General features: G+C 68.5%; 53 protein-coding genes, 1 tRNA gene, 1 other RNA gene and 1 pseudogene. 51 read left to right on the forward strand and 5 right to left on the reverse strand.

Annotation, left to right across the window (positions count from 1 at the left end; genetic code table 11):
* Nucleotides 1–989: hypothetical protein (locus A2X88_00100; GenBank protein OGP35520.1), on the reverse strand; the 989-nt coding region annotated here is incomplete at its 3' end.
* Nucleotides 986–2,152 (reverse strand): hypothetical protein, encoded by a 1,167-nt coding sequence (locus A2X88_00105; GenBank protein OGP35521.1) that lies wholly within the window; start codon nucleotides 2,150–2,152, stop codon nucleotides 986–988. The genes A2X88_00100 and A2X88_00105, both read right to left, overlap by 4 nt.
* Nucleotides 2,153–2,256: 104 nt before the next feature.
* Here A2X88_00105 and A2X88_00110 point away from each other — a divergent pair, with 104 nt between their 5' ends.
* From A2X88_00110 to A2X88_00325, 44 genes and pseudogenes are all read left to right on the forward strand, one after another.
* Nucleotides 2,257–3,234 (forward strand): riboflavin biosynthesis protein RibF, encoded by a 978-nt coding sequence (locus tag A2X88_00110; GenBank protein OGP35566.1) that lies wholly within the window; start codon nucleotides 2,257–2,259, stop codon nucleotides 3,232–3,234.
* The gene (locus tag A2X88_00115; protein ID OGP35522.1) at nucleotides 3,231–4,637 is read left to right on the forward strand and encodes a hypothetical protein; all 1,407 of its coding nucleotides are present in this window, start codon (nucleotides 3,231–3,233) and stop codon (nucleotides 4,635–4,637) included. Before A2X88_00110 ends, A2X88_00115 begins: the two co-directional genes overlap by 4 nt.
* Before the next feature lie 40 nt (nucleotides 4,638–4,677).
* Complete coding sequence (locus A2X88_00120) at nucleotides 4,678–4,944, forward strand: hypothetical protein (protein OGP35523.1); 267 nt, start codon at nucleotides 4,678–4,680, stop codon at nucleotides 4,942–4,944.
* Between the two features lie 35 nt (nucleotides 4,945–4,979).
* A complete protein-coding gene (locus tag A2X88_00125) occupies nucleotides 4,980–5,966 on the forward strand; it encodes a hypothetical protein (protein OGP35524.1) in 987 nt (328 codons plus the stop codon).
* Nucleotides 5,963–6,724 (forward strand): hypothetical protein, encoded by a 762-nt coding sequence (locus A2X88_00130; GenBank protein OGP35525.1) that lies wholly within the window; start codon nucleotides 5,963–5,965, stop codon nucleotides 6,722–6,724. The genes A2X88_00125 and A2X88_00130 overlap by 4 nt, the downstream gene beginning before the upstream one ends.
* Before the next feature lie 175 nt (nucleotides 6,725–6,899).
* Entirely contained in the window at nucleotides 6,900–8,147 is a 1,248-nt protein-coding gene (locus tag A2X88_00135; protein ID OGP35526.1) for a transcription termination factor Rho, read from the forward strand.
* Between the two features lie 31 nt (nucleotides 8,148–8,178).
* Nucleotides 8,179–8,382 carry a 50S ribosomal protein L31 gene (locus A2X88_00140; protein ID OGP35527.1) on the forward strand — a complete coding sequence of 68 codons (204 nt, stop codon included), beginning with the start codon at nucleotides 8,179–8,181 and terminating at the stop codon, nucleotides 8,380–8,382.
* A gap of 22 nt (nucleotides 8,383–8,404) precedes the next feature.
* A complete protein-coding gene (locus tag A2X88_00145; protein ID OGP35528.1) occupies nucleotides 8,405–9,121 on the forward strand; it encodes an FAD-dependent thymidylate synthase in 717 nt (238 codons plus the stop codon).
* A 30-nt stretch (nucleotides 9,122–9,151) separates the two neighbouring features.
* A complete protein-coding gene (locus tag A2X88_00150; GenBank protein OGP35529.1) occupies nucleotides 9,152–10,219 on the forward strand; it encodes a peptide chain release factor 1 in 1,068 nt (355 codons plus the stop codon).
* 11 nt (nucleotides 10,220–10,230) lie between these two features.
* Nucleotides 10,231–11,085 carry a protein-(glutamine-N5) methyltransferase, release factor-specific gene (locus A2X88_00155; GenBank protein ID OGP35530.1) on the forward strand — a complete coding sequence of 285 codons (855 nt, stop codon included), beginning with the start codon at nucleotides 10,231–10,233 and terminating at the stop codon, nucleotides 11,083–11,085.
* An 8-nt stretch (nucleotides 11,086–11,093) separates the two neighbouring features.
* Nucleotides 11,094–12,362: a UDP-N-acetylglucosamine 1-carboxyvinyltransferase gene (locus A2X88_00160; GenBank protein ID OGP35567.1), complete on the forward strand. Its 1,269-nt coding sequence runs from the start codon at nucleotides 11,094–11,096 to the stop codon at nucleotides 12,360–12,362.
* 18 nt (nucleotides 12,363–12,380) lie between these two features.
* The gene (locus A2X88_00165) at nucleotides 12,381–13,661 is read left to right on the forward strand and encodes a histidinol dehydrogenase (GenBank protein OGP35568.1); all 1,281 of its coding nucleotides are present in this window, start codon (nucleotides 12,381–12,383) and stop codon (nucleotides 13,659–13,661) included.
* Nucleotides 13,662–13,668: 7 nt separating this feature from the next.
* Nucleotides 13,669–14,259: an imidazoleglycerol-phosphate dehydratase gene (gene hisB / locus A2X88_00170; protein OGP35569.1), complete on the forward strand. Its 591-nt coding sequence runs from the start codon at nucleotides 13,669–13,671 to the stop codon at nucleotides 14,257–14,259.
* Nucleotides 14,256–14,921 carry an imidazole glycerol phosphate synthase, glutamine amidotransferase subunit gene (locus A2X88_00175; protein OGP35531.1) on the forward strand — a complete coding sequence of 222 codons (666 nt, stop codon included), beginning with the start codon at nucleotides 14,256–14,258 and terminating at the stop codon, nucleotides 14,919–14,921. Before hisB ends, A2X88_00175 begins: the two co-directional genes overlap by 4 nt.
* A 10-nt stretch (nucleotides 14,922–14,931) precedes the next feature.
* Entirely contained in the window at nucleotides 14,932–15,663 is a 732-nt protein-coding gene (locus tag A2X88_00180) for a 1-(5-phosphoribosyl)-5-[(5-phosphoribosylamino)methylideneamino]imidazole-4-carboxamide isomerase (protein ID OGP35532.1), read from the forward strand.
* Between the two features lie 8 nt (nucleotides 15,664–15,671).
* Nucleotides 15,672–16,430: pseudogene (locus tag A2X88_00185) on the forward strand (imidazole glycerol phosphate synthase subunit HisF).
* 91 nt (nucleotides 16,431–16,521) lie between these two features.
* Nucleotides 16,522–16,866 carry a phosphoribosyl-AMP cyclohydrolase gene (locus A2X88_00190; protein ID OGP35533.1) on the forward strand — a complete coding sequence of 115 codons (345 nt, stop codon included), beginning with the start codon at nucleotides 16,522–16,524 and terminating at the stop codon, nucleotides 16,864–16,866.
* Between the two features lie 2 nt (nucleotides 16,867–16,868).
* The gene (locus tag A2X88_00195; protein ID OGP35534.1) at nucleotides 16,869–17,216 is read left to right on the forward strand and encodes a histidine triad nucleotide-binding protein; all 348 of its coding nucleotides are present in this window, start codon (nucleotides 16,869–16,871) and stop codon (nucleotides 17,214–17,216) included.
* A 95-nt stretch (nucleotides 17,217–17,311) separates the two neighbouring features.
* Entirely contained in the window at nucleotides 17,312–17,509 is a 198-nt protein-coding gene (locus A2X88_00200) for a 30S ribosomal protein S21 (protein OGP35535.1), read from the forward strand.
* 3 nt (nucleotides 17,510–17,512) lie between these two features.
* Nucleotides 17,513–17,959 carry a glutamyl-tRNA amidotransferase gene (locus tag A2X88_00205; GenBank protein ID OGP35536.1) on the forward strand — a complete coding sequence of 149 codons (447 nt, stop codon included), beginning with the start codon at nucleotides 17,513–17,515 and terminating at the stop codon, nucleotides 17,957–17,959.
* Between the two features lie 85 nt (nucleotides 17,960–18,044).
* Nucleotides 18,045–19,829 carry a DNA primase gene (locus A2X88_00210; protein OGP35537.1) on the forward strand — a complete coding sequence of 595 codons (1,785 nt, stop codon included), beginning with the start codon at nucleotides 18,045–18,047 and terminating at the stop codon, nucleotides 19,827–19,829.
* Nucleotides 19,826–21,598 carry an RNA polymerase sigma factor RpoD gene (locus A2X88_00215; GenBank protein OGP35538.1) on the forward strand — a complete coding sequence of 591 codons (1,773 nt, stop codon included), beginning with the start codon at nucleotides 19,826–19,828 and terminating at the stop codon, nucleotides 21,596–21,598. Before A2X88_00210 ends, A2X88_00215 begins: the two co-directional genes overlap by 4 nt.
* 94 nt (nucleotides 21,599–21,692) lie before the next feature.
* Nucleotides 21,693–21,769 (forward strand) — tRNA-Met (locus A2X88_00220).
* Between the two features lie 39 nt (nucleotides 21,770–21,808).
* The gene (locus A2X88_00225; protein ID OGP35539.1) at nucleotides 21,809–22,978 is read left to right on the forward strand and encodes a Nif3-like dinuclear metal center hexameric protein; all 1,170 of its coding nucleotides are present in this window, start codon (nucleotides 21,809–21,811) and stop codon (nucleotides 22,976–22,978) included.
* Nucleotides 22,978–23,703 (forward strand): hypothetical protein, encoded by a 726-nt coding sequence (locus tag A2X88_00230; protein OGP35540.1) that lies wholly within the window; start codon nucleotides 22,978–22,980, stop codon nucleotides 23,701–23,703. Before A2X88_00225 ends, A2X88_00230 begins: the two co-directional genes overlap by 1 nt.
* Entirely contained in the window at nucleotides 23,700–24,119 is a 420-nt protein-coding gene (locus tag A2X88_00235; GenBank protein ID OGP35541.1) for a hypothetical protein, read from the forward strand. Before A2X88_00230 ends, A2X88_00235 begins: the two co-directional genes overlap by 4 nt.
* Nucleotides 24,117–24,540, forward strand: an RNA gene (gene rnpB, locus A2X88_00240) — RNase P RNA component class A. Before A2X88_00235 ends, rnpB begins: the two co-directional genes overlap by 3 nt.
* A 165-nt stretch (nucleotides 24,541–24,705) precedes the next feature.
* The gene (locus tag A2X88_00245; protein OGP35570.1) at nucleotides 24,706–25,158 is read left to right on the forward strand and encodes a division/cell wall cluster transcriptional repressor MraZ; all 453 of its coding nucleotides are present in this window, start codon (nucleotides 24,706–24,708) and stop codon (nucleotides 25,156–25,158) included.
* Between the two features lie 3 nt (nucleotides 25,159–25,161).
* Nucleotides 25,162–26,076 carry a 16S rRNA (cytosine(1402)-N(4))-methyltransferase gene (locus tag A2X88_00250; GenBank protein OGP35542.1) on the forward strand — a complete coding sequence of 305 codons (915 nt, stop codon included), beginning with the start codon at nucleotides 25,162–25,164 and terminating at the stop codon, nucleotides 26,074–26,076.
* Nucleotides 26,073–26,411 (forward strand): hypothetical protein, encoded by a 339-nt coding sequence (locus tag A2X88_00255; protein ID OGP35543.1) that lies wholly within the window; start codon nucleotides 26,073–26,075, stop codon nucleotides 26,409–26,411. The genes A2X88_00250 and A2X88_00255 overlap by 4 nt, the downstream gene beginning before the upstream one ends.
* Nucleotides 26,408–28,384, forward strand: coding sequence for a hypothetical protein (locus A2X88_00260; GenBank protein OGP35544.1), 1,977 nt, complete (start codon nucleotides 26,408–26,410; stop codon nucleotides 28,382–28,384). Before A2X88_00255 ends, A2X88_00260 begins: the two co-directional genes overlap by 4 nt.
* A complete protein-coding gene (locus A2X88_00265; protein OGP35545.1) occupies nucleotides 28,357–29,889 on the forward strand; it encodes a UDP-N-acetylmuramoyl-L-alanyl-D-glutamate--2,6-diaminopimelate ligase in 1,533 nt (510 codons plus the stop codon). Before A2X88_00260 ends, A2X88_00265 begins: the two co-directional genes overlap by 28 nt.
* A gap of 1 nt (nucleotide 29,890) precedes the next feature.
* The gene (locus A2X88_00270) at nucleotides 29,891–31,288 is read left to right on the forward strand and encodes a hypothetical protein (GenBank protein OGP35571.1); all 1,398 of its coding nucleotides are present in this window, start codon (nucleotides 29,891–29,893) and stop codon (nucleotides 31,286–31,288) included.
* Between the two features lie 4 nt (nucleotides 31,289–31,292).
* The gene (locus A2X88_00275; GenBank protein OGP35546.1) at nucleotides 31,293–32,369 is read left to right on the forward strand and encodes a phospho-N-acetylmuramoyl-pentapeptide-transferase; all 1,077 of its coding nucleotides are present in this window, start codon (nucleotides 31,293–31,295) and stop codon (nucleotides 32,367–32,369) included.
* A 1-nt stretch (nucleotide 32,370) separates the two neighbouring features.
* Nucleotides 32,371–33,717, forward strand: coding sequence for a UDP-N-acetylmuramoylalanine--D-glutamate ligase (locus A2X88_00280; GenBank protein OGP35547.1), 1,347 nt, complete (start codon nucleotides 32,371–32,373; stop codon nucleotides 33,715–33,717).
* Nucleotides 33,714–34,895 (forward strand): cell division protein FtsW, encoded by a 1,182-nt coding sequence (locus A2X88_00285; protein ID OGP35548.1) that lies wholly within the window; start codon nucleotides 33,714–33,716, stop codon nucleotides 34,893–34,895. Before A2X88_00280 ends, A2X88_00285 begins: the two co-directional genes overlap by 4 nt.
* On the forward strand, nucleotides 34,837–35,931 hold the full coding sequence (locus A2X88_00290) for a hypothetical protein (protein ID OGP35549.1): 1,095 nt from the start codon (nucleotides 34,837–34,839) through the stop codon (nucleotides 35,929–35,931). Before A2X88_00285 ends, A2X88_00290 begins: the two co-directional genes overlap by 59 nt.
* On the forward strand, nucleotides 35,924–37,291 hold the full coding sequence (locus A2X88_00295; protein ID OGP35550.1) for a UDP-N-acetylmuramate--L-alanine ligase: 1,368 nt from the start codon (nucleotides 35,924–35,926) through the stop codon (nucleotides 37,289–37,291). The genes A2X88_00290 and A2X88_00295 overlap by 8 nt, the downstream gene beginning before the upstream one ends.
* A gap of 34 nt (nucleotides 37,292–37,325) precedes the next feature.
* Nucleotides 37,326–38,210, forward strand: a complete 885-nt coding sequence (locus A2X88_00300; GenBank protein ID OGP35551.1) for a UDP-N-acetylenolpyruvoylglucosamine reductase — start codon at nucleotides 37,326–37,328, stop codon at nucleotides 38,208–38,210.
* Complete coding sequence (locus A2X88_00305; GenBank protein ID OGP35552.1) at nucleotides 38,203–39,138, forward strand: hypothetical protein; 936 nt, start codon at nucleotides 38,203–38,205, stop codon at nucleotides 39,136–39,138. Before A2X88_00300 ends, A2X88_00305 begins: the two co-directional genes overlap by 8 nt.
* On the forward strand, nucleotides 39,139–39,978 hold the full coding sequence (locus A2X88_00310; GenBank protein ID OGP35553.1) for a hypothetical protein: 840 nt from the start codon (nucleotides 39,139–39,141) through the stop codon (nucleotides 39,976–39,978). It abuts the gene before it with no gap.
* The gene (locus A2X88_00315) at nucleotides 39,979–41,208 is read left to right on the forward strand and encodes a cell division protein FtsA (protein ID OGP35554.1); all 1,230 of its coding nucleotides are present in this window, start codon (nucleotides 39,979–39,981) and stop codon (nucleotides 41,206–41,208) included.
* 27 nt (nucleotides 41,209–41,235) lie between these two features.
* Nucleotides 41,236–42,396 (forward strand): cell division protein FtsZ, encoded by a 1,161-nt coding sequence (locus A2X88_00320; protein OGP35555.1) that lies wholly within the window; start codon nucleotides 41,236–41,238, stop codon nucleotides 42,394–42,396.
* Complete coding sequence (locus A2X88_00325) at nucleotides 42,397–44,130, forward strand: hypothetical protein (GenBank protein OGP35556.1); 1,734 nt, start codon at nucleotides 42,397–42,399, stop codon at nucleotides 44,128–44,130.
* On the opposite strand, the gene A2X88_00330 is transcribed toward A2X88_00325, so the two are convergent.
* Nucleotides 44,117–44,518, reverse strand: a complete 402-nt coding sequence (locus tag A2X88_00330; protein OGP35572.1) for a hypothetical protein — start codon at nucleotides 44,516–44,518, stop codon at nucleotides 44,117–44,119. The two genes, A2X88_00325 and A2X88_00330, sit on opposite strands and share 14 nt — an antisense overlap.
* A gap of 61 nt (nucleotides 44,519–44,579) precedes the next feature.
* Between A2X88_00330 and A2X88_00335 the strand changes: the two genes are divergently transcribed.
* The 6 genes from A2X88_00335 to A2X88_00360 are packed head-to-tail and all read left to right on the forward strand — an operon-like array spanning nucleotide 44,580 to nucleotide 48,318.
* Nucleotides 44,580–45,233: a septum formation protein Maf gene (locus tag A2X88_00335; GenBank protein OGP35557.1), complete on the forward strand. Its 654-nt coding sequence runs from the start codon at nucleotides 44,580–44,582 to the stop codon at nucleotides 45,231–45,233.
* Entirely contained in the window at nucleotides 45,230–45,937 is a 708-nt protein-coding gene (locus A2X88_00340) for a YggS family pyridoxal phosphate enzyme (GenBank protein ID OGP35558.1), read from the forward strand. Before A2X88_00335 ends, A2X88_00340 begins: the two co-directional genes overlap by 4 nt.
* On the forward strand, nucleotides 45,934–46,740 hold the full coding sequence (locus tag A2X88_00345; GenBank protein ID OGP35559.1) for a pyrroline-5-carboxylate reductase: 807 nt from the start codon (nucleotides 45,934–45,936) through the stop codon (nucleotides 46,738–46,740). Before A2X88_00340 ends, A2X88_00345 begins: the two co-directional genes overlap by 4 nt.
* A gap of 11 nt (nucleotides 46,741–46,751) precedes the next feature.
* On the forward strand, nucleotides 46,752–47,051 hold the full coding sequence (locus A2X88_00350) for a hypothetical protein (protein ID OGP35560.1): 300 nt from the start codon (nucleotides 46,752–46,754) through the stop codon (nucleotides 47,049–47,051).
* Nucleotides 47,048–47,371 (forward strand): hypothetical protein, encoded by a 324-nt coding sequence (locus A2X88_00355; GenBank protein OGP35561.1) that lies wholly within the window; start codon nucleotides 47,048–47,050, stop codon nucleotides 47,369–47,371. Before A2X88_00350 ends, A2X88_00355 begins: the two co-directional genes overlap by 4 nt.
* Nucleotides 47,368–48,318 (forward strand): hypothetical protein, encoded by a 951-nt coding sequence (locus A2X88_00360; GenBank protein ID OGP35562.1) that lies wholly within the window; start codon nucleotides 47,368–47,370, stop codon nucleotides 48,316–48,318. Before A2X88_00355 ends, A2X88_00360 begins: the two co-directional genes overlap by 4 nt.
* A 624-nt stretch (nucleotides 48,319–48,942) precedes the next feature.
* Here the strand turns inward: A2X88_00360 and A2X88_00365 are convergent.
* The gene (locus tag A2X88_00365; protein ID OGP35563.1) at nucleotides 48,943–49,932 is read right to left on the reverse strand and encodes an NADPH:quinone oxidoreductase; all 990 of its coding nucleotides are present in this window, start codon (nucleotides 49,930–49,932) and stop codon (nucleotides 48,943–48,945) included.
* A gap of 149 nt (nucleotides 49,933–50,081) precedes the next feature.
* Here A2X88_00365 and A2X88_00370 point away from each other — a divergent pair, with 149 nt between their 5' ends.
* Complete coding sequence (locus tag A2X88_00370) at nucleotides 50,082–50,411, forward strand: alkylhydroperoxidase (GenBank protein OGP35564.1); 330 nt, start codon at nucleotides 50,082–50,084, stop codon at nucleotides 50,409–50,411.
* A gap of 87 nt (nucleotides 50,412–50,498) precedes the next feature.
* On the opposite strand, the gene A2X88_00375 is transcribed toward A2X88_00370, so the two are convergent.
* Nucleotides 50,499–50,798 carry a hypothetical protein gene (locus A2X88_00375; protein ID OGP35565.1) on the reverse strand — a complete coding sequence of 100 codons (300 nt, stop codon included), beginning with the start codon at nucleotides 50,796–50,798 and terminating at the stop codon, nucleotides 50,499–50,501.
* Nucleotides 50,799–51,166: the final 368 nt, after the last annotated feature.

Here is a 51,166-nt window from a genome sequence, read left to right on the forward strand (position 1 = left end):
CCCTTATTCCCCAGGGCGAGGGAGGTCGACAGGGCGACCCAGCAGAGGAACCCGATGAGCAGTCCGGCGCCGATGCTTCTCCAGACCCCTCCCTTCCGGGGAGACCGGAGGGCGACCGGCACGGCGAGCAGGCTCACGATCACGTTCAACAGCGGGTACGAGAGCTTCGCGTGCAGGTCCACCTCGTACCGGTGCACGTCGTACCCCCGCTCCCGGGAATCCCGGACATAGTCGGACAGCTGGAAGTAGGTCATCTCCCCCGGCGGGGTCTCCCCGTCCAGGAAGGCCTGCATCGTCTCCGGGAAGTCGAACCGCTGGATCCGGAACGGCTTGGCCTCCGCGTCTCCCGCGAAGATCCGCTCGCTCCCTTCGCCAAGCTCCCAGGCTCCCCCCTCCAGGAAGATCGCGGTGCGGGCATCGACGCGCCGGACCGGGCGGAACCGCCCGTCGAGCTCGAAATACTGGAATCCGGACAGCTTCCGCCCCTGGGGGTCGACCACCTGGGCGGAGAGGATGCCGCCCGGCCCGCGGACCCAGTACCGGTTCAGGGAGAACTGGGCGTCGATCTTTCCGGGACGGACCCGGAGTCTGGCGATCTCCCTCGCCTTCCGGTTTGCCCAGGGGACGAGGCTCTCCTGGGCGGACAGGGTGGCGCCGGCGAGGAGGGCGCAGCACAGGATCATCGGCGCCACGGCGCGCAGGAGACTGATCCCCCCGGAAAAGAGAGCGGTGAACTCGTTCGCCCGGGCCCTCAGCGAAACGGTGATCAGTACCGCCAGCAGCACCGCGACCGGAGAGATCATGAGAAAGATGTTCGGCGCCCCGTACAGGTAGTACCGGAGGATTTCCCCTACGCTTGCCTGGTGCCTGAAGAACTCGTCCGCCCGGTCGACGAAGTCGATCACCAGGAACAGGACCAGAACCGCTCCGAGGCAGGCGGCCGCCATCCGGAGGAATTCCTTCAGCAGGTAGCGGGTGACGACCCTCATCGCGATCCCCGGAGCCTCTCGAACAGGTTCGGAATCAGCACCAGCCGGGACTCGGAACGGACCAGGAACCAGCCCGCCAGAACGATCCCGACGGCATTGGGGGTCCACAAAAGAACTTCCATCACCCACGGCATGGTCGGTTCCAGCGCTCCCCCCGCGGCGAGGAAGATGTAGTACAGGAGAATCACCGCGACGGTCAGCGCGAGGGCCGGAGACTTCCCCCGCGCCCGCTGGGAAAGGCCCAGCGGAATGGCGAGAAGGCCGAAGGCGAAGCAGGAAGCGGCGAGCGAAAGGCGTCTGTGGAAGTGGTACCGGAAGGAGGCGAAGCGGCCCGTTCCCCCCGTCTCCACGATCCGGGTCCACAACTGCGGGAGGGTGAGACGGCGCGGGGAGTCCCCGTCTTCGGGCCCGGAAGCCTCCCGGGGGAGACGGAACTCCATGCTGGAGAACGCCGCGAGACGGTACACTTCCGATTTCCGGTCTTCATGGTGGATGCTTCCCCGGGAGAGCACGATCCCGAGGGGAGTGTCCCCCGCTTCCGGAAGGAACTCCCCCTCTTCCGCGAAGACGATCAGCGGGTCCTGCCTCTCCATGCGCTGGGAGAGCATCACCCCCGTCATCCTCGTGCCGTCGGAGGAGACCCGGTCGGGAAACAGGAGAATGCCGGGGGCGATCTCCCGGAACACATGCTCCTCGGCGGCCGCCCCCGCCCGCAGCGAGACGATCCGGGCGATCGTCGCCTCGAGCTGCCGGTTCCCCCACGGAATTCCCGCCCAGCCGATGTAGAGATTTGCGAGGCCGGTCACGACGCTCACCAGCAGCACCGGGAGCACGAGCCCCCGCATCCCCACTCCCGCCGTGCGCAGGGCGGTCGTTTCCGAGTCGGAGGCGAGCCTCCCGAAGGCGAGCAAAATGGCCAGGAGCAGGGCCGCCGGGAGGGTGATCTGCAGAAAGGTGGGGAAGAGGCAGAGCAGCATCTTCCCGACGAGCTTCGCGGGGACCCCTTTCGCCACCACGAGGTCGGCCAGCCTGGCGAACCGGTGGAGAAGGATGACCAGGCTGAAGGTGAACAGGCCGATCAGGTACGGCCCCGAGATCTCGGCCAGGAGATACCGGTGGATGACCTTCATGCGCCCGATTATACCTTCGGGAAGGGCCGGCATGACGACATTTCCGGGGGATGCGGAGGAATACGGATGTAGTATCCTACAAGTCGGGGGACCTGCCGGGGCATGAGCGGGAGGCCCCCGGGAAAGAGGCGGCGAAGATGATCGTGGTGCGAGGATCCTCCGCGTTTTCGTCCCGGCAGGGCGTTTCGCTGACGGTCGGGAACTTCGACGGAGTGCATCTCGGGCACCAGGAGCTGCTCCGGCGGACCGTCGACCTGGCAAAACGGGAAGGAACGGTCTCGGTCGCCCTCACCTTCTCGCCCCATCCGGTCCGGTATTTCTCCCCCGGCGCCCGCTTCTACGAGATCACGACCGGGGAGGAGAGGGCGGCGCTCATCGCCGCCGCGGGGATCGACGCGCTGGTGGTGGAGTCCTTCGACGAGGGGATCGGGCGGATGTCCCCGGAGGAGTTCGGGCGGGAGATCCTCTCCCGGAGGCTTTCCGCCCGCTGGGTGACGGTGGGATACGATTTCACGTTCGGGAAAAGCCGGAGCGGTTCCCCGTCCGAGCTCCGTCGGATCGGACAGGAGGCCGGGTTCGAGGTCTGCGTCGTCCCCCCCGTCCTCCGCGGCGGACTCATCGTCAGCTCCACCCGGATCCGGGACCTGCTCCTGGCGGGCAGGGTGCGCGAGGCGGAGGAGCTTCTGAGTCGCCCCTTCGTGCTGTCGGGGCCGGTGGTGACCGGCGCGGGGCGCGGGAAGAAGCTGGGGTTTCCCACCGCGAACGTCCGGTTCTCGCAGGAGCTGGTCCCCCTGCCCGGGGTCTATGTCGTGGAGGCGGAGGTCGACGGCGCGCTGCACCGGTCGGTGGCGAACGTGGGGTTCTCCCCGACCTTCGGGGAAAACTCTCTGGGGCTTGAGGTGTACCTGATCGACTTCGAGCGGGATCTCTACGGGAACCAGGTTGCCGTCCACTTCCGGGACCGGATCCGGGACGAGCGGAAGTTCAAGACGGTCTCCGACCTCGCGCGCCAGATCGAGGCGGACGTCCGCTTCGCCCGGGAGGCGAAATATCCCAGAAGAAGACCCCTTGGAGGGAGGGAGGAGTCGGCCGGGGCGGGAGGCTCTCCGGCATGAAAGGCCTTTTTCCGGCGCTGCTCGCCCTCTGCGCCTTCCTCCTTCTTGCCGCCTGTTCCCCCGGGGGAGGCGACCCCTCCCGGAACCTGCCGGACGTCGCCGCGCTGCAGCAGGCGTTCGTCGGGGCGGTCGAGCGGGCGGTTCCGGCGGTGGTGAACATCCGGACGGTCACGCGGTATCCGCTCCGGGGGCCGTCGGGTCCCCGGTCCGGGAGGGAGGAGATCCAGGACTACCTCCGGGACATGCTCGAGGAGAACGGGGGATTCCGGGAGAACTCCCTCGGGTCCGGCGTCATCGTGGGGGAAGACGGCCTGATCGTGACGAACGAGCATGTCATCCTGGACGCCGACGAGATCGTCGTCCGGCTGGCCGACCGCTCCGAGTACCGCGCGAAGGTGATCGGCGCAGACTCGCGGACCGACATCGCGCTCCTCCGGATCCAGCCTTCCCGGAAGCTTCCCGTGGTTGTCCTCGGGGATTCCTCCCGCCTCCGGGTCGGGGAGTGGGCCATCGCGGTGGGGAATCCCTTCGGGCTGGAGAGCACCGTGACCGTGGGCGTGATCAGCGCGACGGGGCGGACCGATCCGGGAAACGACTCCGTCTCCGAGTTGATCCAGACCGACGCTTCCATCAACCCCGGAAACTCCGGAGGCCCGCTCCTGAACACGCGGGGGGAGGTGATCGGGATCAACTCCTCGATGGTGAGCGCGGGGCAGGGGATCGGCTTCGCGATTCCGATCAACACGGTGCTCGCGATCGAGGAGGAACTGGCGCGCAGCGGGACGGTTCGCCGCGGATGGCTCGGGGTCGGCATCCAGCCGCTGACCGGGGACCTGGCGGAATCGTTCGGCGCCCGGGGGGAGGCCGGGGTTCTCGTGAACCGGGTCTTCCCGGACAGCCCGGCCTCCGCCGGGGGCCTTCGCGGGGGGGACATCGTGATCGCCTTCAACGGCGCGGCGGTCAAGGGGGTGAAGGAGTTCCAGAAGCAGGTCGCCTCCGCATCCCCGGGAGACCCGGTGACGCTGGAGATTCTGCGGGAAGGGAAGCGGATGTCGGCCCGGGCCGTCGTCGCCGAGATGGACGCGCCGGCGCCGCGTCGCGCCTCGAAAAAGGTTCCGCTGGACCCCTGGGGGCTGTACGTCACCGGGATCCCGAGGAAGGTCCTGCGCGGGATGGAAATCGAAGGCGGGGTGGAGGTGGCGACGGCCGACCCGTCGGGTCCTGCGGGGAGAGGAGGAGTGCGCGAGGGAGACATCCTGCTGCGGATCAACCGGGAGCCGGTGACGGGGATCGCCGCCTACCGGAAGATCCTCGCGAAGCTTCCCGCCGGGAAGATGGTGTCGGTCCTGGTGCTGCGGGAGGGCGGACAGATGTATCTGGCGTTCCGGAACAAAGACCGGTAAAAAGGAAGGGAAGACACGGGATCGCCCAAGGAGGGGAGAGATGGGGGTCGTGAAGGATCCTGATGTGGCCCGCCGGATCGCGCGGGCCGTCGTTTCGGACATCGCGCTCTACAACTCGAAGAAGGTGGAGGAGGGGATCGCGAACGACAACCTGTTCGACCTGCTCCGGGACGAGATCGAGGAGGGGCGCAGCTACTATCTGAGCCGGGTCGACCCCGAGGTCGTGCAGAGCACGAACTTCTTCAACCGGGCGCTCGTCGACCTCCTCGTGAAGCCGGCGGGCCGGATCCCCTCCAGGGTCTGGTAGCCGCCGCCGGGCGGCCGCCCGGCGCGCAAGGCGTCTTGACGGAGATCCGCAGGATCCAGGTTTCCCCGGAACGCGCGGGAGAGCGGCTGGACCGCTTCCTCTCCGAGTCCCTTCCCGGCGTTTCCCGTTCCCGAGCACGCAATCTCATCGACGAGGGGCACGTCACCGTCCGGGGAAAGGCCGCGCGTCCTTCCGCGCGCGTCCGGGAAGGGGAGGAGATCGCGGTCCGCATTCCGCCGCCGCGACCCATGGAGCTGCTTCCCGAGGACCTCCCGGTGAAGGTGCTGTTCCAGGATCCCCACCTGATGGTGGTGGAGAAGCCGGCCGGGATGGTGGTCCATCCTTCGCCCGGGCATCCGGGCGGCACGCTGGTCCATGCGCTCCTCTCCCGCGCCGACCGCCTTTCCGGGATCGGCGGGGTGGAGCGGCCCGGCATCGTCCACCGGCTGGACCGCGACACCTCCGGCATTCTCGTGGTGGCCAAGCACGACGCGGCCCATGCGAAGCTGTCCGCGCAGCTGGCGACCCGCAACATGGCGCGCCTCTACCGGGGGATCGTCTGGGGAAGGCCGCCGGAGGCATCCGGCATCGTCCGCACCCGGATCGGGAGGCACCCCGTGCACCGGAAGAAGATGGCGGTACTCCCGGAACCGGGCGGGGAGAGCGGTTCCGCCCGCGGGCGCTCCCCCGGGCGCGCCGCGGTGTCCCGGTACCGCTGGATCGAATCGTTCGGCCCCTGCTCCCTGGTGGAGTTCCGGCTCGAGACCGGCAGGACGCATCAGATCCGCGTCCACTGCAGGCATCTGTCCTGCCCGATCGTCGGGGACGACGTCTACGGGAGGTCCCGGGAGGTGCGCCTCGCGGGAGTTCCGCCCTTCCGGGTCTCCCGGTTCCTTCTCCATGCGTGCCATCTGGGGTTTTCCCATCCCCTCACCGGGGAATGGCTGGAATTCTCGGTGGAGGATCCCCCGGAGTTCGCGCGGTTCCGGGAGTCCCTTCTGCGGGAAGGGGAACCGGGATGATCCTTCCCCGGATGGTCCAGTCCCCCCTGCTCCGCTCCGCATCGGGGGTCTTCCACGTCTTCCAGGGGATCGACCCGCAGCCCGGGAGGGGCGAGGAAGAGAGGCTGCGCGCGGTATTCTGCGTGCCCCCCGACAGGGTGGGAACCCTGCTGCAGGTCCACTCCGGGACCGCCCTGGAGATGGAGGAGGGAGACGCCTGGGACGGACGCCGCGCGGGGGACGCCCTGTGGACCGCCGTCCCCGGTACGGGCGCCGGCGTGTACACCGCGGACTGCGTGCCCGTCCTGCTCGCGCATCCCGGCGTGCCCGTGTGCGCCGCGATCCATGCCGGCTGGCGGGGGCTCGCCGCGGACGTGATCGGGGAGGCGGTGCGCGCCATCGCCGCGCGGTTCGGGAGCTCCGCGACGGACCGGATCCTCGCCGCCGCCGGTCCCTCCGCCCGGGGGTGCTGCTACGAGATCGGGGAGGAGGTGGCGGATCTCCTGGCCCCCCTGCCCGGCGGGGGCAGGCACCTGCGGAAGGGAGGGGCGCCGGGGAAGTGGACCGCCGACCTTCCCTCGCTCGCCGCGGAGGCGCTCGTCGTTTCCGGGATTCCCCGGGATCGCCTGGAGATCGCCGGCCCCTGCACGGTGTGCAGCCGCGCGTTCCATTCCTGGCGGAGGGAAAAGTCCTTGACCGGCCGCCAGCTAAGCTTTATCTATATTGCTGGACCCCCCGGCGGAGGGGCCGATCCCCGAAGATCCGGAAGACTCCGGTGAGCGGCGGACCGGGAGGGATGCGGATGGGGATTTTCCTTGACATCCGGAATCCCCGGGGCGGAAAATGAATCATAAGGTCGGATGAGTCGCCTGCCGGAGTGTTTCCACCCAATCGTTGACCACAGACACCATGTCGGGAAATCCGCACAGGATCATCGTATCCAGGAGAACATGCATGAATCTGAAAGAGCTGAAGGCCATGCGGATCGGGGACCTTACCGAAATCGCGAAAAGCCTCCACGTGGACGGGGCGGCCGGGCTGAAGAAGCAGGAGCTGATCTTCGCCATCCTGCAGGCCCAGACCGACCAGGAAGTCGTCGTGTCGGGAGAAGGGGTGCTCGAGGTGCTCCCGGACGGGTACGGGTTCCTCCGCTCGCCGGACTCGAACTACCTCCCCGGCCCCGACGACATCTACGTGTCCCCCTCCCAGATCCGCCGGTTCGCCCTCCGGACGGGAGACACCGTGACCGGACAGATCCGCTCTCCCAAGGGGGACGAGCGCTACTTCGCCCTCCTGAAGGTGGAGAAGATCAACACCGAGGATCCGGAGGTCAGCAAGGACAAGATCATCTTCGACAACCTGACCCCGCTCTATCCGCAGGAAAAGTTCATGATGGAGCATGTCCACGACAACTACTCGACGCGGGTCATCGACCTCATGGCGCCGATCGGCATGGGGCAGCGGGCGCTGATCACCTCCCCGCCGCGCGCCGGGAAGACGATCATCCTCCAGAACATCGCGAACGCCCTCTCGAAGAACCACCCCGAGGTCGTCCTCATCGTCCTGCTCATCGACGAGCGGCCCGAGGAAGTCACCGACATGCAGCGCAGCGTGAAGGGGGAGGTGATCTCCTCGACCTTCGACGAGCCGGCCCAGCGGCACGTGCAGGTGGCCGAGATGGTGCTGGAGAAGGCCAAGCGCCTCGTGGAGCACAAGAAGGACGTGGTGATCCTCCTGGACAGCGTCACCCGGCTGGCGCGGGCCTACAACGCCGTCGTCCCGCCGTCGGGCAAGGTGCTCTCGGGCGGGGTGGACGCGAACGCGCTCCAGAAGCCGAAGCGGTTCTTCGGCGCTGCACGGAACATCGAGGAGGGGGGATCGCTGACCATCATCGCCACCGCCCTCATCGAGACCGGGAGCCGGATGGACGAGGTGATCTTCGAGGAGTTCAAGGGAACGGGGAACATGGAGCTGGTCCTCGACCGGAAGATCTCGGAGAAGCGGATCTTCCCGGCCATCGACATCAACAAGTCGGGGACGAGGAAGGAGGAGCTCCTGCTGGAGAAGAGCGTCCTCCAGAGGATCTGGGTCCTGCGGAAGTTCCTCTCCCCGCTCTCCCCGGCGGAAAGCATGGAGTTCCTCCTGGACAAGATCTCCAAGACGAAGACGAACAAGGAATTCCTCGAATCGATGAATACGTAAGGCTCGACCCCGCGAGAGGAGCCATGGTCCCATGAGGGAAAACATCCACCCGAACTACGTGAAGTCGGCCGTGAAGTGCGCCTGCGGCAACACCTTCGAGACCGAGTCGACGGTTCCGGAGATCAAGGTCGCCATCTGCGCGAACTGCCACCCCTTCTTCACCGGCAAGCAGAAGCTGATCGACACCGCGGGCCGGATCGAGAAGTTCGAGAAGAAGTACAGGAAGGTCCGCTAGAAGGCGCCGCCCCCAATTTTCCGTGAACGTCCTCCTCCTGCAGTGCACCCCGGAGCCCGAGCGGCTGGTGGCCCTTGCCGCCCGTCTCTGCTACTCGCCGGCGACCATCGGCGACCTGCGGGAGGAGATCACCCGGAAGGATGTCCGCAGCCTCGTCCGGCGGGTTCTCTCGATGGGGCACGCCTCCGTCCTCGAGCATGTCGCCTTCACCTTCGGCGTGGAGGGGATCTCCCGGGCCGCTTCCCATCAGCTCGTGCGCCACAGGATCGCCTCCTACTCCCAGCAGAGCCAGCGGTACGTCTCCTCCGACTTCGGGTACGTGGTTCCAAAGGCGCTCCGGGACGGGAATCCGGGCGGCGGGAAGGGCCGGCTGGCGGGGCGGTTCGAGCGGCACATGCGGCAGAGCTCGGCGCTCTACGGGGAGATGCTCCGCGGGGGGATCCCGGCGGAGGACGCCCGCTTCGTGCTCCCGAACGCCACGGAGACGAAGATCCTGGTGACGATGAACGCCCGGGAGCTGCATCACTTCTTCTCGCTGCGCCTCTGCCGCCGCGCCCAGTGGGAGATCCGGGAGATGGCGGGGCGGATGCTCGCGATCGCCCGGGAGCAGGCCCCCCTGCTCTTCGAGAAGGCGGGCCCGGGGTGTGTCCGCGGCCGCTGCCCCGAGGGGGAGATGAGCTGCGGGGACCCGAAGGGGGTCCGGGCGGAAATCGCGGCCCTGGGGAAGGGGTCCCCGTGAGAACGCCTACGAGAATGCCGGAGGTCGCCGTTGCAGGATAAGCTGGCATCGATCGCGGCGCGGGTCGAGGAGATCAACCGCATCCTCTCCGATCCGGCGGTGTCGGGGGATCGGCGGGAGCTCCAGAAACTCGGCCGGGAGCTGGCCGAGCTGCGCCCCCTCTCCGACGCCTACGGAGAGCACCGGAGGATCGTCCGGGAACTGGAGGAGAACCGGGAGCTCGCCCAGTCGGAAAAGGATCCCGAGATGCGGGCGATGGCCAAGGAGGAGATCGCGCGGCTCTCGGCGGAGCAGGAGCGGATCGAGGCGCAGCTCCGGGTCCTCCTCCTGCCGAAGGACCCCAACGACGAGAAGAACATCCTGATCGAGATCCGGGCGGGCGCCGGCGGGGAGGAGGCGGCGCTCTTCGCCTCCGAGCTCTTCCGGTCCTACTCCATGTACGCGGCGGGAAAGGGCTGGAAGGTGGAGGTGCTCTCCCAAAGCGACACGGGAATCGGGGGCACCCGGGAGGTCATCGCGATGATCGAGGGGAAGGGGGCCTACAGCCGCCTGAAGTACGAGAGCGGGGTCCACCGGGTCCAGCGGGTTCCGGAGACGGAGGCGGGGGGGAGGATCCACACCTCGACCGTCACCGTGGCCGTGATCCCGGAGGCCGAGGAGGTGGATGTGCAGATCGGCCCCGACGACCTCAGGATCGACGTCTTCCGCTCCTCCGGGCCCGGGGGGCAGAGCGTGAACACCACCGACTCGGCGGTCCGGATCACCCACACCCCCACCGGCCTGGTCGTCTCCTGCCAGGACGAGAAGTCCCAGCTGAAGAACAAGTCGAAGGCCTTGAAGATCCTCCGGTCCCGGCTCTACGACCTCGAGCTGGAGAAGCAGCGGTCGGAACGGGCCGACATGCGGCGCTCCCTGGTGGGGACCGGAGACCGGAGCGAGCGGATCCGGACCTACAATTTCCCCCAGCACCGGGTGACGGATCACCGGATCGGCCTCACGGTCCACCAGCTTTCCCAGGTGATGGACGGGGGGTTCGACCCGTTCGTGGAGGCGCTGGTCGCCCACGCCCAGGTCGAGGCGCTCAAGCACACCGGGTGAGGACCTCTCCCATGCGCCTTGCCGAACTCCTCGCTCGGTGCCGGCGGGAGATGGAATCCCGGGGGCTTCCCCCGGACCCCGACTCCGAGATCCTCTCGGCCGCCCTCGCCGGCGTGGCCCGGCCCAGGCTGTTCGCGGAGCGGGAGCGCGAGGTGGGCGACCCGACCTCCGTGCTGGAAGGATGGATCCGGCGGAGGGCCTCGGGGGAGCCGCTCCAGTATATTCTCGGCGACTGGGAATTCTACGGGAGGGAGTTCCGCCTCTCCCGAGACACCCTCATCCCCCGCCCCGAAACGGAAGGGCTGGTCGAAGGGGTGGTCGAGGGATGGAAGCGGTCCGGCAAATGCGCGGGGCTTCTGCTGGACGTGGGCACCGGGTGCGGGGCGATCGCCGTAACGTTGGCCGCGGAGCTCCCCCGGGTCCGGGTGGTGGCCGTGGACGTCTGCATGGGCGCCCTGTCCGTCGCCAGAGGGAACGCGCTGCGGCACGGGGTCCTGGGGCGTGTCCGGCTCCTCCGGTCGGACGCATATTCCGCCTTGAAAAGCGGGGCCCGTTTTGATGTAGTGATTTCAAATCCTCCGTACGTCTCCGAAACGGAATGGGAATCCCTTCCCCGGGAAGTGCGGGACTTCGAGCCTGCCGTCGCGCTGCTGGGAGGGCCGGACGGGCTTTCCGTGATCCGCCGACTGGTGCGGGAAGGGGCCGGGTTCCTCCTCCCCGGGGGGGAGCTCCGGTGCGAAATCGGGGAAACGCAGGGAGATGCGGTGCGTCGTCTCCCTTGCGGCCCGCTCCGTTTCGCAGGCGTGGAGAGGGATCTCGCCGGGCGCGACCGGGTGGCCCGCTGGGTGCTCCCGGCGGCGGAATAGGGGGAAGTCTGGACACCTTTCATGTCCGGGGAGGGCGGCGGCTCCAGGGATCCGTCCCGGTTTCCGGGGCGAAGAACGCCGTCCTTCCGATCATGGCCGCAGCGCTGCTCGCGGACGGCCCCGTCGAGATCCTCGGGGCCCCCTTCCTTCGGGACGTCGACACCTTCGGCCGGCTCCTCGGGCAGATGGGGGCCGGCGTGGAGCGGATCGCGCCGGAAGGGGGGCGGGGGGGGATCCGGGTCGTCTCCCGCCCGGATCTGAAGCCGGAGGCCCCCTACGACCTGGTCAAGACGATGCGCGCCTCCGTGCTGGTCCTCGGGCCGCTGGTGGCGAGGTACGGCAGGGCGAGGATCTCCCTTCCCGGGGGATGCGCGATCGGGGCGCGACCGATCGATCAGCACCTCAAGGGGCTGGAGCGGCTCGGAGCCCGGACGACCCTCACGGAGGGGTACATCGAGGCGGAGGCCGGACGACTGTCCGGGGCCACGGTCACCTTCGATCTCCAGACGGTCACCGGGACGGAGAACCTGATGATGGCCGCTACCCTCGCGCAGGGGACCACCGTGCTGAAGAACGCCGCCCGGGAGCCGGAGATCTGCGACCTGGCGAAGGCGCTCCGGGCGATGGGAGCGAGGATCGAGGGGGACGGGACCGGCGAGATCGTGATCCACGGCGTGCCCGCCCTCTCCGGCGCGCGGCACGAGGTGATGGCCGACCGCATCGAGGCGGCGACCCTGCTGCTGGCGGGGGCGATCACCGGGGGCGACGTCACCGTGGAAGGGGCGGACCCCGCTGCGATGGACTCGGTCCTATCGAAGCTTGCCGAGAGCGGGGCTTCCGTCTCGACGGTTTCGGGCGGGGTGCGGGTCCTGCGGGACGGGCCGATCCGCTCGGTGAACGTGAAGACCTCCCCCTACCCCGGGTTTCCGACCGACGTGCAGGCGCAGTTCATGGCCTACATGTGCCTGGGGGACGGCTTCAGCATCGTCCGGGAGACGATCTTCGAGAACCGGTTCATGCATGTGGCCGAGTTGCGGAGGATGGGGGGACGGATCGACGTCTCCGGGAACACCGCGGCGGTCAAGGGGGTTCCCGCGCTCTCCGGCGCTCCCTGCATGGCGACCGACCTGCGGGCCTCGGCCTCCCTCGTGCTGGCCGGGTTGGCCGCGTCCGGGACCACCGAGATCCTCCGGATCTACCACCTCGATCGGGGGTACGAGTCGCTGGAGAAAAAACTTTCCTCCCTGGGGGCGGAGATCGCCCGGGTCCAGGAATAGGAGGCGGATGTGCGCTGGGTGAAGTCGGGGACTGCGGCATTCCGGAACGCGCTGCTCGCCGCGGAGCGCCGCGGGGGAACGGAGTCGGACAAGGTCCGTCCGGTCGTCTCCGAGATCCTGGCCCGGGTCCGGAAGGGAGGGGACGACGCCCTGGCCGAATACACCCTCCGCTTCGACCGGTTCGACCCGCGGAGGACGGGGTTCCGCCTCTCCCCGCGGGCCGTGGAGGCCGGCTGGTCGCGGACGTCGAAGCGGCTCCGCGGGTCGCTCGAGGCCGCCGCGGAGCGGATCGACGCCTTCCACCGGAAGCAGCGGGAGGAGGGGTTCACCCTGGAATATCCCGGGGCGGTCGTGGGACAGAGGGTCCTCCCGGTCGCCCGCGCGGGGGTGTACGTCCCCGGGGGAAAGGCGGCCTACCCCTCGACCCTGCTCATGAACGCGATTCCCGCGCGGGTGGCGGGGGTTCGGGAGATCTACGCCGCCTGCGCCGCACCGGGAGGAACGGTTCCGGACGTCGTCCTCGCGGCGGCCCGGATCGCCGGGGTCACCGGCCTGTTCCGCATCGGGGGAGCGCAGGCGATCGCGGCGCTCGCGTACGGAACGGAATCCGTTCCGAAGGTCGACGTGGTGACCGGCCCCGGGAACGCCTACGTGACGGAGGCCAAGCGCCAGGTGTACGGGACGGTGGGGATCGACATGCTCGCGGGGCCCAGCGAACTGGTCGTCCTGGCCGACCGGACCGCGCGGGCGGCCTACGTGGCGGCGGACCTGCTCTCCCAGGCCGAGCACGACGAGGACGCCTTCGTCGCCCTCGTGACCGATTCCCCGGCGCTCGCCCGGAAGGTCGGCGCGGAACTCTCCCGGCAGTCGGCGGCGCTTCCCCGGAAGAAGATCCTGGCCGCCGCGCTTTCCCGCGCCTGCGGTTTCCTGGTGAAGGGGATTCCCGAGGGGATCGAGACGGTGAACCGGCTGGCGCCGGAGCACCTCTCCGTGATGGTCGAGGACCCCTGGGCCGCGCTCGGAAAGATCCGGAACGCGGGGACCGCCTTCCTGGGGCCGTACAGCCCCGTCGCCGTGGGGGATTACATCGCCGGGATCAACCACACCCTCCCCACGGGAGGGGCGGCCCGCTTTTCCTCCCCTCTGGGGGTGGCGAACTTCCTCAAGAGAATTAACGTGGTATCATATCAATCCCAAGCCCTTGCCGTCGACGCGCCGCATGTCGTGCGGATCGCCGGGAAGGAGGGGCTGCTTGCGCACGCGAGGGCGGTGCGGGTGCGGACGGAAGGGGGGGGCTGACATGGCCATGCCGAGGGAAGCGCAGAGTTCCCGGAAGACGAAGGAGACCGACATCTCGGTGACGCTCCGGCTGGACGGGGCCGGAGAGGGGAGAATCTCCACCACGGTCCCCTTTTTCGACCACATGCTGACGCTCTTCGCTCGCCACGGCTTCTTCGACCTGGCCGTCGCGGCGAAGGGGGACACCGACGTCGACTTCCACCATATCGTCGAGGACGTGGGAATCTGCCTCGGGGAGGCGTTCCGGCGGGCGCTCGGGGACATGACGGGGATCGCCCGGTACGGCCACGCGAGCCTGCCGATGATCGAGGCGCTGGCCGAGGTCTCGGTGGACGTCTCGGCCCGCCCCCACCTCGTGTTTCGGTGCCCTCTCGCGCGCGAGAAGGTCGGGACGTTCGACGTCGAGCTTGTGGAGGAGTTCCTCCGGGCCTTCTCCCAGTCCTCCGGCATCTGCCTCCACGTGAATGTGCCGTACGGATCGAACGCCCACCACACCGTCGAGGCGGTCTTCAAGGGGCTGGGGCGGGCGATGTCCGATGCGGTCCGGCCCGACCCGAGGGTCCGGGGGGTTCATTCGTCGAAAGGCGTCCTGGGATGAGCGGGGAGGCGGCCATCGGGGTCGTCGACTACGGCATGGGGAACCTGCGCAGCGTCGGCAAGGCGCTGGAGTCGCTCGGGTTCCCGGTGATCGTGAGCGGAAGCCCGCGGGATCTCTCCCGGTGCCGGGGGATCGTGCTGCCGGGAGTGGGGGCGTTCCGCGACTGCATGGAGAATCTGCGGCGGCAGGGGCTGATTCCCTTCCTGTCCGACCGCCTCGCGGAGGGGAGTCCGTTCCTCGGGATCTGCCTCGGGCTGCAGGTCCTCTTCACCGAGAGCGAGGAGTTCGGGCGGTACGAAGGGCTCGGGTTCCTCCCCGGGAAGGTGGTCCGGTTCCCGCGCGGTCTTTCCGGGCCCTCTCCGTCGGGGAAGAAGTCGGTCCTCAAGGTGCCCCATATGGGATGGAACCAGGTCGCGCGTGTGCAGGACCATCCCGTGCTGCGGGGGATCCCGGACGGGACCTACTTCTACTTCGTCCACTCCTATTACGTGTCGCCGGAGGACCCCTCGGTGGTCGCCTGCCGCACCTCCTACGGCGTCGAGTTCGCCGCCGCCGTGGGGAAGGGGAACCTGCTGGCGGTCCAGTTCCACCCGGAAAAGAGCCAGGCGGCGGGCCTTGCGGTTCTCTCGAGCTTCGGGCGTCTGTGCCGCGAGGCGGCGTGAAGGAGGCGGGATGGCGTTCCATGTGATTCCCGCGATCGACATCCAGGCAGGCAAGGCGGTGCGGCTGCGCCAGGGGCGGGCGGACGCCGCGACCGTCTTCTCCGACTCCCCCGTCGACGTCGCGAAGCGGTTCGCCTCCGGGGGCGCGTCGATGCTCCACGTGGTGGACCTGGACGGCGCCTTCACGGGACGTCCGGTGAACGTCGAGACGATCCTGCGGATCGTGTCCGGCACGGGGGTCCCCGTGCAGGTGGGCGGCGGGGTGCGCAACTACGACATCGCCTCCCGCTACCTGGGCGCGGGCGTTTCCCGGGTCATCCTGGGGACCTCGATCGTCCGGAACCCCGAGGAGGTCCTTCGGATCACGAAGGCCTATCCCGGGAAGGTGGCGGCGGGGATCGACGCGAAGGAGGGGTTTGTCGCCATCCGGGGATGGGTGGAGGTCACGGGGGTCCGGGCGGTCGACCTCGCGCGGCAGATGGAGGAGAGGGGGATCTCCTGCTTCGTCTACACCGACATCGCGCGGGACGGCATGATGGAAGGCCCGAATTTCACCAGCATCCGGGAGTTCGCCCGGGGGCTGTCGACCCCGGTGATCGCCTCGGGCGGAGTCAGCGCGATCGGTGACCTGGAGGAACTCCGGAAGATGGAATCGGACGGGGTGGTCGGCGTGGTGATCGGGAGGGCGATGTACGACGGCACCCTCTCCCTCGCGGACGTCCTCCGCATGGAAAGCCGGTAGACCGGAGGATGCTCGCGAAGCGGATCATCCCCTGCCTCGACGTGAAGGACGGGAGGGTGGTGAAGGGGGTCCGGTTCGTGGAGCTTCGGGACGCCGGGGATCCGGTGGAGATCGCCCGGCGCTACGACGAGGAGGGGGCGGACGAACTGACCTTCCTCGACATCACCGCGTCCCACGAGAAGCGGGACATCCTGATCGACGTGGTCCGGAGGACCGCGGAGCAGGTGTTCATGCCGCTGACGGTGGGGGGAGGCGTCCGGACGCTGGAGGACATCCGCAGGCTGCTCACCGCGGGAGCCGACAAGGTGTCGATCAACACCGCCGCCGTGGCCGAACCGGAGTTCGTGCGGCGGGCAGCCGAGCGGTTCGGAAGCCAGTGCACGGTGGTCGCGATCGACGCCCGGCAGGTTCCGGGCCGGGCCGGAACCTGGGAGGTGTTCACCCACGGCGGGCGCCGGCCCGCGGGGATCGATGCCCTGGAGTGGTCGGAGCGGATGGAGGAATACGGGGCGGGCGAAATCCTGCTCACGAGCATGGACCGGGACGGGACCCGGGCCGGGTACGACATCCCCCTCACGCGGGCCGTGGCCGACCGCGTGGGGATCCCGGTCATCGCCTCGGGCGGCGTGGGAACGCTGGACCATCTCGTGGAAGGGTTGACGGCGGGCGGGGCGGACGCGGTCCTCGCCGCCTCCATCTTCCACTACCGGGAGCATACGATCCGGGAGGCGAAGGACTACCTGGAGCGTCGCGGGGTCCCGGTGCGCGGTGTCTTCCCGGGGGCCGGGGGGGGCGGTTCTCCTCAGGCAGGCGGGGCGGGCCATCCCGGGTGCGTCGCGTGAAAGGGGGAACCACCGGATGACGGCGGAGGAATTCATCGCCATCGTGAAGTTCGACGAACGGGGGCTGGTCCCCGTCGTCACGCAGGACGTGAGCGACAACGCGGTCCTCATGGTCGCCTGGGCGAACGCCGAGGCGCTGCGGAACACCGTTTCGTGCGGACGGGCCTCCTATTGGAGCCGCTCCAGGAAGTCCCTGTGGGTCAAGGGGGAAACCTCGGGCAACGTCCAGGAGGTGGAGGAAGTGCTGTACGACTGCGACGCGGACACGATCCTCTACCGGGTCCGGCAGTCCGGGCCCGCCTGTCACACGGGGGAGAGAACCTGCTTCTATCGGAGCGCCTACAAACGCCGGGGGGAATGAGCATGGCCGAGGAATGCATTTTCTGCAAGATCGTCCGGAAAGAGGTTCCGTCGCAACCGCTGCATGAGGACCACGACCTGCTCGCCTTCCCGGACCAGAATCCCGTGGCTCCGGTCCATGTGATTATCGTTCCCAAGGAGCACATGGTGAACCTGAACGAGGCGGGCGCGAAGGACGTGCCGCTGCTCGGGAAAATGCTGCGGTTGGCCTCCCGGATCGCGAACGAGAAGGGGATCGCCGAGTCCGGCTACCGGGTGGTCGTCAACAACGGGGAGGACGGCGGACAGGTGGTCCCGCACCTCCACCTCCACCTGATCGGGGGGAAGGGGCTCGGGCACAAGCTGGGCTGAGAGGGGGAGCCTCTTCTTTCCTTGACAAATCGGGATACTTGCGTAATATATTGTAGTTTTAGGCTAAATGTCGACCCAGGAAGGGGTGATCTGGAATGCCGGGCGTCCGGGTGAAGGAAGAGGAGCCCTTTGAGAGTGTGCTGAAGCGGTTCAAGAAGCAGTGCGAAAAGGCCGGGATCCTGTCGGAGATCCGCAAGCGCGAGCACTACGAAAAGCCGAGCGTGAAGCGGAAGAAGAAGGCACTCGCGGCCAGGAAACGAGCGCTGAAGAAAATGAAGAAGATGAGCCGGTAGCGGATGGACCTGAGGGAACGGATACGGCAGGACATGCAGAAGGCGGCCAAGGAGCGGGACTCCTTGGCCCTTTCTGCTTTGCGGATGGCGGTTGCCGCCATCCAGAACGGCGAAATCGAGGCCCGCGGGGAGCTCGCGGACGACGCGGTCCTCCGGCTGCTCGGGACACTGGTGAAGCAGCGCCGGGAGGCCATCGACCTGTACCGGCGGGGGAACCGGCCCGAGCTGGCCGAGAAGGAAGCGCAGGAGATCACCGTGCTCGAGCGATACCTGCCCGAGGCGCTCTCCACGTCGGAGATCGAAGCGCTCGCCGGGGAAGCCATCCGGGCGGCCGAAGCCAAGGGTCCGGGCGACCTGGGCCGCGTCATGAAGGAACTGATGCCGAAGGTGGCGGGACGGGCCGACGGCAAGGCCGTCCGCGAGATTGTCCATCGTCTGCTGGCCGGGTAGCGGGATACCGGAAGCGGAGATCCCAGGCGCCGGGGGCGCCCGGGATTTTTTCGTCCGTTTCCCGGGAGCGAGGTCGGGTGAAATCGTGGCAGGACGCATCACCGACAGCACGCTCCGCGAGATCCGGGACAGGGCGGACATCGTCGAGGTGGTTTCCGAGACCGTTCCCCTCTCGCGCAGCGGCGCCAGTTTTCGAGGCCTTTGCCCGTTCCACCGGGAGAAGACCCCGTCCTTTTTCGTCCACCCGTCCAAGCAGATCTTCCACTGCTTCGGCTGCGGGGAAGGAGGGTCCGTTTTCCACTATCTGATGAAGGTCCGAAACCTTTCGTTCGCCGAGGCGGTCGAAGATCTCGGGTCCCGGTACGGGATCCAGGTCCGGTACGAGCGGGGGCAGGGACCTTCCCGGCCCCGGGAGGACCTGCACGAGATCCTCCGGGCGGCCGCCGAGTCGTTCCGGAAATTCCTGGGCTCCTCCCGGGGGGCGGAGGCGGCCAGGAGCTTCCTGCGGAGGCGGGGCGTGACCCCCGAGGCGGAGCAGGAGTTCTCCGTCGGGTACGGCGGTTCCGGGGACGAGTTGCTCCGGGCGCTCTCGGCGTCGGGCGTGGACCCCGCGAAGGCGGCCCAGGCGGGGCTGTTGATCCCACGGGAGCGGGGAGGATACGGGGAGCGGTTCCGCGGGCGGGTGATCTTCCCGGTGGCCGACTCCCGCGGGCGCATCTGCGGCTTCGGGGCGAGGGCGGTCGACGACGCGGTCCCCAAGTACCTGAACTCCCCCGAGTCGCCGGTCTACCGGAAAAGCGCCCTGCTCTACGGCCTCTACCAGGCGATGCCGGCGATCCGAAAGGAGGGAACGGTCGTCGTCGTGGAAGGATACATGGACCTGATCGCCCTGTGGCAGAAGGGGATCCGGAACGTGGTCGCGACCTGCGGCACCTCGCTGACGGAACACCACGCCAGGCTCCTGAAGCGGTCGTCGGAAGGAGTCATCCTGTTGTTCGACGGGGATGTGGCCGGGAAGCGGTCGGCCGTCCGGTCGGGAGCCCCGCTCTACGCGGCGGGAGTCAGCCCGATGGTGCTGTTCCCCCCCAAGGGGATGGATCCCGACGACTGGGCGAAGGAATCCCGCGGGACGGAGCTGGCCGAGAAGATCGGGCGGGCGGTTCCGCTCATGGAATACATCGAGCGGTCGGCAGCGAGGAAATACGACCTCGCACAGATCGCCGGGAAGCTGGCCTACCTGAAGCTCATGGGGACCTACCTCCCGTGGGTGACCGACGCCGCGGAGCATCGCCTCTACGTGCAGCGGATGGCGATGGCGTCCGGCCTCCCCGAGGAGACGATCCTCCAGCGGGTGGAGGGGAGCAGGAAAGGGAAAAGGGATCCCCCGCCTCCCCCGGCGCCCCCGAGGGGGGACGCCTCCAGGCCGGAGGAGGACCTGCTGCTCGGTCTCCTGTTCCGGGATCCGACGCTCGCGGCCGAGGTCCGCCGGGACGGCGTCGAGGATCTGCTGGAGGGGGAGGAGGTCCGGGAGGCGGTGTCCCGGCTCTGCGAAAAGATCGGAACGGGGGAGGAGGCCGACCTGCGGGACCTGCTGGACGGGGAAACCCGGGACGGGGTCCGCAACAGGCTTACCGGGCGGCTCCTGCAGGAGGACCTTTCCGGGGAGGAGCTCCGCCGTACCTACCCCGACGTGGTGTCGGGACTGCGCATCCGGAAGGCGCGGCGGGAGCTCGACCGGTTGAAGAAGGAGATCGGGGTGGCGGGGGAGGAGAGGGCCCGGGACCTCTTTTCCCGCATGGTGAACGTCAGGAACGAGCTGGAACGGCTGACGCTGGAGCGCAGAACGCGCGGACGAGGTGATGCGGAATGATCCGGAAGGGGAAACTGGAGGGCATCGACGAACTGCTGGAAAAGGGCCGCGCCCAGGGGTTCGTCACCTATGACGAGCTGAACAGCGTACTTCCTCCCGACGTCCTGACGGGCGACCAGATCGACGACGTGATGGAGATCTTCGGGGAGCACGCGATCGAGGTCGTCGACGCCTCCCAGAAGGTTCCCGTCGTCGGCGGAAACCAGATGGTCGGCGACGAGGAGGAGACGCAGGAGGAGGCCTCCGAGGAAGAGGAGGAGGAGGAGGTCGACTACTCGTCCGGGATCAAGGCGAACGACCCGGTGCGCCTCTACCTCAAGGAGATGGGCGCGATCCCCCTGCTGAACCGGGAGGGGGAGGTCACCCTGGCGAAGCGGATCGAGGACGGGGAGCACGAGATCGTGGCGGCGGTGAAAAGCTGCCCCATCGCGCTGAACGACCTGATCGAGATCGGATCGAAGCTGAAGTCCGGGGAGGTGCAGGTCCGGGACGTCATCAGGGACCTGGACGAGGATTCCACCGAGGAGGAGGAGCTCCAGGCGCTGGAGAAGGTCCAGCGGATCATCGGCCGGATCCGGAAGACGATGGAGGCGGCCGCGGCCGCGGAGGAGCGGCTCAAAAAGGCCCGGCTGCCCGAGAAGGAACGGGACTCCCTCAGGAAAAAGGCCGCCGCGCAGTATGTGCGGGTCGAGAAGCTGATCCAGGAGATCCATCTGAAGGAGCGGCAGATCGAGGCGATCGGCGACAAGATCCGCCGGTTCGCCGACGCGATCGAGGAGGCGGAGTACCGGATCCGCGACTGCTGCGGGAAGACGCGGCTCGAGGAGAAGGACCTCCTGCGGCTCCTTTGGGATGTGAAGGGGAGCAAGAAGAAGCTCGCGAAGGCCGCGATGCGGCATCACGTCGCCAAGGACCGGCTCCTCGCGATGGAGGGGATCATCCGCGAGGCCCGGAGCGGGATCCGGAAGGTGGAGCGGGAGGCGGGCCTGGGGGCGGCGGAGCTCAAGCAAACCCTGCGGTCGATCGAGCGGGGGGAGCGGAAGGTCCGGGAAGCGAAGCGGGAACTGGTCGAGGCGAACCTCCGGCTGGTCGTTTCGATCGCGAAGAAGTACACGAACCGGGGGCTCCAGTTCCTCGACCTCATCCAGGAAGGGAACATCGGCCTGATGAAGGCGGTCGACAAGTTCGAGTACCGGCGGGGGTACAAGTTCTCGACCTACGCGACCTGGTGGATCCGCCAGGCGATCACCCGGGCGATCGCCGACCAGGCCCGGACGATCCGCATTCCCGTCCACATGATCGAGACGATCAACAAACTGATCCGCACCTCCCGGTACCTCGTGCAGGAGCTGGGGCGGGAACCGGCCCCGGAGGAGATCGCGGAGCGGATGGACATCCCCCTCGAGAAGGTCCGCAAGGTGCTCAAGATCGCGAAGGAGCCGATTTCCCTGGAAACGCCCATCGGGGAGGAGGAGGACAGCCACCTCGGGGATTTCATCGAGGACAAGAACACGGCCTCTCCCGTGGAGTCGGTCATCAACATCGACCTGGCCGACCAGGTCAAGAAGGTGCTGGGGACGCTCACCCCGCGGGAGGAACGGGTCCTCCGGATGCGCTTCGGGATCGGGGAGAAGTCGGACCACACGCTCGAGGAGGTGGGGCAGGATTTCGAGGTGACCCGGGAGCGGATCCGCCAGATCGAGGCGAAAGCGCTCCGGAAGCTCCGTCACCCGAGCCGGAGCAAGCGGCTCCGGACCTTCATGGAGTAGGAGAGGCGGCCAGCGCGCGGAGGGTCCTCCGGAGGATTGACAGGGGGGAAACCCCCGGGAGATACTTTAGTGTTACGTCGAGATGCAGCTTCACGGGCCCATAGCTCAGTTGGTCAGAGCCACCGGCTCATAACCGGTCGGTCCCTGGTTCGAGGCCAGGTGGGCCCACCATCGTGCGATCATGCGGGCTGAAGACGCAGAGGAAGCGGCGTGACGGCCGCGAAGGGCACCCGGACCGGCTCCGTCCCCATCGTGCGGGAGGTCGGACAGGCGCTCGACGACCGGTATCCCTTCGCCCACCGGGCCGACTGGGACAACGTCGGGATTCTCCTGGGAGACCCGGAGGCCCCGGTGAAAAGGGTCCTGGTCGCGCTGGACGCGACCCCCGCGGCGGTCGCGGAGTGCCGCCGCAGGAAGACCGACCTCCTCGTGACGCATCACCCGGTGATTCTCTCTCCCCTCAAGGCGATCCGGCCGGACCGGCCCGATTCCTCCGCCGCCTTTCATCTCCTCTCGATGGGGGTCGCGGTCATCTCCGCACATACGAACGCGGATGTCGCGCCGGAGGGGGTTTCCCATGCCCTCGCGCGCCGGATCGGCCTCCGGAAGATCCGGCCGCTCATCCCGGGAGAGCCTTCCGACGCATGCAAGGTGGCGGTGTTCGTTCCGCCCGCACAGGCGGATGCGGTGCTCGCGGCGCTCTCCGCGGCGGGAGGGGGAAGGATCGGCGCCTACACCCGCTGCTCGTTCCGCACCATCGGGACCGGAACCTTCCTGCCCGCGGAGGGAGCGACCCCATACGTGGGGAAGCCCGGCGTCGAGGAGCGTGTGGAGGAAGTCCGTCTCGAATCGGTCGTGGCGGGGTCGCTGGTGCCGGCCGTGCTGCAGGCGATCCGGTCGGTGCATCCCTACGAGGAGCCGGCGATCGACGTCATCTCCCTGCGGGGAGGCGCATTCGGGGGCGGCGTCGGGGCGGTCGGTGAGCGCGGGAAAGCGGCGCCGCTGGAACGGGTGCTGGAGGAGATCCACCGTGCGGTGCGCCCCTCCTGGATCAAGATCGCCGGCCCGGCCCGGAAATCGGTGCGCCGGATCGCGCTCGTGGCCGGCAGCGGGTCGGAGTTCGCGGAGGCGGCGCGTGCATCCGGGGCCGACCTCTTCGTGACCGCGGACGTGAAGTACCACTCGGCGCTGGAGGCGGCGGCCGGGAACATGCCGGTGGCGGATATCGGGCACGGATCGGGGGAGAAATGGATCCTGCCGGAGTTCCGGAGGACGATCGTCGCACGGTTCGGCAAACGGATCGCGGTGCAGGTGCTCATGGAGGACGAACCCCTTCGGCCCTGGCGGCCGGGAGGAAGCAGGGGAGGAAAACGGCATTGATGGAGCAGGTGAAAGTGCTGATCGATCTGCAGCAGATCCTGAGCAGGGCCAGGATCGTGGAAACGGAGAAGCAGAAGGTCCCGCTCGAGGTGGCGGACCTGAAGAGCCTCTTCGATGAGCGGGAGGCGAAGTTCCTGACGACCCGGCAGGAGTTCGAGCAGGTCCAGAAGGAGAGGCGGGAGAAGGAACGGGAGATCGAGGAGGAGCGGGACAAGGTCGAGAAGGCCAAGGCGAAGCTGATGTCGATCAAGACGAACAAGGAATACTACGCGATGCTCAAGGAGGTCGAGGCGACCAAGCGGGCGAACCACTCCCGGGAGGAGGAGTTCCTCGCGATCCTGTCCCGCTACGAGGAGCTGGAGAAGCGCCTTTCGGACCTCAAGGCCGAGGTGGAGGAGGTCGGGGGGCGCTACCGGGAGCGGATGGTGGACATCGAGGCGAGGATGGCGAAGTTCGACAAGGACATCTTGTCCCTTCTCGCCAAGAAAACCGAGGTCGCCTCCCGGATCGAAGCGAACCTCGCCCGCCGCTTCGAGATGATCTTCGAGCGCCGGGACGGAATCGCGATCGTGCCCGCCCGGAACCAGTCCTGCACCGGGTGCCACATGAACATCGCTCCCCAGCTCTTCAACCTTCTCCAGCGGGACGACCGGATCCACTCCTGCCCGAATTGCAACCGGATCCTCTACTACGAGGGGAACGCCGCTTCGCCGGCGGAAGGATGAAGGGGAAGGCGCTCACCCTGCGGACCGACGGGGCGAGCCGGGGGAACCCGGGGCCCGCCGGAGCGGGAGCGGTGATCGAGGCGGACGGAACCCGGGACCGGATCGAGATCTCCGAGTATCTCGGGGAGACCACGAACAACGTGGCCGAGTACCGCGCGCTCCTGCTCGCGCTGGAGAAAGCCGAAACGCTCGCCCCCTCCTCCGTGACGGTCTTCTCGGACTCCGAACTTCTCGTGCGCCAGATCAACGGGGAGTACCGGGTCAAGTCCGAGGGGCTGCGCCCCCTCCACCTCGAGGCGATCCACCGTTTGCGGCGGTTTCCTTCCGCGCGTATACTGCATGTAGGGCGCGACGGGAACGAGGAGGCCGACCTGCTCGCGAACCGCGCCATCGACGCTCATTTCCAGAAGGTCTGAGGAGGCCAGTCGGCCGCCGGCCCCCCTTCGCCTAGGCGACGGGGGGCGGGAGGAAAGTCCGGGCTCCGCAGGGCAGGGTGCCGGGTAATTCCCGGTGGGGGCGACCCCGAGGACAGCGCCACAGAAAAGATACCGCCCTCCGAAGCGATGGCGAGAGCCATCGCGAAGGAGGGTAAGGGTGAAATGGCGAGGTAAGAGCTCACCGCGTGCCGGGCGACCGGCACGGCAATGCAAGCCCCACCCGGAGCAAGACCGAATAGGAGGGCGATCCCGGCGGTGAAAACCGCCGGGGGAAGGGCGGCCCGCCCGAAGCCCTCGGGTCAAGGTCGCTGGAGGCGCGCGGAGACGCGCGCCGTAGAGAAATGGTCGGCCGCGGCGGTTTACGCCGCGCACAGAACCCGGCTTACGGCCTCCTCAGCCTGTTTTTCCGTGGAATCGGCTCTTTCAGGTCCGGTAGAACGGTTTTTGGTTTCCGCCCCGCAAGGACACCGCCGATCCCCATAAAGTTCTTGACAGACCTCGGGTGTGCTATAGAATGGCCGGTAGTGGGTAATTGTGGGGAAAGGTGGGTTAAGCGGCCACTATGATCTTCCGGGGACGGTTCGAATACACCATCGACCCCAAGGGAAGGGTGAACATCCCTTCCCGGTTCCGGGACCAGCTCACCGAATCCGGCCAGCAAACCGTCGTGATCACCAACAACGAGAACTGCCTTTTCGCCTACCCGGCGGGGGATTGGGAGAGGATCGAGCAGAAGCTTGCCGCCAACGTGTCGAGCGTCAACCGGAAGAAGAACGCCTTCGTGCGGTTCTTCGTGGGCGGGGCCGTCGAGGTCGCGCCCGACAAGCAGGGCCGGATCCTGATCCCTCCCTCGTTGCGCGGCTACGCGAACCTCGAGCGGGACGTCGTGATCATCGGGATGCCGAACCGGTTCGAGATCTGGGACCGGGAGAGGTGGAACGTGGAGGTGGGCAGGTTCGAGAAGGAAGGAATCGAGGATCCCGAGCTGGCCCGGGAGATCGACGCGCTGGGGATATAGCGCGTGGCGGACGGCCACGTGCCCGTTCTTTTACAGGAGACTTTGGAATGGCTGGCCCCCGCTCCCGGGGAGACCTTTCTGGACGGGACGGTCGGGGCCGGCGGGCATGCGGCGGAGATCGCCGCGAGGGTGGGGCCCGCCGGACGCGTGGTCTGCGCGGATGCCGACCCCGCGATGCTGCGGATGGCCGCGGACCGTCTCCGGGATTTCCCCTGGGTCCGTCCGGTGCAGGCCGATTTTTCCGACCTCGGGCGGCTGGTGGAGGAGGCGGGAGGAAAGAGGTTCGACGGGATTCTGCTCGACCTGGGGATCTCCTCCCAGCAGCTGGACGACCCGTCGCGGGGGTTCTCCTTCCGGGGGGACGGCCCGCTCGACATGCGCCGGGACCCGGGGAGCCGCGGGGCGGATGCCCGGGAGATCCTCCGCCGGGCGGGGGAGAAGGAGCTCGCGGAGATCTTTTTCCGGTTCGGGGAGGAGCGCTTCTCCCGCCGGATCGCCCGGGCGATCGTGGCCCGCCGACGCAGGGAGCCGCTGGAGAGGACCTCCCAGCTGGCGGAACTGGTCCTCTCGGTAGTGCCGAGGAAGGCGTGGCCGAGGAAGATCCACCCCGCCACGCGGGTGTTCCAGGCGCTGCGGATCGCGGTGAACCACGAACTGGAGTCGCTGTCGCTGTTCCTCGACCGGTTCGTGCCGTGCCTGGCGCCGGGAGGGAGGGTGGCGGTGATCAGTTTTCATTCGCTGGAGGACCGCCTGGTGAAGAGGACCTTCCGGACGATGTCGACGGGAAGCGCGGCCCCGCTGGCCGTGTCGACCCGGAAGCCGGTCGTCCCCGGGGAGGAGGAGATCGGACGGAATCCACGGGCCGCGAGCGCGAAGCTTCGGGCGGCCCGGAGAATCGGAGAGGAGGAGCGCACATGAGTCGAATCCTGGTCGGAGGCGGGGGGGGGATGATCACAGAGATCCGCCGCGAGCCCCCCGTCTTCCCGTCGGTTCCACGCCGGGGGATCTTTCTGGTGCTCGGCGTCCTGTTTCTGGCGGTCGCCCTGTTCAACGTCTGGATGTCCGGCCGGTACTACCGGATCGGGTACACGACCTCCCGCGCGGTCGAGGAGCGAAGGGGGCTGGAGCAGGAGCGGATGCTGCTGAAGACCGAGCAACTCACGCTTCGGAGCCCCGCCAGGATCGAGGATATCGCCCGGAACCGGCTGGGGATGGTGGACCCGAAAACCGAGAGGATCCTCCGGGTGAGATGAACGGCCGCGCCCGGATCATCCTCGGCGGGCTGGCGGTCGTCTACCTGCTGATCGTCCTCCGGGCGTTCCATATCCAGGTGCTGGGAATGCGCGGTATCCGGGATCGGGGCGCCCAGCAATACGGCGTGAAGATCCCGCTGTTTCCGAAGCGCGGGGCGATCCTCGACCGCACGGGGAACGAACTGGCGGTCAGCCTCCCCACGAAGTCGATCTTTGTCCAGCCCGCAAAACTCTCCTCCCCCGGGAGAGCCGCCGAGGTCCTCTCCCGACGGCTCTCCCGCCCACCCGCCGAGCTCCGGAAGCTTCTCGCCTCGGACAAGAGCTTCGTGTGGGTGAGCCGCCAGATCCCGACCTCGGTGGCCGACGAGGCCGTCGTGAAGGTGCGGGAGGCGCTCGGGGTGAAGGGCGGAGACACCGGCATCGGGACGGTGGAGGAGCCCCGCCGCTTCTACCCGAACCGGGAGCTCGCGGCCTCCCTGCTCGGATTCACGGATGTCGACAGCGTCGGCATCGAGGGGGTGGAGCTGGCGCTGGACAACTCCCTGCGGGGGGAGCGGGGGTTCCTCGTCTGCGAACGGGACGCCCTCGGGAGGATCATCGTTCCGGCGGACACCCAGGTCGAGACGAACTCGGCGGGGAACTCCGTTTCCCTCACGATCGACCGGAACATCCAGCACGTGGTGCAGAGCGAGCTCCTCGGGACGGTGAAGCGGTACGGCGCGAAGGGAGGAACGGCCCTGGTCCTGTCCCCCCGGACGGGGGAGATCCTGGCGATGGCCACGGTCCCCTCCTTCAATCCGAACGCGATCTCGGGATCGCCGCCGGAAACCCGGAAGAACCGGGCGATCACCGACGTGATGGAGCCGGGGTCCACCTTCAAGGTCTTCACGCTGGCCTCCGCCCTCGAGCTGGGGGCGGTCGACGTGCGGGACCGGATCCACTGTGAAAACGGGGCCTATCGGGTCGCCGGGAGGGTGATCCACGACACCCATCGCCACGGCCTGCTCACTGTGCCCGAGGTGCTCAAGTTCTCGAGCAACATCGGGGTGGTCAAGATCGCCGAACGGATGGACTCGGGCCGGTTCTACGGCATGATCCGGGCGTTCGGGTTCGGCACGAGGACGGGAATCGAGCTCAAGGGAGAGGTTCCGGGGCTGGTTCCCCCGGAAGAGGGGTTCACCCGGATCCGGAATGCGACCGTCTCCTTCGGGCAGGGGATCGCCGTGACCCCGCTGCAGCTGGCCTCCGCCATGGCCTCCGTGGTCAACGGGGGGAGGATGATGAAGCCGTACCTCGTTCGCGAGATCCTCGACCCGGAGGGGAAGGTCGTGTACCGAGGGGAGCCCCGCGAGCTGCGGCGGACCGTTTCCCCGAAGACTTCTGCGCAGATGCGCGAGATCCTCGGGAAGGTGGTCCAGGAGGACGGCACGGGAGCGCAGGCCCGGATCAAGGGGTTCCTCGTGGGAGGGAAGACCGGGACGGCGCAGAAGGTCGAGGTGGGGACGGGAAAGTATTCCCCGACCAAGCGGATCTCCTCGTTCATCGGGTTTCTCCCGCTGCAGGACCCCGAGCTCCTGATCCTGGTGGTGATCGACGAGCCGAAGGGCGAGGTGTACGGCGGCGTGGTCGCGGCGCCCGCCTTCAACCAGATCGCGGTGAAGACCGCCTACTACCTGGGGATCACCCCCACGGAGACGGTCCACGGGACCGTCGCGAAGGCGGACACGACGGAGAGGGCGGCGCAGGAGGCTCCGTCGGCGCGGAGGACCCCCGTGTCGACGAGGACGGCGGACGCGGCGCTGGTCATGCCGGACCTCCGGGGGCTGAGCATGGGCCGGGTGGTCGACGTCATGGGGCGCTACTCGGTGAGGCTTCGGATGGAGGGATCGGGGGTGGCGAGGAGCCAGTCGCCCCGGCCGGGGGAGGTCCTGGTCCCCGGCTCGGAATGCACCGTGCAGTTCGGAGGGGATTGAGCGTGGGGAAGCGGCTCGGAGAGATCGTCCGGGGGATCGCGCAGCTCGACGGCGTGCTGGGAGACCTCGCGATCGGCGGCATCTCCGTCGACTCCCGGACCGTCCGGCGGGGGGACCTGTTCGTCGCCCTGCGCGGCGCCCGGACGGACGGGCACGACTTCCTCGCGGCCGCGGCCCGGTCCGGGGCCGCCGCCGCCCTGGTGGAGAAGGAAGCGGCCTCCCCGCTCCTTCCCTGCGTGCGCGTACCCTCCACCGCCTCCGCGCTTCCGGCCGTCGCGGCCGCCTTCCACGGAGATCCTTCCTCGAAGCTCGCGGTGGTCGGGGTCACCGGGACGAACGGGAAGACCACCGTCACCTATCTGCTCGAGTCGATCCTCGCGGCGGCGGGGTTCCGGGCGGTCGTCATCGGGTCGATCGACTACCGGCTGAACGGCCGGGCGCTGCGCACGGGGCTGACGACCCCCTTCCCCCACGAGCTCCAGGAGGTGATGGCCGAGGGACTGGCGAAGGGGGCGACCCACGTCGCGATGGAGGTTTCCTCCCACAGCACGGTGCAGGGCCGGATCGAGGGGGTGCGCTTCGACGCGGGACTGTTCACGAACCTCTCCCACGACCACCTCGATTTCCACGGGGACATGGAATCCTATTTCCTGGCCAAGGCGCGTTTCTTCCGGGAGTTCCTCCCCGCCGGGGGGAAGGGCGCCCGGATGGCGGTGAACGCGGGGGATGCCTACGGGAGACGCCTGGCGCGGGAGTTCCCGCAAGCGCTCACCTACGGGATCTCGGAAGAGTGGGCGGTCCGCCCGGAGTCGGTCGAAATGACCCGGGAGGGCACGCGGATGACCCTCGCCACCCCGGGCGGCTCCCTCGCGCTCGAGTCGAACCTGATCGGACCGCACAACGTCTCGAACGTCATGGCCGCCGTCTGCGGGGCGATCCTGCTCGGCATCCGCGGGGAGGCGGTCGCGGAAGGGGTAAAGCGGCTCCCGGGAGTTCCCGGCAGGGTGGAGGGGATCCCGAACGGGCGCGGGATCCACATCTTCGTGGATTACGCCCACACCCCCGACGGGCTCGACCAGGTGCTGGCCGGCCTTCGGGAGATTTCCGCGGACCGCCTGATCGCCGTCTTCGGGTGCGGGGGGAACCGGGACCGGACGAAACGGCCGGAAATGGGGCGGGCGGCGGCCCGCCGGTCGGACGTGGTCATCGTCACCTCGGACAACCCGAGGGACGAGGATCCGGAGGCGATCATCGGGGAGATCGTTCCGGGGGTCGCCGCGGAAGGGTTCGTCCCGGCGGGCGGCGGCGGCCCGGGGGACAGGGGAACGTACGAGATCATTCCGGACAGGAAATCGGCGATCCGACGCGCCCTGGACATCGCGCGTCCGGGGGACACGGTCGTGATCGCCGGGAAAGGACACGAACATGTCCAGATCATCGGGGACCGATGCCTGCCGTTCGACGACCGGGAGGCCGTCAGGGCGGTCCTGGCCAGTGGCGGGTAGGATCACCCTCGAGGAGGTGATCGGGATCCTCCATCCCCTCCGCGGGAGCGGGCCCTTTCCTCCCCGCACCCCCATCGGCCCGGTCACGACCGACAGCCGCGAGGTCGAACGCGGCTCGCTGTTCGTCGCGATTCCCGGGAGCCGGGTGGACGGAACGGATTTCGTGGAGGAGGCCTTCGGAAAGGGGGCGCTCGCGGCGGTCGTCCCGGAGGAGGGGGCGGGAAAGATCCCTCCCTCCCTGCTCGCGGAGAAGCCGGTGTTCGTCGTCCGGAATCCGGTGGAGGCGCTCGGGGATCTCGCGAAGGCCCACCGGATGCGCTACCGGGAGATCCCGCTCGTGGGGATCACCGGAAGCTCCGGGAAGACCTCGACCAAGGAGATGCTGGCCGCGCTCCTGTCTCGCGGGAAGAGGGTCCTGCGCAACCCCGGTAACCGGAACAACCTGATCGGGATGCCGCTCGCCCTGCTGACCCTGTCCGCGGAGCACGAGGTCGCCGTGATGGAGATGGGGACGAACCGGCCGGGGGAGATCGGGAGGCTCTCGGAGGTAGCGGAGCCCGACGTCGGGATCGTCACGAACATCGGCCCGGCCCACCTCGAGGGGCTTCGGACCCTGGAGGGGGTCGCGCGGGAGAAGGGAGACCTCTACCGCGCCCTGGGGGAATCCGGCACCGCGGTCGTGAACGCGGCCGACCTGCGGGTGGTCCGGGAGGCGGGACGCAGCAAGGCGGCGAAGGTCTACTACGGGGTCGCCCTCAGCGAATTCTCCGGCCGGATCCTGTCCCTGGACGACAGCGGGATGCGGATCGCCGTGCGGACCCCTTCCGGGGAGTTCCGCTCGGAGATCCCGGTGACGGGGGAGCACAACCTGACGAACGCGCTGGCCGCCTCGGCGGCCGCCTACACGCTCGGGATGCGCCCCCCGGAGATGGAGAACGGCTTCGCGTCGGTCGCGCCGGAGCGCGGCCGTTTCCAGGCGCGTCCGCTGCGGGGCGGGGGGCTGCTGCTCGACGATTCCTACAACGCGAATCCCGCCTCCATGGAGGCGGCGATCCGGAGCCTCCGGGCGCTGCGCCGGTCGCGACGGGTCGTCGCGGTGCTGGGGACCATGCTGGAACTGGGGGAGAGCTCTCCCGCCTCCCACTTCCGGATCGGCCACCTGCTCGCGGCGGCGGAGGTGGACCTGCTGATCACCCATGGGGAAGGCGGGGAGTCGATCGCGCGCGGAGCGCTCGAGGGGGGGATGGACCCGGGCCGGGTGAGGCACGAGGCCGACCGGGCGCTGCTGCGCGCCGCGGTGTCGGAAGCGGTCCGCGAGGGGGACCTCGTCCTGGTCAAGGCCTCCCGCGGGATGAAGCTCGACGAGATCGCGGAACAGATCCGACAGGAGCGGGCATAACGGCATGCTGTACCATCTCCTCTATCCGCTGCACGTGGACTACTCCTTCTTCAACGTGTTCCGCTACATCACGTTCCGCACGATCTACGCCTCGATCACGGCGCTCCTCCTGTGCTTCATCCTCGGCCCCTGGCTGATCCGGGAGCTCGGCTCCCACCAGATCGGCCAGGCGATCCGCCGGGACGGTCCCGAGAGTCACCTGACCAAGGAAGGGACCCCCACCATGGGGGGTCTGCTGATCGTCCTGGCGGTCGTCATCCCGACGCTGCTCTGGGCGAACCTCACGAACTCCTACATCTGGATCGCGGTGTTCGTGACCGTCGGATTCGGCGCCGTCGGCTTTCTCGACGACTACAAGAAGGTGATCCGGAAGGATTCGAAGGGCTTGAGCGCACGGTGGAAGTTCCTCCTCCAGATCCTCCTGGCGGGGGTGGCGGCCGTTCTCATCTACATGGACATCGGGATCAACGACCGGGTGGGGATCCCCTTCTTCAAGCGGCTCAATCCGAGTCTGGGGGTCTTTTACATCCCCTTCATCATCCTCGTGATCGTGGGGGCCTCGAACGCCGTGAACCTGACCGACGGGCTGGACGGGCTGGCGATCGGCCCTTCGATCGTCGCCGCGGGCACCTACATGCTCTTCGCCTACCTCACCGGCCACGTCAAGATCGCGAACTACCTCCAGATCCTCTATGTTCCGGGGGCGGGGGAGCTCACCATCTTCTGCGGCGCGATGGCCGGGGCCGGCATCGGCTTCCTCTGGTACAACACCTACCCCGCCCAGGTCTTCATGGGGGACACCGGCTCCCTCTCCATCGGGGCGGCGCTGGGAGTCGTGGCGGTGATGGTGAAGCACGAGATCCTGCTCCTGCTGGTCGGGGGAGTCTTCGTGATCGAGGCGCTCTCGGTGATCTTCCAGGTCTTCTCCTACAAGACCACCCGGAAGCGGATCTTCCGGATGGCCCCGGTCCACCACCATTTCGAGCTCAAGGGGTGGGCGGAGCCGAAGATCATCGTCCGGTTCTGGATCATCTCCATCATCCTCGCGCTGCTGGCGATCAGCACGCTGAAGATCCGGTGAGATGGAATCGTTCCGGGAAAGACATGTCTTCGTGGTGGGGGCGGGCCGGTCGGGATTCTTGTCCGCGCTGCGGCTGTACGGGGAGGGGGCGCACGTCACCCTCCTGGACGAGCGGCCGAAGGAGGCGGTGGAGAAGACTCTCCGGCAGGCTATCCCCCCCCAGGTCGCCTTCCTCCACGGAAGGATGTCCGGGAAGGCCGCGCAGGGGGCCGATCTGGTCGTCCTGTCTCCGGGGGTCCCCCGGGACAAGCTTCCGCTGGAGGCCCTCCGCCGGGCCGGGGCACCGGTCTGGGGGGAGCTGGAGCTGGGGTACCGCCTCTTCCGCGGGAAGGTGGCCGCCGTCACCGGAACGAACGGGAAGTCCACGGTAACCACCCTCCTGGGAGAGATGGCGGCGCGCGCCTTCCCCCGCGTCTTCGTCGGGGGGAACCTGGGTGTCCCCTTCGTCGCGGCGGCCGGGGAGGAGATGGACTGGGCTGTCGTCGAGGCGTCGAGCTTCCAGCTGGAGTCGATCGAGAGTTTCCGCCCGAAGGTGGCGGTCCTGCTGAACCTCACCGAGGACCACCGGGACCGCTATCCGGATTTCGCCTCCTACGCCGGGGCGAAGATGGAGATCTTCCGGAACCAGGGGTCAGGAGACATCGCCGTCCTGAACGGGGACGACCCGGAAGTCTCGGCTCGCGCCGCGCAGGTGCGCGCGGAAAAGCTCCTGGTGTCCCTCTCCCGGCCCCTCGATCGGGGCGCCTTCGTAAGCGGGGAGGAGATCCTCTTCCGAGACGGGACCGTCGAGGAGCGGTATCCCCGCTCCCTGTTGAGGATCCGGGGGCTGCAGAACCTGGAGAACGCCCTGGCGGCGGTAGCGGCCGCCCGCTCCATGGGGGTCCCTCCCGACGCCGTGCGGGAGAGCCTGGAGGCCTTTCCCGGCCTGCCCCACCGTGTGGAGTTCGTCCGGAAGGTGCGGGAGGTTTCCTACGTGAACGATTCCAAGGGGACGAACGTGGGAGCGGTGCTCAAGTGCCTCGAGGGGTTTGCGGAGCCGGTCGTGCTCATCGCGGGGGGGAAGGACAAGGGGGTCGATTTCCGCCCCCTCCGGGAGCCGCTGGCCCGCAAGGCGAGAGCGGCGATCCTGATCGGCGAGGCGCGGGCGAGGATGGAGCGGGAGATCGCCGGGGCCGTGCCGGTCCACGGGGCCGCCTCCATGGAGGAGGCGGTGCGGGAGGCCGCCGCGCGGGCCCGGGCGGGGGACGTCGTGATCCTGTCGCCGGCCTGCTCGAGCTTCGACATGTTCCGCGACTTCGAGGAGCGCGGCGAGGCGTTCCGCGAGGCGGTGAGGGGGCTTCCGGAATGAACCTCGGGAGGCGGCACGAGAACCTGGTCCTGACGCTGTGCACCGCCATTCTGGCCGGCCTTGGCGCGGTGATGGTGTACAGCGCCTCCTCGGTCACCGCCGGCGCCAACGCGAAGCTCGGTTACGACGCGGCCCACTACTTCAAGCGGCAGATCCTCTTCCTCGTGATGGGGGGCTCCCTCGCCCTGTTCCTCTCCCGGATCGACTACGACCTCTACCGCCGGCGGATCTGGCCGATCCTGGGGGTCACCTTCGTCCTCCTCGTCCTGGTGTTCGTCCCGGGAATCCGGCATGTGGCGAACGGGGCCTCCCGCTGGATCAACGCCCGGGCCTTCACCTTCCAGCCCTCCGAGCTCGCGAAGTTCGCGCTGATCGCCTACGCGGCCTACGCGATCGACCGGAAGGGGGAGAACCCCCGGGAGGGATGGCGCGTCTTCCTGCCGATGCTCGGGGTGATGGGGATCCCCGTGGCGCTGATTCTCAAGGAGCCGGATTTCGGGATGGCGGTCGTGATCGCCGTCTCCTTCCTGGCGGTCCTGTTCATCGCGGGGTTCCCGTGGAAGCTTCTGGCGGGCGTCGGTGCGGCGGGGGCGATCGGGGTCGCTCTGGCGATCGCCGCCAAGCCCTACCGGATGGCCCGGCTGGCCGCCTTTCTCGACCCCTTCTCCCAGGCGCAGACCTCGGGATACCAGGTGGTCCAGTCGCTCATCGCCTTCTCGAACGGGGGGCTCCTCGGCACCGGGATCGGCGCGGGGAAGCAGAAGCTCTTTTACCTGCCCGAGATGCACACCGACTACATCTTCTCGGTGATCGGGGAGGAGCTCGGGTTCGCGGGAGTGGTCGCGGTGGGGGCCTGCTTCGTCACGCTGGTCTGGGTGGGGTTCCGGATCGCCCGGCGGGCCCGGGATCCGTTCGGGAAATATCTCGCGATGGGGCTGTCGACCACGATCGGCGTCCAGGCGCTGACGAACATGATGGTGGGGCTGAAGATGCTTCCCCCGAAGGGGATGGTGCTCCCCTTCCTGAGCTACGGGGGGAGCTCCCTGGTTCTCCACCTGGCCGTGATCGGGGTCCTGACGAACATTTCGATGAAAGGAGCGGAAGCGGTTGTCGCTGAGGATGATCCTCGCAGGCGGCGGGACCGGCGGTCACGTGTTCCCGGGGATCGCATTGGCTGAGGCCTTCCTCTCCCTCTGTCCCGGCGGCGTCGTCTCCTTCGTCGGGACGGAGGGGGGGCTGGAGGCGAAGGCGGTCCCGGCCCGGGGGTTCGAGATCGATTTCGTTCCCGCCGGGCAGATCCGGGGGAAAGGAGCCGGAGGGCTGCGCGGGGCGGCGAGGATGATCGGGGGGCTGGGCGCGGCGGTGTCGGTGCTGCGCCGCCGCCGGCCGGACTTCGTCTTCGGGGTCGGGGGGTACGCCTCCGTGCCGGTCTCCCTGGCCGCCTTCGGTGCGGGGGTCCCTCTGTTCCTCCAGGAGCAGAACGCGGTCCCCGGCCGGTCGAACCGGGCGCTCGGACGGCTGGCGAGGCGGGTGTACGCCGGGTTCGAGGGATCGGCGGCCCGGTTCCCCGCGGGGAAGGCCGTCGTGACCGGGAACCCGGTCCGCCGGGAGATCGTCGAGGCCGCCTCGACGTGCGGCGGCCGCTTCCCGGGCGGCCCCTTCACCCTGTTCGCCCTCGGGGGGTCCCAGGGGGCGAGAGCGATCAACGAGCTCGTGATCGCGCTGGCGCGGACGGTGAAGCGGGAAGGGGGGGAGATGCGGTTCCTTCTCCAGACGGGGGCCTCGGGGTTCGACGGGACGGAGAGGACGGTGCGAGAGGAGGATCTTCCCGTGGAACCGTTCCCCTTCACGGAACGGATCGGCGAGATCTTCCCCCGCTGCCACGCGGTCCTGATGCGCGCGGGGGCGCTCTCCGTCGCGGAGGCGGCGCTGTTCGGCAGGCCCTGCCTCCTGATCCCCTACCCGTTCGCGGCGGACCGGCACCAGGAGAAAAACGCGGAGGAGTTCTGCGCGTCGGGGGGCGGGGTCTGGATGCGGCAGGAAGAGGCTTCCCCCGATCGGGTGATGGAGGCGCTGGCCGCCTGGGCGAAGCATCCGGATAGGCTCCGGAGCGCCGGCGAGCAGGCTGCCCGGTTCGCCCGCCCCGGGGCTGCGAATGCGATCCTCCGGTCGGCCCTGGCCGAGCTGGGGAGGGAGGCGGTGGGACGTGTATAGGAAGGGGCTCGGGATCCACTTCGTCGGGATCGGCGGGATCGGGATGAGCGGCATCGCCGAGCTGCTGCTGAACCTCGGGTATCTCGTCTCCGGCTCGGACCTGCGCCGCTCCGATACGACGGCGCGGCTGGAGAGCCTGGGAGCAACGATCCGGATCGGGCACGCGGCCGGCCATGTCCCGGACGACGGGCATGTCGTGGTGGTGTCCTCCGCGGTCCGGCCGGGGAACCCGGAGGTGGAGGAGGCGCGGCGGCGGAAGATCCCCGTGATCCAGCGGGCGGAGATGCTGGCGGAGCTGATGCGGATGAAGTACGGGATCGCGATCGCCGGGACCCACGGGAAGACGACCACGACCTCGATGGTGGCGACGGTGCTGGCCGCGGCCGGATGGGACCCCACGGCGGTGGTGGGGGGGAAGCTGAACAGCCTGGGGTCGAACGCGAAGCTCGGCTCCGGCGATTTCCTCGTGGCGGAGGCGGACGAGAGCGACGGATCGTTCCTCCGGCTCTCCCCGACCGTGGCCGTCGTGACGAACATCGACCCCGAGCACCTCGACTACTATTCCGGGATCGGGCAGATCAAGGAGACCTTCCTCCACTTCATCAACCGGGTTCCCTTCTACGGGTTCGCGGTCCTCTGCATCGACCATCCGAATGTCCAGGAACTCCTCCCGTCGGTCACGAAAACCTTCGTCACCTACGGGTTCTCCGCGCAGGCCGATTACCGGGCGGAGGAGCCGGTTCCGGACGGGATGAGCAGCCGCTTCCTCGTCCAGCGCAGGGGGGAGCGGCTCGGGGAGATCGAGGTCCGGGCCCCGGGCCTCCACAACATGAGCAACGCCCTCGCGGCGGTCGCGGTCGCCTCCGAGCTGGGGATCCCGTTCGGAAAGATCCAGGAGGGACTGGCCGACTACCAGGGGGTCCTGCGGAGATTCCAGGTGAAGGGGGAGCGGGGGGGGGTGACGGTGGTGGACGACTACGCGCATCACCCCGCGGAGGTCCGCGCCACGCTGGCCGCCGCGCGATCGGTCTGGCCGGGGAGGAGGATCGTGGCGGGATTCCAGCCCCACCGGTTCTCCCGGACGCAGGCGCTCTTCCGCGATTTCCTCTCCGCGTTCCACGAGGCGGACCTCCTGGTCCTGTTCGAGGTCTACCCCGCGGGGGAGGAGCCGATTCCCGACGCCACGGGGGAGCGCCTCGGGGACGCGATCCGGGAGCACGGGCACAAGGCGGTGATCTACGCCGGGCAGGCCGGGGAGGCGGCGGAAGCCGTCGCCTCCCGGCTGCAGCCCGGCGATATCTTTCTGACCATGGGGGCCGGCGATGTCTGGAAAGTCGGAGAACGCGTTCTATCCGGTTAGGGGAAAGGCGGGCGGGTTCCGTACGGGAGGCGCGATGGGAACGGTCGAAGAGGTCTTCGGCGCCAGGATGCGGGAGTTCACGACGGTCGGGATCGGCGGGGCCGCCGACCGGATGATGTTCCCCCAGTCTTCGCGGGAGGTCCAGGCGGTCCTGGAGCCGCTGCGGGAGTCCGGCGCGGAGCCGCTGGCGCTCGGGGCGGGAAGCAACCTGCTGGTGTCGGACGAGGGGGTCCGGGGAACCGTGCTCTGCCTGAAGCGGCACATGGGGAAGGTCCTCTTTTCCGGGGGCGCCTCGGTCGTCGCCGAGGCGGGGACGATGCTCCCGCGGCTCGCCGTCCTGTGCGCGCTCTCCGGCCTCTCCGGCGCGGAGGAGCTCGCCGGGATCCCCGGGACGGTCGGGGGGGGGCTGACGATGAACGCCGGGGCCTACGGGCGGTCGATCGCCCAGATCCTCGAGTGGGCCGAGATCGTCTCCTTCGAGGGGGGGCTGCACCGCGTCGCCGCACGGGAGATCCGGTTCTCCTATCGGGAATCCGGATTCCCCCTCCGGGGAATCGTCGTCCGGGCCGGATTCCGGATGGAGCCGGCGCCGACGGACCGGGTGTTCACCCGGATGAAGGAACTGAACGAGAAGCGGCGCGCCGCGCAGCCCTGGGGGGAGCGCACCTTCGGGTCCATCTTCCGGAACCCGGGAGGGAAGGAGGGGGCGGGGCGCCTGCTCGAGAGGGCGGGGATGAAGGGGGCCCGCGAAGGGGACCTCTCGATCTCGGAGAAGCATGCCAATTTCATGATCAACCGGGGGCGGGGGAGCTCGGGCGACGCGCTGCGGCTCATGGAGCGGTGCCGGGAGGCGGTCCATGCCAACGCAGGCGTCGCACTCGTCCCGGAGGTGCGGATCTGGGGGAAGCGGGATGGCTGAGAAGGGACGGTTCCGTGGGAAGCGCGTAGGGGTCTTTCTCGGGGGGGAGTCCTCCGAGCGGGAGGTGTCGCTCCGCACGGGCGCCGCGGCGGTCGCCGCCCTGCGCCGGAAGGGATACGAGGTGAAGGAGATCGACGTGCAGGGCGACTGGCTCTCGGCCGTGCGCGACTCGGGGGTCGCGGCGGCGTTCCTCGCGCTGCACGGCCGGTTCGGAGAGGACGGCTGCATCCAGGGGGCCCTGGAGCTCGCCCGCCTGCCGTACACCGGGTCGGGCGTCGCCGCGTCGGCCGTCTCCATGAGCAAGGTGCTGGCGAAACGGGTGGCCGCGTCGGCGGGGGTCCCCTGCGCGCAGGACGTCCTCTTCGAGGAGGAGGGGGACGACCCGCCCCCCCCTCCGGGGATCGGCTACCCGCTGGTCGTCAAGCCGGACCGGGAGGGATCGACGGTCGGGGTGAGCGTCGTGCGGAGCCCGGAGGAGTGGGGCGCGGCGTACGCGGGGGCACGGAAGTTCGACCCGCGGGTGCTGGCCGAGGCCTTTGTGCCGGGAAGGGAGATCACGGTGGGGATCCTCAACGGCAGGGTCCTCCCCGCGATCGAGATCGTTCCGAAGTCCGGCACCGGTTTCTACGACTACCGATCCAAGTACACGGCGGGGCAGACCGAGTACGTGATCCCGGTGCCGATGCACCGGGACCTCCTCCTGCGCGCGGCGGAGTTCACCCGGAAAGCGGCGGCCGCGCTGCAGCTGCGCGGGGCGGCCCGGCTGGACTACCGGGTCGACCCGGCGGGAAACCTCTTCTTCCTGGAGGCGAACACGATTCCCGGGATGACCGAGACGAGTCTCCTCCCGAAGGCAGCCCGGTTCGACGGGCTCTCCTTCGAGGATCTCGTCGAGGAGATCCTGGACGATGCGGGGCTGTACAAGTAGATGATCGAGTACAAGGCCTATCACAAGAAGTCGCTCGGGAAGCACCGGCGGAGGCATGCCGCGCGCAGGAAGAAGAAAGGGGAGAAGGAGACGTCCCGGGGGATGGACCGCCTCCGGCGGTCGCTTCCCGTGGCTGTGGCGCTTCTGGTGGTCGTCTTCGTCGGGGCGGCGGGAGCGGCGGTCTACTCCTGGCTCGGCCACTCCCGGATCTTCTCCGTCCGGGTCGTGGACATGAACGAGTGCGTCCACGTGACGCGGGACGAGGTGGTCGGCATGCTCGGCGGGGCGGCGAACGGGAACATCTGGTCGCTCTCCAAGGAGGAGATCGGCCGCCGGCTGGGGAGCCACCCCTTCGTGCGGGAGGTGTCCGTCCGGAAGGCCTTCCCGGACCGGCTCGTCGTGCGGATCGTCGAGCGGATTCCGGTCGCGATGATCAACCTGGACTCCCTCTACTACGTGGACGACCGGGGGCACGTGTTCAAGCGGCTGACGGCATACGACGCGAAGGACTTTCCCATCCTGACGGGGTTCTCCCGGAAGGACCTCCTGGGCAGGGACACGGTCACGCTGCAGAACCTGAGGAAATCGGTCGGCCTGCTGAAGCGGGCGGAGGCCGGGAGCCTCCGGCGGAACATCTCCGAGGTCCACTACGACGCGACGGAAGGCTACACCCTGGTGAGGCGGGACGACGGGCTCCAGCTGAAGATCGGGACGATGGAGTGGGAGGAGGCGATGCGCCGGATCGAGGAGGCGCTTCCGAAGCTCGCCCGCCTCGGTCAGTCGCGGGGGACCGTGGACCTGAGAACAGCGGGCCGCATCTTCGTGCGGTCGGGGGAGTGAATGGAAACGGACCTGGGGCCGGTGATCGTCGGGCTGGATGTCGGCTCGAGCAAGGTGGCGACGGTGGTCGGGAGGAAGGGGCCCGAAGGGGTCGAGATCCTCGGCGTGGGGACCTGCCCGACGGAGGGGATGCGCAAGGGATCCGTCGTGAACGTGGACGCCACGGTGAAGTCGATCGAGCAGAGCGTGGCCGAGGCGGAGAAGATGACCGGGATCTCGCTGACCTCCGTCCTGGTGGGGGTTTCCGGTCCGCTGATCAAGTCCTTCAACAGCCACGCCGCGGTGTCGGTGAAAAACGAGCGGGAGGTCTCCGAGACCGACATCGCGCGGGTGCTCGAGCTGGCCAAGGAGGTGGAGCTGCCGAAGGACCGGGAGGTCCTGCACGTGCTGAACCAGGAGTTCATCGTGGACGACGTCGGGGGGATCAAGGACCCCCGCGGGATGAGCGGGATCCGCCTCGATGCCCGGGTCCATGTCGTGACCGACGACCTCCCGAGCACGAGGAACCTGGCCCGGTGCGTGGAGAAGGCGGAGCTGGAGGTGGTCGACATCGTGCTGTGCCCGCTCGCCTCCGCGGAGGCCGTGCTGACGCCGGAGGAGCGGGAGGTCGGGGTCGCCCTGCTCGACTTCGGAAGCGGGACGGTCGACATGGCGATTTTCTACGACGGGGCGCTCCGGCACACCTTCGTGCTGCCGCTGGGCGGATCGAACATCACCTCCGACGTGGCGGTGGGCCTTCGGATCCCGGCGGCGGACGCGGAAAAGCTGAAGATCGCCTCGGGGTGCGCCGCGATCCAGAAGGTCCGGCGGGACGACCTCGTGGAGCTCCCGGGGGTCGGGGGGCGCCAGCCGCGGCCGATCCGCCGCCAGTACCTGGCCGAGATCATCGAGCCGCGCGCGGAGGAAATCTTCACCCTGCTCCGGAAGGAGATCCTCCGTTCGGGGTGCGAGGAGATGCTGGGGGCAGGGATCGTCCTGACCGGAGGAAGTTCCCGCCTGGACGGGCTCTCCGAGCTCGGGGAGCGGGTCTTCCATCTCCCGGTCCGCCGGGGAGCCCCGATCGGGGTCGGGGGGATGGTGGAGCTGGTGGGCACCCCCGATCTCGCCACGGGGGTGGGGCTTCTCCTCTACGGGGCGAGACTGGCCGGGAGCGGGGGGCGGAGGGGAGCGGAGGAGGCGGAGGAGGGGTTCCTCGGCCACCTGAAGCGGCTGATGACGGAGTATTTCTAACCATCCGGAAGGGATAAGGAGGACGGCATGTTCACGATTGTCGAGGAGAACCGGTGCAACGCGGTCATCAAGGTGTTCGGCATGGGAGGCGGGGGAGGAAACGCGATCAACACGATGATCGAGGAGGGGCTGAAAGGGGTGGAGTTCATCGCCGCGAACACGGACGCCCAGGCCCTCTCGAAGAACCTCGCGCCGCTGAAGATCCAGCTCGGCGCGAAGCTGACCAAGGGGCTCGGCGCCGGCGCCAATCCCGACATCGGGCGACAGGCCGCCCTGGAGGACAGCGAGGTGCTGCGGGAGGCGCTCTTCGGCGCCGACATGGTATTTCTGACGGCCGGGCTCGGGGGCGGTACCGGGACCGGCGGCGCTCCCGTCCTGGCGGAGGTGGCCCGGGAGGTCGGCGCCCTGACCGTCGCGGTGGTCACCCGTCCCTTCTCCTTCGAGGGGGCGACGAGGCGCCGCCAGGCGGAGAAGGGGCTGAAGGAGCTTCGATCCATCGTGGACACCCTCATCGTGGTCCCCAACGAGAAGCTGCTCCTGATCGCGGGGAAGGAGATGCGCTTCGTGGAGGCGTTCCGGAAGGTGGACGAGGTGCTCTACCAGGCGGTCCGCGGGATCTCCGAGCTGGTGACGAACCCCGGCTACATCAACCTCGACTTCGCGGACGTGAAGACGATCATGTCCGCCTCCGGGGTGGCGCTGATGGGGACCGGGTCCGCCTCCGGGCAGAACCGGGCGGTGGCGGCCGCGGAAAAGGCGATCTCCAGCCCGCTCCTGGAGGATGTCTCCATCCGGGGCGCTCGCGGGGTCCTCATCAACATCACGGCGGGGCCTTCCCTCTGCCTGAGCGAGATCAACGAGGCGGCGAGCCTCGTCCAGGAGGAAGCGGACGAGGAGGCGAACATCATCTTCGGCACCGTCATCGACGAGACGATGGGCGACGAGCTGAAGGTGACCGTCATCGCCACCGGCTTCGAGTCGGGGGTGACCGAGACGATCTGGAAGGCGCCGCGACGCACCATCAAGCTCATCGGGAGGGAAGACCTGGAGAAGCCGACCTTCCTCCGGGCCGCGCAGGCGCGGGAACCGGAGAGGGTCGAACATCTTCCGCTGATCGACAAGGAACCCGAGGAGGAGAAGCCGGAGGAGTTCGAGATCCCGACCTTCCTCCGCCGCCGATCCGAGTAGATGGCGCGGCGTCCCCGGCGGCGGGAGTCAATCCTGTCCCGCGAAGTCGGGGCGGTCCGCAAGGAGTGGGGGGGGAAGCTTCGGGTCGCCCTGGTCTACCCGAACCGGTACGAGACGGGGATGTCGAACCTGGGCTTCCTCACCGTCCACGCCCGGGTCAACGCGCGGCCGGACGCCCTCTGCGAGCGCGCCTTCCTCTCCGTTCCGGGGGAGGGAGCCCGTCCGTCCCACCGGGGAAGTGCCGGAAAACCGGCCCCCGTCGTCACGGTGGAGAGCGGCCGCCCCCTTTCCGAGTTCGACATCGTTGCCGTTTCCCTTTCCTTCGAGAACGACCTGCTCCACCTTCCTCCCATCCTCGCCTCGGGGGGCGTGTCCCCCTTCCGGGAGGAGAGAAGTTCCGGGGCGGAAGCCGGGTTTCCGCGAAGCCGTGCGGTCCCGCTGGTCCTCATGGGGGGATTCGCCGCCTCCCTCTCCCCGGAGCCGGCCGGGACGCTGGCGGACGCGGTAGTGGTCGGCGACGGGGAGCGGGCGCTCGACGCGGTGCTCGACCTGGGGACGCCCCGCCCCGTCGAACCGGGGTACCTGCGGGAGCTGTCCGCGATCCCCGGCGTGTATGTCCCCGGCGGCTACCTTCCCGAGTACTCCGCTCCGCGGGAGGGGGACCCGCCCGGCGTGCGGCGCCTTTGCGCCCTTCGTCCCCGGCCGGGGTTCCCTCCCCGCGTCCGGCGGGAAACCCTTTCCCCGGCGGAGTATCCTCAGCTTCCGGTGGTGCTCTCCGAAGAGGCCGAGCTGGGACGGATGGCGCTGGTGGAGACCTCCCGCGGTTGTCCGCAGATGTGCGGGTTCTGCGCGGCGTCCCACGCCTGTCCCGGCTTCCGGGAAGTTCCCCCGGACCGGTTCCGCGCCGCGGTCGACGCGGCCTGGCCGCACCGCAGGACGATCGGCTTCGTCGGGGCCGCGGTGCTCGACTGGGCCCCGTTCCGCGAGATCGCCCGCGAGATCCTCGCCCGGGGAGGCGCCGTGTCGCCCGCCTCGGTCCGGGCGGAGCTGGTGGACGAGGAGATCGCCGAAATCCTCGGGCGAAGCGGCCACCGGACCGTCGCCCTGGCTCCGGAGTGCGGAAGCCAGGAACGGCGGCGCAGGATCGGCAAGCGGGTCGACGACGACCGGTTCCTTTCCGCGGCGCGCGTCCTCGCCCGGGCGGGGATCGTCTCCTTCAAGCTCTATTTTCTGACCGGGGTTCCCGGCGCGGAGCGGGAGGAGGAGGTGGAGGGGACAATCCGATTCCTGAAACGCTTCCGGGAGACGGTTCTCGAGGAGGGGCGGGCGATCGGAAGGATGGGAACGGTGACCGCCGTCCTGTCCCCGTTCGTCCCCAAGCCCTTCACCCCGCTCCAGTGGGCGCCGATGGCGCGGCAGGAGGAGCTGTCCGCCAGGCACGAGGCGATCGCGTCCGCCGTCCGTCCGGTGGCCAATCTCCGGGTCTCCGCCGAGCCGCCCCGGTCCGCCGTGCTCCAGGGATACCTCGGGCTCTCCGACCGCCGGGTCGCGGGGGCGCTCCGGAAAAGCGGTTCGGGGAGGCTGCGCCTTTCCGACCGGGGGTTCTCCCCGCCCGTTTCCTGGGTGGTCTTCCGGGAGAAGGAGGCGGACGAATACCTTCCCTGGGATGTCGTCGAGGGAGGGCTTCCGAAAGAGGCGTTGCGGACCCGCTACCGGGCCGTCATTCGGAGGTGACCCGGAAGAGGATGTTGCGCGTTCTCGGTCCGTCGAACTCGCACAGGTAGACCGATTGCCAGGTCCCGAGCACCAGCTGGCCGGACTCGACGAAGACGAACACGGAGGAGCCGACGATGCTGGCCTTCGCGTGGGCGTGGGCGTTTCCCTCGGTGTGCAGGTATTTCCCCTTCGAGGGGACGACCGACTCGAGTATGTTGAGGAGGTCCTGCTTCACGTTCGGATCGGTGTTCTCGTTGATCGTGACCGCCGCCGTGGTGTGGGGGACGAAGATCGTGCAGGTACCCCGCGTAACGCCGCTCTCCCGGACCACGAGGCGGGTGGTCTGGGTGATGTCGATCATCTGCTGGGGACTTTCGGTCCGGACCGTGACGCTCTTCAGATTCATCCTCCCCCCGGGGAACATGTTTTTCATCTTGTAACACAGGAACTTTGCGAGGGTCAAGGAAATGGGATCCCGTTATAATGAGAGTCCGGAGGGAGCGCCTCCCGGGCTGATCCTGGCCTCTTCCTCTCCCCGGCGGCGGGAGCTGATGCGCGTCATCGGCGTGCCGTTCCGCGTGGTGCCGTCCCGCGTCGAGGAAACGTCCCACGCGGGGGAGCCGTTCCGGAACTTCGTCCGGAGGGCCGCGCGGGAGAAGGGAGAGGAGGTGGCCTCCCGGTACCCGGAGGCGTTCGTGCTCGCCGCGGACACGGTCGTCGTGGTCGGAAACCGGATGCTGGGCAAGCCGGAGGACCGGGCGGACGGAGCCCGGATGCTCCGGCTCCTCCAGGGAAGGGAGCACAGGGTTCACACCGCGGTCTGCCTCCTCCGGCGGTCCACGGGATACGCCGACGAGGCGGTCGAGACGACGCGGGTCGCCTTCCGATCCCTCACCGGGCAGGAGATCCGGGCCTACCTCCGGACGGGGGAGAGCGACGACAAGGCGGGGGCCTACGCGGCGCAGGGGAGAGGAAACCTGCTGATCGAGAGGATTTCCGGGTCCTACACGAACGTCGTGGGGCTTCCGATGACGCGCGTCCTGGAAATGCTCCAGAGGACCGGCATGCTCGCCGTGTCCCGGGAAGGGACGAAATGGTACCGGCGCGAGGGGTGCCGATGACGCGCCCGGAAAATGTGCAGGACCGGGTCCTCCGCGTGCGCGAGCGGATCGAGAGGGCCGCCGGCAGGGCCGGGCGTTCCGCCAGGGAGATCCGCCTGGTCGCGGTGGGGAAGACGCACCCCCCGGACCGCATCGGGGAGGCCGCCGCGGCCGGAGTGACCTCCTTCGGGGAGAACTACGTCCAGGAGGCGGAGGGGAAGATCCGCGCCTACCCCGGGCTGGAATGGCACATGGTCGGGAAGCTCCAGGGGAACAAGGTGAAGAAGGCGGTGTCGCTCTTCTCGTGGGTCCAGACGGTCGACTCCTCCCGCCTTCTCTCGGAGATCTCCCGGCGGTGCGTGGAGGCGGGAACCGGGATGCCGGTCCTGCTGGAGGTCAACCTGGCGGAGGAGTCGAGCAAGGCGGGGATCTCTCCGGGAGAGCTTCCGGAGCTGGTGGAGGCGGCCGAGGCGCTTGCCGGAGTGCGGCTTGCGGGGCTGATGGCCATTCCCCCGGTCTTCGAGAGCCCGGAGGAGAGCCGCCCCTGGTTCGCTCGCCTCCGGAAGCTTCTGGAGGACTGCGCGGGGCGGAGCACGGCGGGAAAAGGGATGCGGGAGCTTTCGATGGGGATGTCCCACGATTTCGAGGTGGCGGTCGAGGAGGGCGCGACGATGGTGCGGATCGGCACGGCCATCTTCGGGAGCCGCCCGGGGAGGCGGGGATGAAGGGAATCGGGTTCATCGGAGCCGGAAACATGGGGGAGGCGTTGATCCGGGGAATCCTGGCGGCCAAGCTGCTCCCCCCGAAGGAGCTGGTCGTCATGGACCTGCGCGCAACGCGCTGCGAGGAGATGCGGGAACGGTTCGGCGTCTCTGTGGCGAAGGATCCGGCGGGGCTGATCCGGCGCTGCGGGACGGTCGTCGTCGCGGTCAAGCCGCAAGGGGTGGCGGGGCTCCTGCGCTCCCTCTCGCCGACGGACGCCCGGGGAAGGCTCTTCGTCTCGATCGCCGCGGGGATCCCGGTCCGGGTCTTCCTCGACGCCCTCGGGGAGAAGGCCGCCGTGGTTCGGGCGATGCCGAACACGCCGGCGCAGGTGATGCGGGGCAGCACGGGGCTCTTTTATTCCCCCGCGGTGACGAAGGTGCAGAAGGCGCGGGCGCAGAAGATCTTCGCCTCGGTGGGGACGGCGGTGGAGTTCCCCCGCGAGGAGCTGCTCGACGCGGTCACGGCGCTTTCGGGATCGGGCCCCGCCTACGTCTTCCTCTTCATCGAGGCGCTGGCAGACGGCGCGGTCCGCGCGGGAATGCCCCGGGAGGAGGCGGTCCTGCTGGCGGCCTCCACCGTGGAGGGGGCGGCCCGGATGGTTCTTACGACCGGGACGCACCCCGGGGCCCTCAAGGACATGGTCACGTCGCCGGGGGGCACCACGGCGGCGGGGCTCGCGGCCCTGGAGGTCGGCGCCTTCCGGGGGACGGTGCTCGAAGCCGTCCATGCCGCCTGGAAGCGCTGCCGCGAACTTTCCGGCTGAGGAGGCAAACGATGTTCGTCGCGAAGAACCTGCTCATGGCGGTGGCCAGGATCCTGGACATCGCCCTTTCGGCCTACATGTGGATCCTGATCATCCGCGCCGTGCTCACCTGGGTGAGCCCGGATCCCTACAACCCGATCGTCCGGGCCCTCTATTCCATCACCGAGCCGGTCCTCTCTTTCCTGCGGCGGAGATTTCCCCTGATGGCGGGGAGCATCGATTTCTCCCCGATGGTGGCGATCCTCGTCATCCTCTTCCTCCAGTACTTCCTGGTGAGGACCCTCTTCGATCTGGCGGCGCGCCTTTCGTGAGAACTCCCCGGGGCAGGGAGGGCGAAAGGGGCGGGGTTTTCGCCGTCGTCGCCGTCCATGTCCTTCCCCGGGCGTCTCGGGAGGAGGTGGCGGGCTTCTCCGGGGAAGCCGTCCGGATCCGGTTGACGGCCCCCCCCGTCGAGAACCGGGCGAACGAGGCGCTCCAGCGGTTCCTGGCCGGGGCGCTCGATATTCCCCGCCGGAGCCTCGGGATCGTCGCGGGCGGGCTCGGCCGCAGGAAGCTGGTCCGGGTGGAGGGACTCACCCGGGAGGAGTGCCTCCGCCGCCTCGGCCTCACCCCCCCGCGGGATCGCGAATGACGGAACCGATCCGGATCCTGATCAGTTCCTGCCTGCTCGGGGAGACGGTCCGGTACGACGGGGGGCACAAGCGGGACGGCTTCCTCGTGGATACGCTCGGGGAGTTCGTCGAGTGGGTCCCGGTCTGCCCCGAGGTCGACTGCGGGCTGCCGACCCCTCGAGAGGCGATGCGCCTGACGGGCGACCCTTCCTCCCCCCGGCTGGTCACGTCGAAGGGGGGGGTCGACCACACCGACCGGATGATCCGGTGGGCCCGCGCCCGCCTTCGGGAACTCGAACCGCTGGAGCTTTGCGGCTACATCTGCAAGAAGGACTCCCCGAGCTCGGGAATGACCCGCGTCAAGGTATACGGGGGATCGGACATTCCGGCCAGAACGGGGGCCGGGATCTTCACGAAGGCCTTCCTGGGGCATTTTCCCCTCATCCCGGTCGAGGAGGAGGGGCGCCTCCAGGACCCGGTCCTCCGGGAGATGTTCATCGAAAGGGTGTTCACCCTCAGGCGCTTCCGGGACCTCCTGGCGCGCGACAGGACCCGGGGAGGGCTCGTCGCGTTCCACACCGACCACAAGCTGCTCCTGTTGTCGCACGGGAGGAAGGGCTACACCGAGATGGGAAGGCTGGTCGCCCGCGCGAAGGAGCTGCCGACCGCCGAGCTGTTCGACCGGTACCGGAGGCTTCTCATGGAGGCGCTCTCCGCGAAGCCGACCCCGAAGAAATGCTCCGACGTCCTGTTCCACATGGTGGGCCATTTCCGGAAGATGCTCACCCGGGACGAGAAGGAGGAGCTGCTGGAGGTGGTGGAGCGGTACCGGGAGCGGCGGATCCCGCTGATCGTCCCGCTCACCCTCTTCCGCCACTATGTCCGGAAGTACCGGGTCGACTATCTCGCCCGGCAGGTCTTCCTCGATCCGCACCCGGCGGAGCTGATGCTCCGAAACCACGTGTAGCGGAGATTCTTCGGCTCCGAGTGCAACGGGTGCTCCTCCGCCTCGGAGGGATACACTCGGCACGCCTCGTTGCGCGGCCGACCGGGACCGGCTCCGCATCCTCGGAGGGGGCGGCTTGCTCCGCCGTCCCGAGGGGGACCCTGCTCCACCCCCGGATCTCCCCCGGGAGTCCGCAAAGACTTCCATCTCCGCTCGCCCCCCCCTCCTGCGGATGCTGCGCCGGCAACCGGGGACCCCCCCCGCATCGCTGCGGGTCCCCGGTCGCCGGCGAAGCCGGTCACAGGCGCCCTCACGATGGGGCGCATTACGGGCGCAGCCAGCCGAAGGAGGGGGGAAGAGCGGAGATAAAAAGATTGAACAGGGGGCGGAGGGCGGGCGAAGCGAAGCCCCCCTCCAAGGCGGCGTAGCCTGTCCCGGGCGCCCATTTGGAATCGTGCCGCGGGATCAGCGCAGCGGGCCGAGGGTGATGTCGCCGTACCAGGCGACCGCCTCCTCGCCGGTGTTGTCGGTGTCGGTCATGATCGCGACGGCCCCGAGGTCCGGCGGATCCTTCCCGAACAGCGCCCGGTAGTCCTCGTAGATGTTCCTCTCCTCCCGTTCCGTTTCATCTCCTGTTTCCTCCGCCTATCTCTCCGGGATACTGAGTACGATCTTTCCCACGTTCGCGTTGGACTCCATCCGTTCGTGCGCGGACGCGGCGTCGGTCCAGTCGAATACGGAGTCGACGACGGGAACGAGCCTTCCGTCGGCGAACCGGGGGAGGGCGAACGCCGAAAACTCCCGGACCAGACGTTCCTTCTCTTCCCGATCCAGGTGGCGCAGGGTCGAGCCCTTGATCGACAGGTGATTCATCAGGATCCGCGCCAGGTCGATCCCTTCCGCGCGGGATCCCCCCATCATGCCGATGACGAGCAGCCTCCCTCCCCGCGCCAGCGACCGGAGGTTCTGGTCCAGGTAGGGGGCCCCGACGCAGTCCAGGACGATGTCGACTCCCTTTCCGGACGTGCGGGACGCCACCCACGGGGCGAAGGGCCCCTCCCGGTAGTTCCATCCGCCTTCCGCCCCCAGTTCCCTGCACCGGGAGATCTTTTCCGGGGAACCGGCGGTCACCAGCGACCTGCCTCCCCCTTCCCGGATCAATTGGATGGCCGCGGTTCCCACACCGCTTCCCCCCGCGTGCACAAGGACCGTCTCGCCGGGACGCAACAGACCGAGAGGAAAAAGGTTCCGGTAGGCGGTGAGAAAGGCCTCGGGGATCGCCGCTCCCTGCTCGAACGAGAGGCCCGGGGGAATCGGCATCGCCATATCCGCCGGAACCGCCGCAAGTTCCGCGTAACCGCCGCCCGGAAGGATGGCGCAGACCCGGTCGCCCGGCGAAACCCCCGCGACGGCCCTGCCCGCGTCGGCCACTTCTCCCGCGATCTCCAGCCCCAGGATCTCCGAGGCTCCCGCCGGAGGAGGGTACTTTCCGCGGCGCTGCAGCAGATCCGCCCGGTTCAGGCCGGCCGCCCGAACCCGTACGAGCAGATCCCCTTTCCCGAAGGACGGGTCGGGACACTCCCCGATCCGTAAAACTTCCGGACCCCCGAACCCGGATGGAAGGACCGCTTTCATGATCCTATTGTCCCTTTTTTCTCCCAAGAAATGGATGGGAAGTCGGCGGGATCGCAGGTATTCTCAAGAAACCCGCGGCCGTTCCGCCGACAGGGAACTACCGTCGCCGCGAAGAAAAGGCGCCCCGGCGCCGAACGGGAGGTGTCCGGATGGGCACGAGGGAAAAGAAGCTGCCGAAGGCGTACCGAAATCTCAAGGAGCGCTACGGCGGGTATATCGGAGCCGTCGAGGCTCTCGGGACCTCCGTCAAACAGGCCGGCCCGATCGACGAAAAGACGGCGCAGTTGATCCAGCTGGCCGCCGCCGCGGCCATCCGCTCCGAAGGATCGGTCCACAGCCATGCGAGAAGGGCCCTGGAGGCCGGCGCCACTCCGGAGGAGATCCGGCACGCGCTGATCCTGCTGACATCGACGATCGGGTTTCCCACGGTGGTGGCCGGCCTGACCTGGGCGGGCGATATCCTGGAGGGGAAACGGTAGACGGGATTCGCCTGCAGGCATGCACGTTTCGGGCGGATCGGGACGGACGGGGCCGGAGGCCCCGCCCTTTATCACAACGTCCCTTGGCTACTGTTTCTTCAACTTGTTGAGAATGGAAGGGATTTCCTTCGCGGTGAAGGCTTTCAGCGTCGTCGTTTTCACATTCCCCTGCGAACTGAGCGCCAACGCAAAAGCCGTCTGCACTTCATCGCTCGGGCATTCCCCGATCGTGACGTAGTCATATTCCCCCATGACCAGGTACACGCCGAGCACCTTGCCGCCCATCTTCTGATACAACTTGATTCCCTCCTCGATGCGGTCGGGCGCGTTCATGATGTCCTTGCTTCCCTGCTCCGTCAGTTTCAGCAGGCCGATATAGGTCGGCATCGGTCACCTCTTCTTTCCCCAGGTTCCTCTTCCGCGGTTTCGCCCCCGATACGCTCGTATGGATATCCGGGTCCGTCAGGGCGGGCGGAATTGGCACAAGTCGGATGAATGGAGGGAAAAAGAGACCGTTCCGGGAATGCGGGGAAGCATCCCAGTCCCTTTCTTCGGAAGGGTGACGTTTGTCCGAAGGTTGCCGAAAGTCGAAAGGCTGATTGGGTTGGTTCAGGGGTGACGGGACTTCTATCCCTTGAATACTGGAAATCCCTGCGCAAGTCAAGAATGGCGCCGGAGGAGGGGGTCGCCCGCCTTAAGCCTCGGCGATCACGCCATCGGCCTTAGCGGCAGGGCGTCGGGCTTCCGCGCTCCGC

The organism is Deltaproteobacteria bacterium GWC2_65_14, from assembly GCA_001797615.1.
GTDB lineage: Bacteria > Desulfobacterota > Deferrimicrobia > Deferrimicrobiales > Deferrimicrobiaceae > GWC2-65-14.

Bases quoted from the DNA above. Each gene is read 5' to 3' on its own strand.
- A2X88_00305 (OGP35552.1), top strand. From the start codon at position 38,203: ATGGCTGAGAAGGGACGGTTCCGTGGGAAGCGCGTAGGGGTCTTTCTC.
- hisB (OGP35569.1), top strand. From the start codon at position 13,669: ATGCCGAGGGAAGCGCAGAGTTCCCGGAAGACGAAGGAGACCGACATC.
- A2X88_00340 (OGP35558.1), top strand. From the start codon at position 45,230: ATGACGCGCCCGGAAAATGTGCAGGACCGGGTCCTCCGCGTGCGCGAG.
- A2X88_00195 (OGP35534.1), top strand. From the start codon at position 16,869: ATGGCCGAGGAATGCATTTTCTGCAAGATCGTCCGGAAAGAGGTTCCG.
- A2X88_00290 (OGP35549.1), top strand. From the start codon at position 34,837: ATGATCCTCGCAGGCGGCGGGACCGGCGGTCACGTGTTCCCGGGGATC.
- A2X88_00255 (OGP35543.1), top strand. From the start codon at position 26,073: ATGAGTCGAATCCTGGTCGGAGGCGGGGGGGGGATGATCACAGAGATC.
- A2X88_00120 (OGP35523.1), top strand. From the start codon at position 4,678: ATGGGGGTCGTGAAGGATCCTGATGTGGCCCGCCGGATCGCGCGGGCC.
- A2X88_00155 (OGP35530.1), top strand. From the start codon at position 10,231: ATGCGCCTTGCCGAACTCCTCGCTCGGTGCCGGCGGGAGATGGAATCC.
- A2X88_00260 (OGP35544.1), top strand. From the start codon at position 26,408: ATGAACGGCCGCGCCCGGATCATCCTCGGCGGGCTGGCGGTCGTCTAC.
- A2X88_00130 (OGP35525.1), top strand. From the start codon at position 5,963: ATGATCCTTCCCCGGATGGTCCAGTCCCCCCTGCTCCGCTCCGCATCG.
- A2X88_00370 (OGP35564.1), top strand. From the start codon at position 50,082: ATGGGCACGAGGGAAAAGAAGCTGCCGAAGGCGTACCGAAATCTCAAG.
- A2X88_00325 (OGP35556.1), top strand. From the start codon at position 42,397: ATGGCGCGGCGTCCCCGGCGGCGGGAGTCAATCCTGTCCCGCGAAGTC.
- A2X88_00215 (OGP35538.1), top strand. From the start codon at position 19,826: ATGATCCGGAAGGGGAAACTGGAGGGCATCGACGAACTGCTGGAAAAG.
- A2X88_00375 (OGP35565.1), bottom strand. From the start codon at position 50,798: ATGCCGACCTATATCGGCCTGCTGAAACTGACGGAGCAGGGAAGCAAG.
- A2X88_00110 (OGP35566.1), top strand. From the start codon at position 2,257: ATGATCGTGGTGCGAGGATCCTCCGCGTTTTCGTCCCGGCAGGGCGTT.
- A2X88_00335 (OGP35557.1), top strand. From the start codon at position 44,580: ATGGGATCCCGTTATAATGAGAGTCCGGAGGGAGCGCCTCCCGGGCTG.
- A2X88_00300 (OGP35551.1), top strand. From the start codon at position 37,326: ATGGGAACGGTCGAAGAGGTCTTCGGCGCCAGGATGCGGGAGTTCACG.
- A2X88_00350 (OGP35560.1), top strand. From the start codon at position 46,752: ATGTTCGTCGCGAAGAACCTGCTCATGGCGGTGGCCAGGATCCTGGAC.
- A2X88_00275 (OGP35546.1), top strand. From the start codon at position 31,293: ATGCTGTACCATCTCCTCTATCCGCTGCACGTGGACTACTCCTTCTTC.
- A2X88_00280 (OGP35547.1), top strand. From the start codon at position 32,371: ATGGAATCGTTCCGGGAAAGACATGTCTTCGTGGTGGGGGCGGGCCGG.
- A2X88_00310 (OGP35553.1), top strand. From the start codon at position 39,139: ATGATCGAGTACAAGGCCTATCACAAGAAGTCGCTCGGGAAGCACCGG.
- A2X88_00320 (OGP35555.1), top strand. From the start codon at position 41,236: ATGTTCACGATTGTCGAGGAGAACCGGTGCAACGCGGTCATCAAGGTG.
- A2X88_00105 (OGP35521.1), bottom strand. From the start codon at position 2,152: ATGCCGGCCCTTCCCGAAGGTATAATCGGGCGCATGAAGGTCATCCAC.
- A2X88_00365 (OGP35563.1), bottom strand. From the start codon at position 49,932: ATGAAAGCGGTCCTTCCATCCGGGTTCGGGGGTCCGGAAGTTTTACGG.
- A2X88_00175 (OGP35531.1), top strand. From the start codon at position 14,256: ATGAGCGGGGAGGCGGCCATCGGGGTCGTCGACTACGGCATGGGGAAC.
- A2X88_00360 (OGP35562.1), top strand. From the start codon at position 47,368: ATGACGGAACCGATCCGGATCCTGATCAGTTCCTGCCTGCTCGGGGAG.
- A2X88_00235 (OGP35541.1), top strand. From the start codon at position 23,700: ATGAAGGGGAAGGCGCTCACCCTGCGGACCGACGGGGCGAGCCGGGGG.
- A2X88_00200 (OGP35535.1), top strand. From the start codon at position 17,312: ATGCCGGGCGTCCGGGTGAAGGAAGAGGAGCCCTTTGAGAGTGTGCTG.
- A2X88_00205 (OGP35536.1), top strand. From the start codon at position 17,513: ATGGACCTGAGGGAACGGATACGGCAGGACATGCAGAAGGCGGCCAAG.
- A2X88_00285 (OGP35548.1), top strand. From the start codon at position 33,714: ATGAACCTCGGGAGGCGGCACGAGAACCTGGTCCTGACGCTGTGCACC.
- A2X88_00140 (OGP35527.1), top strand. From the start codon at position 8,179: ATGAGGGAAAACATCCACCCGAACTACGTGAAGTCGGCCGTGAAGTGC.
- A2X88_00230 (OGP35540.1), top strand. From the start codon at position 22,978: ATGGAGCAGGTGAAAGTGCTGATCGATCTGCAGCAGATCCTGAGCAGG.
- A2X88_00265 (OGP35545.1), top strand. From the start codon at position 28,357: ATGCACCGTGCAGTTCGGAGGGGATTGAGCGTGGGGAAGCGGCTCGGA.
- A2X88_00180 (OGP35532.1), top strand. From the start codon at position 14,932: ATGGCGTTCCATGTGATTCCCGCGATCGACATCCAGGCAGGCAAGGCG.
- A2X88_00135 (OGP35526.1), top strand. From the start codon at position 6,900: ATGAATCTGAAAGAGCTGAAGGCCATGCGGATCGGGGACCTTACCGAA.
- A2X88_00315 (OGP35554.1), top strand. From the start codon at position 39,979: ATGGAAACGGACCTGGGGCCGGTGATCGTCGGGCTGGATGTCGGCTCG.
- A2X88_00115 (OGP35522.1), top strand. From the start codon at position 3,231: ATGAAAGGCCTTTTTCCGGCGCTGCTCGCCCTCTGCGCCTTCCTCCTT.
- A2X88_00345 (OGP35559.1), top strand. From the start codon at position 45,934: ATGAAGGGAATCGGGTTCATCGGAGCCGGAAACATGGGGGAGGCGTTG.
- A2X88_00330 (OGP35572.1), bottom strand. From the start codon at position 44,518: ATGAATCTGAAGAGCGTCACGGTCCGGACCGAAAGTCCCCAGCAGATG.
- A2X88_00190 (OGP35533.1), top strand. From the start codon at position 16,522: ATGACGGCGGAGGAATTCATCGCCATCGTGAAGTTCGACGAACGGGGG.